Consider the following 55,721-nt stretch of genomic DNA (forward strand, 5'->3'; position numbering starts at 1 on the left):
ACAGGAACGGAATGATCATCGGCACGCGGCGGCAATAGGCGCCGTAGGCGTCTTCGCCGAGCTCCTTGGACAGGAACACTTCTTCCATCCGGCCCTTCTGCCACATCCCGAGCGAGATCAGGATCGCGCCGAGCATCGCAGTCACGGTGCCGACCGCGATGCCGGTCACCAGCATGCCGAGGATCAGGCCGGTGTAGATCGGATGACGCACGATGCCGTACGGACCCGTGTCGATGACGCGGTGGTCTTGCTTGTGAGTGATGGTGTTGGACCAGAACTGTCCGAGATGCAGCCGACCCCACCAGGTGAAGGAGATGCCGGCCAGCACGATCAGCGCCACGACATAGACGGCTGTATTGCTGAACACCCAGAGCGGCTTCTCGCCGAGCACCTCGGCGGTCCAGGGCGTGAACAGGATGCCGCCGACCAGGATCGGGATGCGATAGCGGCCGGACTCCAGCGTCATCACCTGCTTCTGGGTGCGGCCCTGCCAGAACGAGGCGCCGACCCAGCTTGCGAGCCAGGCGAGCCAGATCAGGGCGAGCAGTTGCGTCGGCCAGGTCGTGGTCCAACCACCCCAGGCGACAGAGAGAAGCTTGCTGAAATCGAAGGACATGCGGAAAGGTTCTTTGGGTTGGGCGGCAGCTCAGCTGGCGCGCGAGGAGAGCGCGTGATGCTCGATGGCGCCGGAGGCAAGCGCGCCGCCGCGGGCGAGAAGATGGGTGATGGTTTCGCGCAGGACCGGCTCGATCGGGCGCGGCGCGTAGCCGAGTTCGGTGCGCGCCTTGCCGATCGAGAGGTCGCTCGCGGCGAGCGCGATGCGCACGCCCTCGGCGGTGCCGTTGGGCGGCCTGCGCGTGACGTGATCGGAGAGATATTCGAGCATGATGCCCGATAGCTCGGCCATCTTGCCGGGAACGACGACCGGGAATTGCCGGCGGCCGCTCATCGCGGACATCATCCGCAGAATCTGGCCGAGCCTGACGCAGTCGCCGCCGAGGATGTAGCGCTGGCCGTTACGCCCGCGTTCCATGGTCAGCACCAGGCCCATGGCAACGTCGCGGACGTCGACGAGATTGACCGGGAAGTCGAGATGCGGCTGCACTTTCTTCTGCAGGAAGTACCACAGCATCGCGGTCGGCGGCGTCAGATTATGATCGGCCGCACCGATCGGCATCGTCGGCGTGCCGATCACCAGCGGAAAACCTTCAGCCGCGGCCTTCGCCGCGCAATGCTCGGCCAGCGATTTCGACCGCGTGTAGGCGCCCGGCATCACATCGGCCGGCTGGAGCGCCTCTTCGGCGGGAACACCGTTGAGGTCGGAATAGGGGAACAGGATCGATTCTGTCGAGCAGTGCAGAAAGCGCGAGATGCCGCGCTTCATCGCGGCCGCGAGCACGATCTCGGTGCCGCGGCAATTGACGTCGTGAAAGGCTTGCTTGTCGGCGACCCACATGCCGGGCAGGCCGGCGAGGTGATAGACCTGATCGACACCCGCGATCGCGGCATCGACCGCGGCGCCGTCCAGCACCGAGCCATGGGCATATTCAACGTCGGCATACGGCGTGGCCGGCGCACGGACATCGAGCACACGCACCCGCTGCCCACGGGCGCGGAGCGCTTCTACGAGATGATGTCCGATGAAGCCGCTGCCACCGGTAACCAGTACGAGAGCCATGCAGAAGGTTTGCTGTTTCGCGTCTAGAGCTATCGGGTTGAAAGAGAATTGGTCGGAACAGGCGCCAGAATCGCGGCAAGGTCGCGACGGAAGCCCAATGCAATGAATAATTTTGCCATGACAAACATCGGTCCAAGCAGAAAATGCGTGGGGTGGTCGACCATCGACGGCTGCCGCTCCTCGAAAACCTTGTGGCCGACGATCTGCGAAGCGACGCCAATTCCGATCAGCACCGCAAAAATCGACCACATCATGACGATCGAGACCTGATTGCCGATCGCGGTTGCGACCGAAAGCAGCACGATCATCGAGGCGAGGATGCCGAGCCCGATCCCGGCGTCCAGCATCAGCCAGTAGACCAGCACCGGCAGGGCAAGAATCACGGCGAGGCTCACCTCGATCCCGAACAGCGGGAAATGGACCAGCGTCAGCGGCAGCACGGCGCCGGTGAAGAGCAGGAGGATGCCGACCACGTGCATCGCGCAGTTCCAAGGATCGCGATGATATTCGACGTAGTCGGCCAGCTGGCGTTGAAAATAACTGGCCATCTCGGTCTCGTGCAGCATGGGGTCGGGAAGGGCGAAAAAAGCCTATAGCACCTGATAGGGCGGTGCACAAACCGGCGCGATTGTCGCGCGAAACCGCGCTGTTGCGCTGTGAGACAGGTCACAAAACGATCGGGACTTCAAAGGGTTCCGTCAGGGGTCGCGGCGCGTCCGCTCAGCGCTTCTTGGCGGGCTTTTTCGCCGCAGGCGCAGGTGTCGCAGCCGGATGCGCAGGCGCTTCCTCCGGTACCTTGGCGTAGGTCGCGATTTGCAACTGGCCGTTGACGGCCGAGCTTGGCCTGGCCCGGTCGAGAAACTGCTCCTCGCCGAGGCCGATCGGATGCAACCGCTTGGTCGAGATCTTGAACGTGTTCACCAGCACGTCGCGAATCGCGTCCGCCCGGCGCTGGCTCAGGATCGCGTTGGCCTCGCGCGTCTTCGCGTTGGATTCGACATGGCCGACGATCAGGAACGTGTAGGGCAGCAGCGAAGCATGGACCAGCGCGTCGGCGAGGCGGCCGACGGTCTGGTAGGAAGCCGGCTGGATGATCGGCGTGTCGGCGTCGAACTGGATCTGGGCGGTGAAGGTCGGCAAATTGACCAGATCAGGCGCGATCAGCGGCCGGTTCACCGGACCCGGATCATTCTTGATCCTGGCCTTGGCCCGCTCCATCACCTGCAGCTTCAGCGCGGGGAGATCGATCTCGGCGGGCTGTTCGAAATGGTTGAGCTTGCCGACGATGTCATCGCGGGTCGGCGGCGCCGTCTGCGCTTGGGCTGCGCTCGCGAGCAAAGCGAGGCCGAGCACGATGGATATTCCGGCGGTGAAAAGCCTGTTCGCTGGCATCACCGATACCCCGCGTCGTCGACGGCCTTCAGGCAGTTGTTGCTGATGCCCTTGGGGGTCGAGACCAGGCAGGGGACCGCCTTGCTGGTCTCCTTGGTCGAGCCGCCGCAGACCTTGACGATCTCGCGCTGGCAGGCGTTCGCCACCGTGACGCGGGCGGCGACGCGCTTCTGGATGGCATCGAAGGCGCCGAGATAGTCGCTCTGGCACTGCTGGGAGAGCACGTCGCGGTTGCGCGACAGGCACTCCTTCAGGCGGGTCGAATCCGGGTTAACGCCGCGGCAATTGGCGACGATTTCCGCACCGCAACTTTTCGCCAGCATCCCGATAGAATCGCCAAAGCTCATGGTCTCCGCCGCTGCAAGCGACGGCATAACCAATGCCAGTACGATCAGTGTGATGGAGCCCCGAACCATGGCCGCATCTGATACGGGGAAGTTCGCGGTGGTCAAGGGGCGTAGAAGGAAGAAACGGCAGCGTAACGCCACCGCCACACAGGGCAGGGGCCTCACGCCCGCTGCACAAAACTATCCACGACCTTCTTTTCCCCCGCCTTGTCGAAGGCGATGGTGAGCTTGTTGCCGTCGATCTTGGTGACGCGGCCATAGCCGAATTTCTGGTGGAAGACCCGGTCTGAGAGGGAGAATTCCGAGGTCGTGCCGGTGGATTTGGCCACCAGCTCGCCCTCGATCGTCAGCGGCCCGCGGCGGCGCGAGGAGAAGCTGCCGAAATCGGGCGAGGATGACTGGGACGAAAACGACGAGGCCTGTTCCTCGAAGCTGCCGCGGCCGCCATTGCCGCCCCCACCGCCGCCGCGATTGCGATTGGCCTGGGCGCGCTGCCAGCCCGGGGTCGAATAGGTGGAGCCGAACGCTTCCATGTCGTCGAAGCGGGAGGCGCCGTAGCCGCCGGTGCCGCCCCAGGCCGAGCCGCCCTTGGATTCCGTGATCTCGACATTGGCCGCCGGCAGTTCGTCGAGGAAGCGCGACGGGATCGTGGTCGACCAGGTGCCATGGATCCGGCGGTTGGTGGCAAAATAGATTTTCGCGCGGCGGCGGGCGCGGGTCAGGCCGACATGGCCGAGCCGGCGCTCTTCCTCGAGTCCGGCGCGGCCCTGTTCGTCCAGCGTGCGCTGGCTCGGAAACAGGCCTTCCTCCCAGCCGGGCAGGAACACGTTGTCGAATTCCAGGCCCTTGGCCGAATGCAGCGTCATCAGCGACACCGCGTCCTCATCGGCGCCGCTGTCGCGGTCCATCACCAGCGAGATGTGCTCCAAAAACCCTTGCAGATTCTCGAACTCCTCCATCGAGCGCACCAGCTCCTTGAGGTTTTCGAGCCGGCCCGCGGCGTCCGCCGAACGGTCCTTCTGCCACATCTCGGTGTAGCCGCTCTCGTCGAGCACGATCTGGGCGAGATCCGTGTGCGACGTGACCTCGCGCTGGGCGCGCCAGCGGTCGAACTGGGCGACGACGTCGCGCAAGGACCCGCGCGCCTTCGGCTTCAGCTCATCGGTCTCGACCACCGCGCGCGCCGCCTCGAACAGCGGAATGCGGCGCTTGCGGGCGTGGTCGTGCAGCATCTGCACGGTGGCGTCGCCCAAGCCGCGCTTGGGCGTGTTGACGATGCGCTCGAAGGCGAGATCGTCGGCCGGTGAATTGATGACGCGCAGATAAGCCAGCGCGTCGCGGATTTCGGCGCGCTCGTAGAAGCGCGGGCCGCCGATGACGCGATAGGGCAGGCCGAGCGTGACGAAGCGGTCTTCGAACTCGCGCATCTGGTAGGACGCGCGCACCAGGATCGCGATCTCGTTGAGCTTGTCGCCCTGGCGCTGGATCTGCTCGATCTCCTCGCCGATGCCGCGGGCTTCCTCTTCCGAATCCCACGAGCCTGTCACCGTGACCTTCTCGCCGTCATGGTCCTCGGTGCGCAGCGTCTTGCCGAGCCGGCCCTCGTTGTGGGCGATCAGGTGCGAGGCGGCGGCGAGGATGTGGCCGGTCGAACGGTAGTTGCGCTCGAGGCGGATGACCTTGGCGCCGGGGAAATCATGGTCGAAGCGCAGGATGTTGTCGACCTCCGCCCCGCGCCAGCCATAGATCGACTGGTCGTCGTCGCCGACGCAGCAGATGTTTTTGGTGGGGCCTACAGGGACAGCCGTCATTCCGGGATGCGCCGAAGGCGCAGACCCGGAATCTCGAGCTGAGGACTCATCTCCGGATTCCGGGTTCGGCTCTTCGAGCCGCCCCGGAATGACAGTGGGCGAGGTTGGCTTCGATGGCGCCTGCGACAGCAGCCGCAGCCACAGATACTGCGCGACGTTGGTGTCTTGATACTCATCGACCAGAATGAATTTGAAGCGCTGCTGGTACTGCCGCAGGATATCCGGGTGCTCGCGGAAGATGCGGATGTCCTCGAGCAGCAGATCGCCGAAATCGGCGGCGTTCAAAATCTTCAGCCGCTCCTGGTAGCTCGCATAGAGCTTGCCGCCCTTGCCGTTGGCGAAGACGGCGGCTTCGCCCGAGGGCACCTGCGACGGCGTCAGGCCGCGGTTCTTCCAGCCGTCGATCAGCCCGGCCAGCATGCGCGCGGGCCAGCGCTTGTCGTCGATGTTGTCGGCTTGCAGCAGCTGCTTCAGGAGCCGCACCTGATCGTCGACGTCGAGCACGGTGAAGTTCGACTTGAGCTGCGCCAGTTCGGCGTGGGTGCGCAGGATGCGTCCGCCGATGGAGTGGAAGGTGCCGAGCCACGGCATGCCTTCGACCGCATGGCCGAGCATCTGACCGAGCCGGTGCTTCATCTCGCGCGCGGCCTTGTTGGTGAAGGTCACCGACAGGATCTCGGAGGGGCGGGCGCGGCCCTGGCTCAGGATATGGGCGATGCGCGTGGTCAGCACGCGGGTCTTCCCGGTGCCGGCGCCGGCCAGCACCAGAACCGGGCCGTCCAGCGTCTCCACAGCCTCGCGCTGCTCCGGATTGAGCCCGGACAGGTATTGCGGGCCTACCGAGGCCCGCGCACGCGCGGCGATGCCGCCGGCCGCCGGCTGGTGGTCGGGGACGCTTTGGGACGTGATCTTGCTCGGCTCGGTCATGCGAATCATTTGCCCCACGTTGGCACCGCGGGGTGGTGAAAGGGGAGCCTTCTTAACAGGGATTGGTCCCTATATAGGGCCGCGGTCGGGGGTTTTCCACGTGCGCGGAAAGCCAATTTGTTCCTGCGGGTCAGGCGAATTTCCGGCACCAGCGGGCCGGAACCATTGTTCCGAGTTGGCGATTGGTTCTGCAAGTGAGGCGCGTCAGTCGCCGATCGCAGACAGACATCGAAACAGAGGTTCGGATCATGCTTAGCTGGGTTGTGACGTTTCTGGTTATCGCCTTGATCGCCGGTATCCTGGGCTTTGGCGGCCTCGCCGGCGCGTCAATCGAAATCGCCAAGATCATCTTCTTCATCGCGGTCGTGCTGTTCCTGGTCTCGGCCGTTGTTGGACTGGCCCGCGGCCGTAACAGGGTCTAGCGCGCTTACCGCTTCGAGGGCATCGCCACGTTGCGGCCGATGCCCTCGGGCCGCTGCGCGGCACTGTGGGCCTTGACCACCGCTGCAATGCGCTCGCTTATGTCTGGCGGAAAAGCCGCCACCTTTCGTGAGCCCATGTCGATGTGAAGCGACATGTTCTCCGACGTGGCTGACAGCCAACCCTCGGTCGCGTGCCGCAGCTCCTGGAATGTGTGCAGCCGCTTGTCGTCGGCTTCCAGCAGCCAGACCGAGACCTGCACGGGATCGCCGAGGTTGATTTCGCGCAAATACCGCACGTGGCATTCGGCGGTGAAGGTCGAGCCGCCCCGCTCTTTCATGTAGCCCGGCCCGATCCCGAGCGTCAGCCACATCTGGTCGATCGCGCGGTCGAACATCACGTTGTAATAAGCCATGTTGAGGTGGCCGTTGTAGTCGATCCATTGCGGCTCGATCTGCATGATCGAGGCGCGGAACGGCACGGCGTTGGTCGCTGTGGCGGCAGTCTCCGGCATATTTCCTTCCCCAGCTATGCGGCCGGTCGCTTGACTTGACCGGTGAGATGTCCTTTGCCACGGTTCGTCTCGTCGGGAGGAACGTCCGTGGGTACGACCATCACCAATAATCCGCCGCGGCCGGCACCGAAAGCCCTCGCGAGCGCGCTGGAGCAGCTTGCCGCACGGTTCGGCAACCGCCTCATCACGTCGCAAGCCGTCCGTGAGCAGCACGGCCATACCACCACATGGATCGTGAACCAGCCGCCGGACGGCGTGGTGATGGCGCAGGAGACCGCCGACATCCAGGACGTGGTGCGGATCTGCGCGAAAAACGGCGTGCCCGTCATCGCCTTCGGCACCGGCACCTCGCTCGAGGGCCAGGTCAACGCACCCGCCGGCGGAATCTGCATCGATCTGCGCGACATGAACAAGGTGCTCGCGGTGCATGCCGAGGACCTCGACTGCGTGATTCAGCCTGGGGTCACCCGCAAGGCGCTCAACGAGCATCTCCGCGATCAGGGCCTGTTCTTCCCGATCGACCCCGGCGCCGACGCCTCGCTCGGCGGCATGGCCTCGACCCGCGCCTCCGGCACCAACGCGGTGCGCTACGGCACCATGCGCGACAGTGTGCTGGCGCTGAAAGTGGTCCGCGGCGACGGCGAGATCATCACGACCGGCACGCGTGCGAAGAAATCATCCGCCGGCTACGACCTGACGCATCTGTTCGTCGGCGCCGAGGGCACGCTCGGCATCATCTCCGAATTGACCATCCGCCTGCGCGGCATCCCCGATACGATCGCGGCCGGTGCGGTGTCGTTCGAGACCGTGCATGGGGCGTGTCAGGCCGTGATCCTGGCGATCCAGACAGGCATTCCCGTGGCGCGCATCGAGTTGCTCAACGCCGCGCAGGTGCGGGCTTGCAACGCCTATTCGAAGTTGACCCTGCCGGAAACGCCGCTGCTGCTGATGGAATTCCACGGCAGCGAGATCGAGGTCGCCGAGCAGTCCAAGGCCTTCGCCGAGATCGCCGGGGAGTACGGCGGCGGCGATTTCTCCTGGACCACCAAGCCGGAGGATCGCACAAAACTGTGGCAGGCGCGGCACGACGCCTACTGGTCGGTCAAGGCGCTGCGGCCCGGCGACAGCATCGGCGTGGTCGCGACCGACGTCTGCGTGCCGATCTCGCGGCTTGCCGAATGCGTCGGCGAGACCGAGGAAGATCTCAAGCGTCTCAACCTGTTGTCGCCGATCGTCGGCCATGTCGGCGACGGCAATTTCCACTGTTCGCTGGTCTGCGACACCAACGATGCCGACGAGATGGCGCGTGGCGAGGAGTTCATGCATCGGCTGGTCGAGCGCGCGCAGGCGATGGACGGCACCTGCACCGGCGAGCACGGCATAGGCCAGGGCAAGCAGAAATATCTTGCGGCAGAACTCGGCCCCGAGGCGATCGAGGCGATGCGGGCGCTGAAAAAGGCGCTCGATCCGCAGAACATCTTCAATCCCGGCAAGATCGTACCGGAGGCGTAGCGCGCGGCGTGGCCGCCGTTTATGCTCGCTCCCTCACCACGGAGCAGGCAATGCAGTGGTTCGCGCGCAAGACGCGTCAGGACATCTGGGACGAAGCGATCGAACGGCCGCTCGGCGATATCGAGGCCGCCGAGCGCATCCGTGCGATCTGTGACGCCGCTGCGGCGAGCGCGGCAGGGTCCGCGCGCAACGACAAGCGCGACAGCGAGCGCTACGAACGCGCGGCGAAAGTCGCGATGGAAATCGCGATGAAGATATCGGATGGACTGATGCGCGACGACGCAGTCCGTCGCATCATCGATCTCTGCATGAAGGCGAACGACCTCAAGACGGCGCAGATCCTGTTCCGCGCGATCCATGCCAGCTGGGTCCGTGAAACCGTGCAGCGCGATCACCCGACATTGGTGCAGTGAGCGCAGTTATTTCGCCAGCTTGCGCACGGCCTCGTCGACGCTGTGGAAGACGTTCTCCCGGGGCAACGCCTCGAACAGCCTGAACCGCTCGAACGCGTCCTGCGCACGCACCGATTCCAGCCGGGCCAGCGCGACCGTGATGCCCTGTTCGCTGCACGCCCTGAACATTTCGAGCAGGATCTGCGCGGCGGTAAAGTCGATCTCGACCATGCCGCTCGCCTCCAGCACCAGCAACTGCGGCGGCGTCGTGCCGAGCACCTTGGCTACGTCGCTGCGGAAGCCCGGCGCATTCAGAAAGGACAGCGGCGCCTGCAGCCCGATCACGGCGACGCCGGCGATTCGCTCGCCGGCGATGTGCGGATGCGCCGGCCACCAGATCGTGGTGCCCGGCACGCGCTCGAACTCGACCAGCCGCGCGCGCGTCGTGCTCCAGATGCCGTGGAGCAGCGACAGCACGATGCCGAGGAACGCACCCTGCTGGATCGGCAGCACGATGATCAGCGCGGCGGTGGCGACGATCAGCAGGAATTCGCTCGGGGATTGGCGATAGATCGTGACGATCTGCTTCACGCGGATGATGCGCAGCGCGACGAACAGCAGGATGCCGCCGAGGGCTGCGTCCGGAACGTGCTGCAGCAATCCCGTTCCGAACGCGAGCAGCGCCAGCACGATCGCAGCCGCGGCGAGGCCCGTGAGCTGCGATTGTCCGCCGGTCTCGGCGACAATGCCCGTCCGCGGCGGGCTGGCATTGACCGGAAATGCGCCGAACAGGCCCGACAGCACGCTGCCGGCGCCCGCGCCGAGAAAATCGCGATCGACATCGGCCGGCTTGTCGGGATCGGACGGGAACGAGCGCGTCGTCGCCGCAGTCTGCACCATCACCACGACCGTGATAACAAAGGCGAGCGGCACGAGGCGGACCCATTGCTCCGGTGCAAGCTCGGGGAAGGTCGGCCGCGGCAGCGTGCCCGGCACGAGGCCGACGACATTGACGCCCTTGCTCTCGAGGCCGAGCGCGATCGTGGCCAGGGTCGCTGCGACGAGCCCGATCAGCGCGCCCGGAATTTTTGCGCTGATCTTCTCGGCGACGAAGACCACGGCCAGCACACCGAAGCCGATGCATAGCGTGAACGGATTGGTGCGGCCGAGTTCGCTTGCGAGCACGCCGATGCGATCGAGCGTCGGCCCGCTCGGCGAGTCCAGGCCCAGCACGCCCGGCAGTTGCGACACGATGATGTGGACGGAGATGCCGGCGAGGAAGCCGACCATGACTGGCACGGACAAGAGATTGGCGATGCCGCCGAGGCGGAAAGCGCCGCCAGCCAGCATCATCGCGCCGACCATCAGCGCCAGCGCGATCGCGAATCCCTGATACTCAGGCGAGCCCGCGGCGGCCAGCGCCGCCAGCCCGCCGGCGAAAATCGGCGTGATCGTGGAATCGGCGCCGCAGGACAGGAAACGGTTGCCGCCGAGCATCGCAAAGCCGAGCGACCCCGCCATGAAGGCGAAGAAGCCGATCTGCGGGGCGAAGCCGCCGAGCCGCGCCGTCGCCATCTGCTCGGGAATCGCGATCGCCGCGAGCGTCAGGCCGGCCATGAGGTCGCCAGGCAGCGAATAGGACGCCAGCGAGCGGAATAGCGGCCATGATGTTGCGGTGTGAGCGTCCTGCGCCATCAGCAGCGAATCCCCGAAGCGTCCCGTTGGCCGACCAGACCACAGCTGCCGGTCGTCGGCAAACATGCGGTTGCCGGCCTCGCCGCTATATCGTGCGACACCGCAAGGCCCGCAGGCACTTATCGCGTCTGCGAGCCCCACGCGCACTCTCGCGAGACCACGCTCTATGGCTTCGACGCCTGCGCCTGCTTCAGCGCGCTCTTGCAGCCATCCGATAGCTGGTCGAAATGCTCGATCATGCACTGCTTGACGCGGCCGCCTCCCGGCATGATGCCAGAGCACAGCGCGCGCATGTCCGCGGTGCACGCTTGGCGTACCTCCTGTCGCGGTTGCTCGGCGGACGCGGCGCCCGCGGACGATACCGCGACCAACGCGGCGATGATGGCCGCGATCGCGCGTCGCAGCTCCCGCAGCTGTACAGGTCTCACCATGCGCAGACCCTCCGCGCGCCGAATGGCGTGCTGGTCCACCAACAAGCCCCCGGATAGGGACGCGCCGCATAGGCATAGGGTGGATGGGCATAGGGCACGATGTTCCGCCGGCACAGGCCGTTGGCCGTCAGGTGCCAGCCGGGCCCGCAGCCGCCGCTGACTTCGGTGAGGCCGTCGGACATGGCGGGGTGAGGGCTGGGAGTGAAGGCTAGCGCGGTCGAACCTGCGGCCAGTGCGGCTGCCGCGGCCGACGCCAGGATCGTCAATCGTCGCATTCGAGATATCCATGTTTGCAGGTTGGAGGGAAGGCAGTCCGCGGCCACTGTTCTGACCCTGGCCGGAATTTCACGGTCGTGCGGCGCGACGGTCAGTACCGGTATCCGTAATAGGGATGGGTCACGACCGTGCCGCTGCGCGTCACGCTATTGCCGTTCGGACCCGTCGTGGTGCGCGTGTAGTCGAATGCATGCGGACCCACGCGCGTGATGCTGCCGCTGCGTGCAATCGTGCCGCCATAGGGCCCCGTCACCGAAGCCGAACGCGAGCAGGTACCGCCGGCGCATCCGCCGCTGGCGCTGCCGTAGTAGGTGCCGCGCCAGGTCGTGACGCTGCCGCTGCGAACCCAGGCGTTTGCATCGGAGGCGCTCGTGAGGGCCAGCACCGTTGCGAGTGATATCGAAGCCAGGATAGGTTTCATCGGATACTCCCGTTTGCGAGGACGCGCCGGAACGAGACCGGTCGCCGCATGGAGGCCAATCTCGCCTCGATGTTTTGCCGTGATGTTGCCGGGGAGGCCGGATATGTAACGTTTTGTAACGAGTGATGGGCTCGCCACATTCCCGCCGGCGGGTTGCTCGATAGAGGCCGCGATGGACACTCGGACGATCATGATCGTGGAGGACGACCGCGAGATCCGCGCGCTCCTGGCGGACCTGCTGACGCGGGAGGGCTATGCGCCGGTTTGCGTCGAGAACGGCGCGGCGATGGACCGGGCGCTGATGCAGGCATGCCCGGATCTCATCGTGCTTGACATCATGCTGCCCGGCGAGGACGGACTGTCGATCTGCCGGCGCCTGCGCAGCAAGGGCCGCACGCCGATCCTGATGCTGACGGCCAAGGCCGACGATGTCGACCGCATCATCGGCCTGGAGCTCGGCGCCGACGATTATCTGCCGAAGCCCTTCAATCCCCGGGAGTTGCTGGCGCGCATCAAGGCCGTTTTGCGGCGTGTGGACGGCCCGCTGCAGATGCCGCCGCCGCGGCGCATTGCTTTCGGCAGGCTGGTGGCCGATCTCGACGGACGCAGCCTGAGCAACGACCAGGATTGTATCGTCGAGTTGACGTCGGCAGAGTTTGATCTGCTGGCATGTTTCCTCGAACGGCCCAAGAGGGTGCTATCGCGCGACCAGTTGCTCGACTGGACGCGCGGCCGGACCGCGGACCAGTTCGACCGCGTCATCGACGTGTCGGTCAGCCGGCTGCGGCGCAAGCTCGTCGCCGCGGATCCCAAGGCTGAGTTCTCGATCAGGACCGTGCGAAATGGCGGCTATCTCTTCAGTGCTGACGTCCGCCCGCTCTGAGCACGGAGCCTGTGCGGGATGAGCAGGCTTCATATCGCCGCCCGCCTCGGCCTTATCGTCGCCGGCGCCATCATTCTCGTGCAGTTGCTGTCGCTCGCTATCTATTTCGTGGAGCAGCGCGGCCGCGGCGAGCCGTCCGGATTTACCGCTTTGTTCGCGCAGGTCGCCGCCTTGGCGGAGGCGATCGACAGGATCCCGCGCGACGATCGTGACCTGGTGCTGCGCGCGGCCACGACGGCGCGATTCAAGCCGGTCGTGCGTCAGGACGTGCCGCCCAACCCGTTGCATGGCCGTTTCCTGGGCAGCGCGGAGCAACGGCTGCGCGCGCTGAGCGGTGTGCCGGCGGAGCGGCTGGTCGCATTGTCCTTCGTCAACGTCAGGGACGGCCAGCAGGTGGCCCGCTTGCGTGATCTCGTCACCTCGCGCCTGCAAGCCGTCATTGAACTTGCTGGCGGCGGCTATCTGGTAATCGAGACCGCAGGCGAGCTCGGCCTTCGCCTGCTCGGCATTCCTGTTGGCCTGCTGGCCGGAATTCTCGGCTTCGTGGTCGCTTTGGCGGCCTTGCTCGCGGTCCGCCACGAGACCAGGCCGCTGTCCGAGTTGACCGTCGCCATCGAGCGCTTCGGCGCTGCCATGGAGACCAGGCCGGTCAGCGAGCGGGGTGCTCCCGACGTTCGGGCGCTGATCCGCGCCGTCAACGCCATGCAGGCGAACATCGCCGAACTGCTGCGCAGCCGCACCCTCGTGCTCGGCGCGATCAGCCATGATCTGCGCACTTATGTCACGCGGCTGCGGCTACGTCTCGAGCTGCTGCCCGAAAGCGTGCAGCGGGACAAGGCAATCGTCGATCTCGACGACATGCAATCGCTGATGGATGATGCGCTCGCCTTTGTCCGCGCCTCGTTCGCAGGCCCGTCAGCGGAGACCGTCGATCTTGCTCGCGTCGCGCGGACCGAGTACGAAGCGCGCAAGGGCGCCTGCGAAGCGGTGACGCTCACGTGCGAAGATCCGTCTCTCCTCATCCGCGGCTCGGCTGCGGGCATGGCTCGGGTCATTGCCAATCTGGTCAACAACGCGATCCTCTATGGTGGCGCCGCAGACATCTCCTTGCATGCCGAGACCGGTGTGATCGAACTCCTGGTCGAGGACCGCGGGCCGGGAATCCCGGTCGACGAACGCACCCGCGTATTCGATCCATTCTACCGGCTGGAGACCTCGCGCAGCCGCGAGAGCGGCGGCGCAGGATTGGGACTCACAATCGTGAGGCAAGTTGTCGAAAGCAACGGCGGCACGGTCGCCATCGAGGATCGTCCCGGTGGCGGCACGCGTGTCCGCGTCCGGCTGCCGCGCGAGCGGCCTCAGTAACGGCTGCGATAGCCATCGCCGCGTCCCGGGCCACCGTAGTTGCCGCCTCGGCCGCCCATGCCCATGCCAATTCCGATGCCTATTCCGACACCTATGGCTTCTGGCGGCGGGCCGGCGGGCGGCGCGCGCTCGTAGATCACTTGATCCGGCGGCGGCCGGCGCGGCTTGGGCGGTGTGTCGACCACCTTGCGCTTCGGCGGCGTGTCGTCGACGCGCTTCTTGATCACGGGCGCGACCGTCGGATTGACCGGCGTTGCCGGTGTCGGAGGCGTCGAGCACGGGCAGGTCGGCGCCATCGCGACGGCGACCGGGGCAGGAGCGGCCGCGACCACAGCAGGCAAGACGTAGTTGCGGTTCTGCACGCGGAGCAGCAGCCTGCGTGCGGTCGCAGCCAGATCGCTGTTGTCCCAGTTCGCCAGATACGCCTCGAACGAGGCGCGGGTGTTGATCGCGGTGGCGCGCTCCCACGCCAGCATCTGGCGTCGGCGCTCCATGATCGTGCGCAGGCGCGGCGTACGGGTATCCTGAGCATACAACTCGATATAGGCCTGATACGCCGGCACGGTGTCGTCGGTGATCACCATCTCATAGGCGACCATGGCCGGCTTGCCCTGCAAATCCTTGCGCCAATCCTCGAGGCTGCGCGTGCCGCTCGCAAGTGCCATGGAGGATGCGCCAGGAAGCGCAGTCTGACCGCCGCTGCTGTCGCCGCCGAAGAACTTGAAGTCGGTCGTCAGCGACGAGCTTTCCCAGGGGATCTGGCGTCCGTCGGTCGATTGCGCCACGGCAACGCGAATGCGCTTGAACACTTCCTCGATCGGCAGATTGGGCTGCTTGGCGACGGTCAGCGCCGCGGTGGTGTAGGGGCTGTCGATGCCAGAGCCATCCTCGGCTTCCGCACCGGGCGAGGTCGAATAGGAAATGAAGGAGCCCGGCGCGCCGGCCTTGGTGTCGACGATCGCAAGCCCGTGTCCGGCGCCGCGGAGTGCCGGGAACGGATTGTTGCGGCAGGCATCGAGCATGAAGATGCGCGCCCGCGTCGGCAGCGCGCCGAGCGTGTTGAGCAAATCGTTCAGTCGCACGCCCTGCAGCGGAATGTCGGCTTCGCGCTTGGGGTCGAGATCGACCGGCACCAGATAGTTCTCGCCGTCGATCTGGAGGCCGTGGCCGGCATAGAACACCAGCGCGACGGTGTCGGCGCCGCTGGCGCTGACCTTGCCGGCGAACTCCGAGATCGCCTGACGCATATCGTTCTGCGCCAGATTGGACGCCGTGGTGACGGTGAAGCCGGCATTGCCGAGCAGCTCCGTCATGCCCTTGGCGTCGTTGGCTGCGTTGGGGAGTTCCGGCACGGTGCGATAGGCCGATTGACCGATCACGAGTGCGAGCCGCGCTTCGGCCGCGGCCTCCGTCGGAATCGTCAATTGCGAGAGCGCGAGAAGACCGGATGCAAGAAACAAATTGCGAAGAATTGGACGGCGCATGGTGTCACCTCCATCGGCAATGCGCGCGATGATGTCACCCTTTGTAGGTGGCCGCCATGCGTCTGTCTGTGCACTGGATCACGTTGAGCTGCGGCAAAATGGGGCAGGAGGTCTGCCGGAGCCAGTGCGGCATCGTTCTGGCACCATCCATGTGAATTGCGCATTGATCCATGCGCCAATTGGATTGATCGCCGATGCCGCGCGAAAGCATCCTCGCGCACACCTGGCCCGATGCCGGTCTGAGCGAGAATCCCGCAAAAAACGCGGTTGTTTCGCCGCGCGCTGATGCCGTCGACCTTCGCGACACGCCGCTTTGCAATGGCCGGCCTCAAGTCTTGCCTGCGCCGTCGCTTTGGCCATACAGTCCGCGCAACGGGCTGCGGCAACGTCCGCGGCGCGAAAAACAATAATCGGGGAGAGACCGCACCATGTCCATCGTGCCCGTGAACCGTCGCGCGTTCATCAAGTCGTCGACGGGACTTGCCGCCGGCCTCGTGTTCTCCCCCGCACTCATCGGCCGCGCCGAAGCCGCGACGCTGAAGCTGAAATGCTCCTCCTCGCTGCCGAACGATCCCAAATTCGCCAACGGCCGCGTCTATTACGACAATCTCGTGAAGAACCTGAAGGCGAACGGCCTTGGGGAGCAGGTCGAGGTCGCGTTCTTTCCCGACAACCAATTGGGTCAGGAAATCGACGTCATCAACTCGGTGAAGCTCGGCGTCATCGACCTCATGGTGTCGGGATCGTCGATCTCGGCCAATCTGGTGCCGCTGGTCGGCACCTTCGATCTCGGCTTTCTGTTCTCGAGTTTCCCGCAGCAGACCAAGGCGTTCGATTCTGGCGCGGCCAAGCCGATCGAGGACGCGCTGCTCAAGGGCAGCAACATCCGAATCATCGCCTGGGCCTATAATTTCGGCTCGCGCAGCGTGTTGGCGCGGAAGCCGGTGAAGACGCCCGAAGATCTCGCCGGTCTCAAGATCCGCACGCTGCCAAATCCCGTCATCACGGAATGCCTGCGTCTGATGGGCGCCGCCGCGACGCCGCTGGCGTTCGGCGAAATCTACACGGCATTGCAGGCCGGCGTGCTGGACGGGCTGGAGCATGATCCGCCGACCATCCTGGCCAGCAAGTTCTTCGAAACGGCGAAATTCTATGCATTGACGCAGCACAATTTCTCGCCGCTCGCGATCTATTTCAGCGACACGACCTACAATCGCATGGATCCGAAGCTGCGCGACGGATTTCTCGATGCCGCGAAGAAGGCTGCGGCCGACACGCGGACCCACGGGCTCGCGGTCGAGAAGGAGGCGCTGTCGGCCTTGACCCAAAAGGGCGTGACGGTGGCCGAATGCGACCGCGAGGCGTTCAAAAAACGCGTCGCGCCGCAAATCGAGAACTTCATGAAGGCGCGGCCGGAATCCAAGGCCGTCATCGACATCATCCGCGCCACGCAGGCCTGACGTGGCAATGACAGCTGCCGTACCTCTCTCGGGCGGCCGCCACGGGAGCATCGCCCTGCTGCTTCGCGTCAGTGACGCGATCGCGGCCATCCTGCTGGCCGCAGATCTGGTCGTCGTCTGCGGTTCCGTGCTGCTGCGCTTCTGCTTCAACGCGCCGGTGGAGTGGTCCGACGACGTCGCGCGCGGCCTGATGGTCGGCTCCGCCTTCTTCGGCGCGGCGAGCGCGCTCGCGCGCGGCGAGAATGTCGGCGTCTCCTTCTTCCGCGACATGGCTCCGGCACGGCTGCGCGCGCTGGTCGACGGCGCCAGCGCGCTGCTGGTGGTGCTGATCTCGGGCTACGTCGCCTACAACGCCATCAAGCTCGGCTCGCTGACGGCGGGTCAGACCACCGGATCCGGCTTGCCACTGGAGCTGACCTTCTACCCGATGGGCGCCGGCGCGCTGTTCATGACGGTGTTTGCGATCGACCAACTCTGCGCCAGGCCACTCCCCGACATCGTCAGGGGCCTCGTCGCGATTGCCGTCGTGACCGGCCTCTATCTCGCCTGGGATTATCTTTCGCCCGCTACGGTGCCGTCGGCGGGCACGCTGATGCTGATCGGTTTCTTCGCGACGTTGGTCGGCGGGTTGCCGATCGGCTTTGCGCTGGCGCTGGCCGCGCTGATCTTCATCTGGGTCGAGCGCGCGCTGCCCGGCGTTATCTTCGCGCAGCAGATGGCGCGCGGCATCGACAATTTCGTGCTGCTCGCGATTCCGTTCTTCATTCTCGTCGGCTACCTCATGGAAGCCAACGGCATGTCGGTGCGCCTGATCGAGCTGTTGCAGCGCGGGGTCGGGCGCATGCGCGGCGGCCTCAACGTCGTGATGGTGGCCTCGATGGTGCTGTTCTCCGGCATCTCCGGTTCGAAGATGGCCGACGTCGCGGCGGTCGGCTCCGTACTGATTCCGGCGGCGCGCCGCTCCAAGCAAAACCCGGGCGGCGCCGTGGCGCTGCTCGCGGCCTCCGCGGTGATGGCGGAGACCATCCCGCCCTGCATCAACCTGATCATCCTGGGCTTCGTCGCGAACCTGTCGATCGGCGGCCTGTTCGTCGCAGGGCTGTTGCCGGCGGCGCTGATGGCGCTGGCCTTGATCGCCGTCTCCATTATCTTCGGCAAGACCCCAACTGAGAGTCCAAGCGAGACTTCGGCTGATGCCGACGACATCGCGCCGCAGATGCCGGTGTCGGGCCTGTGGAGCGGCGCGATCGCCTCGTTCGGCCTGATCTTCATGATCTTCTTCGGCTTCAAGAGCGGCTTTGCCACCGCGACTGAGATATCCGCCTTCGCGGTGGCTTATGCACTCGTTGTCGGCAGCGTGGTGTTCCGCGAGCTCAGCTTCACATCGGCCGCGCACAGTTTTGTGCAGGGGGCGACGCGCGCGGGGCTCGTGCTGTTCATCGTTGCCGCAGCGCAATCGCTGGCGTTCACGCTGACCTTGCAGCAAGTGCCGCATGCGGTCGGCGATTTCATGCTCGGATTGTCCAAGACCAGCGGCACCTGGCTGTTCATCCTGCTCGCGATCGGCGTGCTGATCGTGATGGGCTCGGTGCTGGAGGGCGCGGCCGCGCTGATCATCTTCGGGCCGTTGCTGCTGCCGGTGGCCGTGCAGCTCGGCATCGATCCCCTGCATTTCGGCGTGGTGCTTGTGATCGCGATGGGCATCGGCCTGTTCGCGCCGCCGCTCGGGCTCGGGCTCTACGGCGCCTGCCTGATCGGCAACGTGCCGATTGAGCAGACAGTGAAGCCGATCATGGGCTATCTCGGCCTGTTGTTCCTTTGCCTGCTCGTGATCGCGTTCGTGCCATGGCTCAGCACGGCATTGCCGCGCGCGTTCGGCTATTGAGGGAGTGTTGCCGTGAAAGTCCTGCTGGCCCACACGCCGGAGATGCGCCGCAATTACTACGGCGATCGCAGCCTGAGCGGTTTGCGCGCGGCCGCCGAGGTGATTCTGCACGAGAGCGATGAGACGCTGGTCTCAGCCAGCCTCGTGCGCGCTGCGCAAGATGTCGACATCATCGTGGCCGACCGCATGACCGAAGGACGCGGCGAGATCTTTGGGCAACTGCCGCGCCTGCGCGCCTTCGTACGCTGCGCTGTCGACATCCGCAACGTCGATGTCGAGGCCGCCTCGAACGCCGGCGTGCTCGTGACCCGCGCCGGGCCTGGCTTCGTGCAAGCCGTTGCCGAGCTCGCGGTTGGCTTCATGGTCGATCTCTCCCGCGCCGTATCGCGGGCGACGGCCGATTACCACGCCGGCCGCAAGCCGGAGGCGCGGATGGGACGTCAGCTCGCCGGCAGCAAGATCGGCATCATCGGCTATGGCAGCATAGGGCGCTATCTCGCCGACATCGCCAAGGTGATGCGCATGGAGGTGCTGGTCGCAGATCCCTTTGCGACCGTGAGCGACAGCGCCATCCGGCAGGTCAGCCTCGACGAGCTCCTCGCCGCGTCCGACTATGTCGTCTGCCTTGCCATCGCCAACGAGCAGACCGAAAATCTGATCGGCGAGGCGGCGTTGGCGCGCATGCAGAAGCACGCCGTCTTCATCAATCTCTCGCGCGGTAACCTCGTCGACGAAGCGGCGCTGGCGAAGGCGCTGGTTGAGAATCGTATCGCAGGTGCCGCGATGGATGTCGGCCGCGCGCCCGACCAGATGCCAAGTCCGGAGCTTGCGAAGCTTCCCAACGTCATTGCGACGCCGCATGTCGGCGGACTGACGCCGCAGGCGATCGAATATCAGTCGCTGGAAACTGTGCGGCAGGTCGAAGCGATCGTTAAAGGCGAGGCCCCCCAAGGCGCCGTCAACGCCGACCGCTGGACGCGGCGGCCGTGAGCGGCTCTAAAGCCGGTCCACGGCTTTGAACGTCCCGTCCTTCTGGATCACCGTCAAAAACACCTTCGGCGGCGCGTCGAGCATGCGCATGCCGACGGTGAAGGTGCTGCCGCTGATGTCGAAGCGGCCGACATCGTTGATGGCCCGCAGCAGGCTCGCGCGCGTCGGTTGCGGTCCGGCCTGTTCCAGCGCCGCGGCCGCGAGACGGCCGGCGATATAGCCTTCGAGCGACACGAAACTCGGTGTCAGCGCGGGGTCGAACGCCGTCTGCGCCGCCTGGTAGTCGGCGACCAGCTTGAGCGAGCGGTCCCAGGGAAACGGCACGACCTGCGTGACGACGACGCCTTCGCCCTCGGGGCCGAGCTCCCGGGCGAGCGCAACGGCGCCGACGAAGGAGATGTTGACGAAGGTCGGACGCGCGCCGCTGCGGTGCGCGAGCTTGATGAACTCCGCGCAGGGACCGTAGGTCCCGACCATGACGATCGCCTCGGGTTCGACGCGCTTGATCGTGCGCCAGGCCGACGCGACGGCGCGGGTGTTGCGCTCGAAGGTGCCCTCGGCGGCGAGCTCAAGACCGCGCTTGGCAAGCGCGCGCTTCACGCCGGAAAGACCGTCGCGCCCGAAGGAATCGTCCTGGTAGAAGATGGCGATGCGGGTGAAATGGAGATCCTCCGTAAGGTGCTTGACCCACGCCTCGGCCTCGGCGCCATAGCTCGCACGGATGTTGACCACGTTCGCAAGCTGGAGGTCGCGCAAAAATTCGGCGCCGCTGAAAGGACCGATGAACGGCACGTTCCTGGCGCTGGTGATCGGTATCGTCGCCATCGCGGTCGGCGTGCCCACCGCGCCGATCAGAGCGAACACCTTGTCGTCCTCGATCAGCCGCAGCGTCTGCACCGTCGAGCGGTCGGGATCGTAACCGTCGTCGCGGCTGATGAGCTGGAGCTTGCGGCCATGGACGCCGCCCTTGGCGTTGATCTCGGTGAAGGCTGCGACGATGCCCTGGCGCATCCGCTGTCCGAGTGCGGAGGAGGGACCTTCGAGCGCTGCGGCCTGGCCGAACAGGATTGCATCCTTGCTGACGCCGATCTCGTCGGCTTTCGCCGGCAGCATGATTGCTGCCAGGACGGCGACGGTCATGACGATGCATATCGCAGATCGAGATCGATACATCAGGAAAAGTCTTGCCGGGTGCGGTGAGTAGCTTTGTGAAAGCTATCGCCGCAGGATGAATCGCCGATGTATCGACGGCTCCGTACTACTCCGGGGAAAACCGGCAACTTATTGCGACAAAGTCCGCATCATCCTGCACTTCATTAACTAAGCTGGATAATGCGGAAAAACCGGGTTCCGAAATTGTGCAGTTCTTAACCGCGGTCCTGTTCCGATAGTGGCTCCGGCGGCTCAACCAGAGGTTCGGTTGGCCGGGAGAGGGGACGGCGGTTTCTGGAATGGGCGGTCGGGATCAGAACGATCAGGATCGGGGGCGTATGACCGGATGGTGGCGTGCCGCGCTGCTGCTCAGGCTCTATCGCCCTGCGCTCGTCGCGGTCGGAATCGGTCTTCTGTTTTCGGTCGCGGGTGCGGCCGCCGTGGCGCGATGGGAGGGCCGCGTCAACAAGATCGAGTTCGAGAACGCGGCCGAGACCGAAGTGATCGTCATGCAGAACGGCATGAGCGAGTACATCTCCAGGCTCGTCGCGCTACGCACGCTGTTCGAATCGACCAACCAGGAGATCACCCGCAGCGAATTCGAGACCTTCAGCACCCGCTTGTTCGAGCGCCATCCCGGCATGCTGCGCATTTCCTGGGTGCCGCGCGTGAACCGCAAGGAGCGCGCCGAATACGAGGCCGCGGCGATCACGGACGGCGTCTCCGGCTATCGCATCAAGTCGCTCCAGGGCGATGCGTTTGCGACCGCGCCGCAGAGCGACGAATATTTTCCGGTGCTCTACTCGACCCAGCCGAAGACGTCTCCGGTCTACGGCATGGACTACGCGACCGTTCCGGAACGCCGCGCGGTCCTCGAGCGCGCGCGCGACACCGACCGGATCGCCGCCATTCGCACCCGCCTCTTCGAGCCGAAGGCGGGCGGCCGGTTGCCCGACGTGCTCGTCGCCATTCCCGTCTACGCCAAGGGAACGTCGCGCGACACGGTCGTGGACCGGCGCCGCAATCTCGCCGGCTTCGTCGTCGGCGTCTTCGACCTGCCGCTGCTGATCCAGTCCATTCGCGTGACCACCGGGGCAAGCCCCGCGGTCAGCGTCAACGTCTATCCGCCGGTCCCGGGGCAGATCGTCGGCCAGGAGGACATGCTGCCGGATTATTCGTCGGCCGCCACGGCGCCGCAGTCGATGCGAGACGTCGCGCGGACCCTGCACTGGTCGGGCAATCTCAAGATCGGCGACTCCGATTGGCAGGTGCGGGCGGTTCCGGCTGCCGGCGGTCCGCTGGAGACGACCTACGATCGCGCGGGCGCGGTGCTGATCGTCGGCATGCTGCTGACGCTGTCGCTTTCGACCTATCTCATGCTCGCAAGCCGCAATTCGCGGCGGCTCTCGCTGGCGAACCGCCGGGTGCTCGAACTCGCCCAGACCGACATCCTGACCGGATTGCCGAACCGCGCCTTCTTCCTCGCCCGGCTCGACGAGCTCAATGGCCGTTTGAAGGACGGCGGTCCGACCTTCTCGATCCTGATGCTCGATCTCGACCGCTTCAAGAACGTCAACGACTCGCTCGGTCACGGTGCCGGCGATGTGCTGCTGCGTCAGGTCGCACAGCGGCTGAAATCCGCACTGCGCGCCGGCGACGTGCTGGCCCGGCTCGGCGGCGACGAATTCGCCGTCATCCAGGAAGCTTGCGAGGATCAGCGCGTCTGCTCGACCGAACTGGCGGGGCGGATCGCCAAGCTCGTGGCCGAGCCGTTCCTTCTTCCCGGACACCGCGTCGAGATTGGCACCAGCATCGGCATTGCGATCGCGCCCGATCACGGCAGCGATCAGGAGCAGCTGCTGAAGAAGGCCGACCTCGCGCTCTACCGCTCGAAATCGTCGGGCCGCAACTGCTTCACCATCTACGACAAGGCGATGTCGGCCGAGCTCGAGGCGCGCAGCACGCTGGAAGGCGATCTGCGCGACGCCATCGCGCGGTGCCAGCTCGAGGTGCACTACCAGCCGTTCGTCGACGCCCTCAGCGGCGCGCGGCGCGGCTTCGAGGCGTTGGTGCGCTGGCGGCATCCGACGCGCGGCTTGATTCCGCCGGACCAGTTCATCCCGCTTGCGGAGGAGACCGGGCTGATCGTGCCGCTCGGCGAATTCGTGTTGCGGCGCGCCTGCGCGGACGCGGCCGGCTGGCCGTCCGACCTTGCGGTCGCGGTCAATCTGTCGCCGATCCAGTTCAAGGAGGCCGAGCTGTTCGAGATGATCAGCGCCGCGCTCGCCGATTCCGGCTTGCCGCCCCAGCGGCTGGAGATCGAGATCACGGAATCCGTGCTGCTGGAACGCGGCGTCGAGAACCACGCCTTCATGGAGCGGCTGAAGAGCATCGGCATCGCGCTTGCGCTCGACGATTTCGGCACCGGCTATTCGTCGCTCAGCTATCTGACCGCGTTCCCGTTCGACAAAATCAAGATCGACAAATCGTTTATCCGCAACCTCACGCATCAACCGCGCAGCTCCGCCATCATCTCCTCGATCGTGACGCTGGCGCGCGGGCTGGACATGTCGGTCACCGCCGAAGGCGTCGAGACCCGCGAGGAGTACGAGCGGCTGAAGGCGCTCGGCGTCAATTTCGCGCAGGGCTATCTGTTCGGCCGGCCGCACCCAATCGAACGGATCCTTTTCGACGCGCCCGTCAAACCATCCCAACGCGACGCCGCCTGAGCGCGGCCGCTCAACGGGCATGCGCGAAAAGCGCTTGACCCGGGCAGTCCCGGATGGTCGGAAGGACCGTCCAGGGATGAAACACACAATGCGGCTTCCGTTCTTCTACGGTTGGGTCGTGGTCGCGGTGACCTTCGTCACCATGGCCATCGGCGTCAACGCGCGCACTGCCTTCTCGCTGTTCTTTCCTCCCATCATCTCCGAATTCGGCTGGGAGCGCGGCGTCACCGCGGGCGCCTTTTCCTTCGGCTTCGTGGTATCGGGCATGGTCAGCCCGCTGATCGGCCGGCTCATGGACCGCGCCGGCCCGCGCGCGGTGATGGAGCTCGGCGTGGTTCTGATGGGTGGCGGGCTCCTGCTCGCGCCGCTCACGAGTCAGCCATGGCATCTCTACGTCACCATCGGCGTCATGGTCGGCGCCGGTTCGGTGTGTCTCGGCTATTCCGGCCAGTCGCTGTTCCTGCCGAACTGGTTTATCCGCACGCGTGGCCTCGCCATCGGCATCGCCTTCGCCGGGGTCGGCATCGGCTCGGTGACGCTGCTGCCGTGGGTGCAGCACATGATCGAAGGGACCGGCTGGCGCACCGCCTGCACTGCGATGGGCTTGATGGTCTTGATCGTGCTGGCGCCGATCAATCTGTTCCTGCATAGGCGTCCCGAGGATATCGGCCTGCGGCCGGACGGCGATGCCGCGCCGGCCGCAGGCGCCGCAAAACCGGCCTCCAACATCGTCGATCCCGTCTGGGCCGGGACCGAATGGACACTCCGGAAAGCGGTCGCCACGGCGCGGTTCTGGTGGATTGCGCTCGGCTATTTCTGCGGCCTGTACATCTGGTACGCGGTGCAGGTGCACCAGACCAAGTTCCTGCTCGACATCGGCTTCAGCCCGGGTGTCGCGGTGTGGGCGCTCGGCATCGTCAGCCTGCTCGGCATTCCCGGCCAGATCCTGCTCGGCCATGTCTCCGACCGGATCGGGCGGGAATGGGTGTGGGCGATCAGCTGCGCGGGTTTTGCGATCTCTTTCGCGGCGCTGATGGCACTGAAATTCCAGCCGTCATTGTGGCTGGTCTATCTCATGGTGTTCACGCAAGGCGCGCTCGGCTACGGCCTGACCTCGATCATGGGCGCAGTGGTGTTCGAGATTTTTCAGGGCAGGCACCAGGGCAGCATTTTCGGCACGATCATGCTGGCGGCATTGGCCGGCGGTGCGGCCGGTCCCTGGGTCACCGGCTTGCTTTACGATCGGGTCGGCGACTACACGCTCGCCTTTGGCGTTGCCATCCTCGTGAGCGGATTATCGGCGCTCTCGATCTGGCAAGCCGCGCCGCGCAAGGTGCGCGCCGTCGCCGGCAAGCTTCAGGCGGATGCCGGCGCCGAATAGGTTCCGTACGCACCCAATTACCTTCGCGTGTTTGGCGGAATGTTAAGCATGTCGCGTCTTGGCGCGGTGCGAGCGGACTGCAAAAACGTCTTGGACACCATCGCGGCGCTAGCGTCGGTTGCCGTATCTTCCCGATGCCTCCGGGTCTAGCGATGTCCACCTCCGATTGTGCCATGACAGAAACTCTGGAAGTGCTGTTGGCCGCGCTCGAACGCGCCGAAGAGGGCATCGTCATTGTCGACAGCGCGCATCGCATCACGCATTTCAATGCCGGTGCGGAGCGGATCTGGAAACTCGCACGCGCTGATGTGCTCGGCCGCGATTCCGAAATTCTCACCCTCAAATGTCTTCGGGCCGAACCGTGTGCGGACTTCCGTGACGAGATCAGCCTCGTGCGATACGACGGCAGCCGGATCCGCGCGGCCATCTCGCTTTCATCCATTGCAAGTGGCGGCGTGACCCATCAGGTGGTGTTCGCGCGCGACGTCACCGCGGACGCCGAGCGCCGCGTCAGGATCGGGCTTCTCCACGCCGTCTCCGACCAGACCAACCGCGCGGTGCTCATCACCGACACCGATCAGAACATCGTCTACGTCAATGCCGCCTTCACGACGCTGTTCGGCTACACCAGCGAGGAAGCCGAGGGCCGCCGTGCGAGGGGGCTGATCGCCGGCCGCCACACCGATCGCAAGGCCGTTGCGAAGCTCATCAAGCGCCTGATGGATGGCGGCCACCGCGGCGAGCTCGAGATGCTCGCCTATGACAAGGACGGCGAGGAGATCTGGGTCTGCGCCCGCATCGATGCCTTCCGCGACAGGAAGGGCCAGGTCAAGCACATCTTCGCGCTGCTCGAGGACATCACCGAGACCAAGCAGTTGCGCTCGCTGCAGCAGCTCATCATGGGCGCGCTCGCCGACGAGGTTCCGATCGGCGAGATCGCAGACCGGCTGTGCCGCCGTGTCGAGCAGATCGCGCCTGACGTGGTCTGTTCGCTGCTTCACATCGACGCCGCGGGCCTGATCCATCCGCTCGGCGGCCCAAGCCTGCCCGAGGACTATTCCCGCGCATTGGAGGGCATTGCGATCGGCCCTAATGTCGGCTCCTGCGGAACCGCGGCCTTCTACGGCGAGCCGGTGCTGGCGACCGATCTGGAGACCGACCCGCGCTGGCAGCCCTACAAGGCGATGCCGCTCGCGATCGGCCTGCGCGCATGCTGGTCGACGCCGGTCAAGGCCAAGGACGGACGGGTCATCGCCACCTTCGCCTTCTACTACCGGGAGCCGCGCGCGCCGAGCAATTGGCACCGCCGCATCGTCGAGGCCTGCGTCAATCTCGGCGCCTTCGCGATCGAGCGCAAGGAAGCGCGCGCCGAGATCGCGCGGCTCGCCTATCACGATATCCTCACCGGTCTGCCGAACCGCGCACAATTGCGGCGCCTGATCACCACCGCCATCGATGCCTGCCCGACCGGCAGCCACGTCGCGCTGGCCTTCCTCGACGTCGATCATTTCAAGGACGTCAACGACACGCTCGGCCATGCCGCTGGCGACGAGCTCCTGATCCAACTCGCGCAGCGCCTGCGCGAGCAGATCGGACCCGAGGACATGCTGGGGCGGCTCGGCGGCGACGAGTTCGTGATCCTGCTGCCGCGGCGCAACGCCGAGAGTGCCGAGCGCGTCGCGGCCGGAATCACCGAAGCGCTGGCCGCGCCGCTGCGGCTCGGCTCCAGGCAGCTGCAGATGTCGGCGAGCATCGGCGTCAGCCTCTATCCCGATCATGCGACCGACATCGACACCTTGATGCAGCAGGCGGACGCGGCCATGTACATGGCCAAGCAGGCGGGACGTTCGACCCATCGCCTGTTCAGCGCCGAGATGAACGGGCTCACCGAGCAGCGGTTGGCCTTGATCGCGGCGCTGCGCCGCGCCGTCGCCGAGGGCACGCTGACCCTCAGCTACCAGCCGCAGATCCGCAGCTGCGACGGCGCGATCCATGGCGTCGAGGCGCTGGCGCGCTGGCACGATGCCGAGCTCGGCGACGTCTCGCCGGCAAAATTCATTCCGCTTGCCGAAGAGTGCGGCCTGATCGAGCAGATCGGCCTGTGGTCGGTGCGCGAGGCCTGCCGGCAGTTGGCGAGCTGGCGCCGCGCCGGGCTCGACATTCCATCTGTGTCGGTGAACTTGTCGCCGATGAATTTCCGCAACGTCACGCTGGCCGCGCGGCTCAAGGACATCCTCGCGGAATACGATCTGCCGGCGGATGCGCTGATGCTCGAGATCACCGAGGGCGCGTTCATGCAGGACAGCGTCGCCGCGCTCGAGACGATGAACGCGATCCGAGAGCTCGGCGTCGGGCTTTCCGTGGACGATTTCGGCACCGGTTATTCCAGCCTGAGCCGGCTCGCCCATCTGCCGATCCGCGAGCTCAAGATCGACCGCAGCTTCATGCGCGACATCGAGCGTGACGCTGGCGCGCTCGCGATCGCCACCGCCGTGGTGCGCGTCGGGCAGGGCCTCGGCATGACCGTCGTCGGCGAAGGCGTCGAGACCGAGGCGCAGCGCAAGGTGCTGGCCGAACTCGGCTGCGACGTCGTGCAGGGCTTTCTTTACGCGCCCGCGCTCGCGCCCGTAGCCTTCGAGCGCTGGCTGATCGAGCACTGCGCCGAGCAGGCGCGAGCGATGCTGACTCGTCTCGACATTGCACCGGCGGGCGCGACTGCGGTGAAGCGGTTCGCGTAGAAGCGACTTTGGCCGGTGATGACCAGGCTCAGGCATCCGGTTGCAGGAACGTGCCGTATTGCTTGGTCGCGGCGACCGCAGCCGCGGCCTGTCCGATCATCCGCATCGCTGCCATCATCGGCCACGGCCCAAGACTCACCCGCCGAACGCCGACGCGAGCCAGATCCGGAATTGCGGGACTGCCTTGTGTCACCATGATGTTGACCGGCAGAGGCGTGACCTGAACGAACCTTTCGATGAGAGCGAGGTCGGTGAGGCCGGGTACGAAAATTCCGTCGGCGCCGGCCTCCGCATAAACCTTCGCGCGCCTTGCCGCTTCATTCATGCAATCGTCCGGCGATCCGAATTTCAGCAGGAATGGATCCGTTCTCGCATTGATGAACAGTCGAACTCCCAGATCTTTCGCAGCGTCCCGCACGGCCTTGATCTTGGCGGCATGGAGTTCGGGGTTGACGAGTTGCCGCTTTCCCTCCGATAGCCCGTCCTCGATATTGAGGCCGACGGCGCCGGCTTTCAAAATCTCGGCGGCCGATCTGCCGGCGGCCTCCGGGGTGTCGCCATATCCTGCTTCCAGATCGATTGAGACTGGCACCGACACGGCCGCGGTCATCCGCGACACCAGGCCGGTCACCATGTCGAGCGGAACATTTTCTCCGTCGGCGTATCCAAGTGCGGAGGCGACCGCTCCGCTGCTGGTCGCGATGGCCGGAGAGGTCTTCGCGATGGCTTTGGCGCTGGCGGCGTCCCAGGCGTTGAACAGGACGAGCGGATCGCCCTTCCTGTGAAGGGCATGAAAGGTCTCGGCATATTGCTGCTGTATCTTGGCGTCCATTGCGCGCACTCCAGATTAAAGAACTCAAAGCATGTTGTGGGCTACTGCCCTCTGCGTTCAGTCAGGCGCGTGCGTCTTGAACCAGTCCATGATCAGGCCGGTGACTTCGTCCTCACGCTCGAGGTGCGGGAAGTGGCCGACATCGGGCAGGACCATCCGCTTGTGCGGCCCCTTGAACAGCGGCTCCTCCTTGACCGAGTACCTCGCTGTCGGATCGTTGCTGCCATAGATCGTCAGCGTCGGCGTGTGCATGTCATTGATGGGCAGCCGGCCCGCGAGCCCCGCATCGGTCAGACCTCCATAATACTTAAGCGCCGCGGCCATCGTGCCGGGAGAGCTGAGCGTCTCCTTGATCGAACGGATATGCTCGGCATTGTTGAACGTCGGCGACCACAGCTTCCAGAGATAGTCGACGAAGGGAAGTCCCTCGGTGTTGACCGCCGATACCGCGCCGGGCAGCTGGAAAAAATAGACGTGGAAGACGGCTCGAACGAGCTCCGGATCCCGTCTGATGCTCGAAATTGTAATCGGATGTGCGGTGTTCATGACCACGGCGGCCTTGAACGCCGATGGCGCGGTGGCCAGCGCCTGAAAGGTCGAGGTGCCGCCCCAATCCATGCCGACGACGCGTGCTTGTCCGTCGTCGCTCAGCGCCGCGATGAGGGCTTCAAGATCCTTGCCCAGTGCGATGGGATCGAAAACTCCGTCCGCCGGAATCTCTGTCGGCGCATAGCCGCGCAGGAACGGCGCGACCGCACGGTACCCTGCCTCCGCGAAGACCTGCAGCTGCTTTCGATACGACCAGGCATTGTCGGGAAAGCCGTGCAGGAACATGACAAGGGGGCCGTCGCCCTGTTCGAGATAGGCGAAGCGCACGCCGTTCGCCTGCACGTATTTCAAGGCGGGTTCAGTGCCTCCGGTATTCGCTTGGGCATTTGCTTGTCGTGCCGCGCTCCCAGTATTCATCGTCATTCTCCATCTCATCGTGCCCCGCGATCCAGAATATGTGCGTAACGCACATATTGGTCAAGTTGTTTTTTGTGCGCTCCGCACATATTGTCGGCGCATGGAAACTGGAATCGCAAATTTGCTGGGGGCGCTTTCGCTCGCCGTCATGGATCGGATCGAGCAGGGCGCGCGCGAGGTCATCGGCCGCGGCGGCGAGACGCCTGCCGCCCTGGTCGTCATCGGCTATGGCCAGGGCATGACCAACGACAAGCTGCGGCGGATCCTTGGCCTGTCGCATTCGGGAACGGTCCGGCTGGTGGACCGTCTGGTGTCGGATCAGCTGGTCGAACGTCGGCCCGGACAGGATGGCCGGGAGGTTGCCCTGCACCTGACGGCGAAGGGGGCCGCAACCCGCAACGACTTGATGACGTCGCGGATTTCGGCCGTCGCGTCGCTTCTGGATGTGCTGTCGCCGGCTGAAACCAAACGACTCGAAGCGCTGCTCCATGAGCTGTTGGCTCGGCAGGATACGTCCGAGATGGATCGCTTCACGATCTGTCGCATGTGCGACGACAGCGTTTGTACGAATTGCCCGTTGCCCACGGACAAGGGCAAACGCGCTCGCTAGCGGGCGCACTCGCGATGGCCACGGAACTTTGCCGAGCAGGCGAGGGCGATCTCGGAGGCTTCCTGTCGACGGATCGCTCGCAAACAACCTCCTGTTAATCCTCTGGTGATCAGTTGATCGGCTGGTGATGTGATCCGCGTCGTTAACAGGCCGCACCAGTCCCGGAGCCCCCGTCAATGGACCCCATTCCGCACGCCCCCAAGCCGCTCGATCGGATCACGCTTTCCGAATTGCTGGGTGCGCTGAGCCACGCACTCGATCTCTCGGAGGGGCAGCCGGCCGGACATTGCGTGCGATGCAGCCGCATCGGCGTCATGATCGGCAAGGAGATCGGTCTCGGCGAAGACGAACTTGTCGAACTCTATTATGCCCTGTTGCTGAAGGATCTGGGCTGCAGCAGCAACGCTGCGCGCATCTGCGAGCTGTATCTGACCGATGATCTCTCCTTCAAGCAGGATTTCAAGCTCATTGATGGCAGCCTGCCGCAGGCGCTGCGCTTTGTGCTGGGCCATACCGGGCTGAAAGCCAGTCTGGCCGAACGGTTTCGCGCCATCGTCAACATCTTCCAGAATGGCGGCGAGATCGCTCGTGAACTGATCGAGACGCGCTGCCATCGCGGCGCCGACATCGCCCGCAAGATGCGCTTCTCCGAACCGGTCGCGGCGGGCATCAAGAATCTCGATGAGCATTGGGATGGCGGCGGCAAGCCGCTCGGCCTTCGCGGCGCGGCCATCCCGATTTACTCCCGCCTCGCCTTGTTGGCCCAGGTGGTCGATGTGTTCTACATCGCGAACGGTCCCGAAGCCGCCCTTCGTGAGGCCCGGAATCGAGCCGGCACCTGGTTCGATCCAGACCTGGTTGCCGCTTTTGAACGAATCGCGGCGCAGCCTGGATTCTGGGACATGCTTGGCACTGAAGACGGGCCTGAGACTGTTCCTCTGCTGCCGCAGCAGGCGAGCGTGCCGGTGGATGAGGACTATCTGGACGACATCGCGGCGGCCTTTGCCCAGGTGGTCGATTCCAAAAGTCCCTACACCAGCGGCCACAGCGAACGCGTCACGCTCTTTACCGACATGATCGCGGAGCAGCTGGAGTTCGCTGCCGAGCGGCGACGCTGGCTCAAGCGTGCCGCGCTGTTACACGACATTGGCAAGCTCGGCGTCAGCAACGCAATCCTCGACAAGCCGGGTAAGCTTGACGATTTCGAATGGGAGATCATGCGCAAGCATTCCGCGCATTCGGAAGCGATCCTGTCGCGCATCGGCGCGTTTGGCGATCTCGCTCCGATCGCCGGGGCGCATCACGAGCGGCTGGACGGCAAAGGCTATCCCCGTGGGCTCGCGGGAGACCAGATCTGCCTGGACATCCGAATCATCACGACCGCGGATATCTTCGATGCGCTGACCGCGGAACGGCCGTATCGGGCTGCGATGCCAGTAACGAAAGCTCTTGCGATCATGTCGGAGATGGTCGGCACCCAGATCGACGCGGACTGCTTTGCGGCTCTTCGCCGGGCTCTTGGACGCGTGGACGAGACGCTCGCGGCTTGACGAGGGTCCGGCGTCATCCGGCTTGCAACGTCCGGTGAGCCGACCGGGAGCAACCGCGCGTTCACGTCGCGGAAAGGAACGTCCGGCGCTTCTCCACGTTGTCGGCCGTCGAGCGCAAACCGGTTCATACGATGAAAAAGATCGCCACCATCCTTGGGATGCTCTGTAGCTTGCCGGCCGCTGCCGGTGCGGAGAGTTGGAGCGGCTATCGCATTCCCGAAACCGGAACCAGCGTCGACATCCCTTCGTCCATCTTCACCGAGCAAGCCGGTCGCCCCGACGGCTATGGCATGCAGTACCGGACCAGTGACGGCCGTGCGGATCTGACGGTGCAGGCCGTTCCGAACGAAGGCAGCTCACCGGCGGCTTTCCTGGCGCGGAAGAATCCGCCGTCCGGCATCACCTACAAGCGCATCACGCCGCGCTTCTTCGTGGTCTCCAGCACCCGCGGCGGCAAGATCTGGTACGACCGCTGCAACTTTGGCCGCCGCTACGTGCATTGCGTGCTGATCAACTATCCGGCCGCCGAGAAGCGGCAGTGGGATGCGGTCGTGACCCGCGTCAGCCGCACGCTGAGCGGCGGTTGATCCGTTCACAAAGAAAAACCTGCTCACAAAGAAAAAACTGCCCGCAGGTTGCGGGCAGCAGTGTCGTGAGGATGTTTCAGCGCACGTTTGTCGATGTCGTCGACATGGTCGGCTTGGAGCCCGGCACGTGCGACATGGTCTTGGTGGTCGACCCGACCTCCTCGCCCGCCTTCACTTTAGTGCGGGTGTGGGAGCGGCTGAACGTGCCACCCTCATGCGCCTGCGCGCGCGCATTGGAATTGAGCACCGGACCGTTGCCCTTGTTCATGCTGGTGCCGGACTGCGCCTTGCCGTTGGCGGACGCGGCGCTGCCGCCGGCTGCAATCGAGGAGCCGGTCTGTCCGGAGCCCGACGTCGACGTGCCGCCGGTGCCGAGCGTGCTGGCCGAGGTGCCGCCGGCCGCAGCCGAGCCCCCGGTGCCGCCGGTCATGCTGGTTTGCGCCGACAACGGAGAGGCGGCGGCGAGCAGGAGTGCGACCGACGAGGTCGCGATTAACATTCTCATCTGTGAAATCCTTTTGTTATGGCGACGATGTCGAGATGGTGCAGCCGTTGACTGTGACGGTGCTCGCGCTGGTCGAACCGGGGCCGCCGGCCGTCGAGGACGAACTCGACACGTTGCCGCCGCCAGCCTGGACGTGCACCGACGATCCGCCGGCCGAGCTCGAGCTCGACAGCGAGCCGCTCGATGAGGTCGAGCCGGTTGTGCCCGAACCCGATGATCCCAGCGCGGTGATGCTGCCGTCAGGATGTTTTTCGACCGTGACCCGGCAGGTTTCGCCGGATGCGGTCTTGCCGGTTTTCTGCATGGTTTCCCCCACAGCGGCGCTGCTTATCAAAGTCAAAACTGCGATCGCAACGATTGATCTGTTCATGCCAGTCCTCCTCAGGAAGGACGAAGGAGCGGCATTGCTGCCGCTCCGCCGGCCGGGATGTCAGTCCTTGTCCTTCTTCATCTCGTCCTTGTGGTGACCTTTGCCCTTTTCCATGCCCATGTCGCTGGCATGTCCCGCGGAGGAGCCGGCCGCTCCCACAGTCGAGCCGCTCTTGCCGCCGCCCGCCGACGAGCCGCCGGTGCCGAGCGTCGAGGCGGAGCCTGAGCCGCTGCCCGCGGCAGAGCCGCCGGTGCCGACGGACGAACTGCTGGTGCCGCCGCCGGCCGACGAGCCGCCGGTGCCAAGCGTCGAGGCCGAGCCCGATCCGCTGCCCGAACCCGCCGATGAACCGCCCGTGCCGACGGTCGAGTTGCTGGTGCCACCGCCGGCTGACGAGCCGCCAGTGCCGACGGTCGAGCTCGACTGCGCCACGGCGAGCGCCGTACCGGCCAGCAGCGCAGCTGCGGCCGCAGACAATTTCAGAATCCTCATCGCTGTCTCCTCCAATGATCAAATTGCCAAAACAGGCTCGGGATAAAGTGGCAGGCCACCGAAACGTTCCTTGGATCGGTATGACGATGTGGAAAATGCGCGCGTATGATCGTGGTCAGGTTCCAGCTGCGAAGCGCAGCGAACTGATGACGAGCGGGAACAGCGAAGTTACGAAAGAGGGCGCGCTAGTCCGACGACAATCCCGTCCTGCGCCGCAAATCCGTGATCGCGCGCAGAAAGCTGTCGGCCGGCGTCGTCTCCGGATCGATCAGGCGGTGCAGACGAAAGCCGTCTTCCAGCGCCAGCACGACGGAGGCCATCCATGGCGGATTGAGCGTGTCGCCTTTCGCGTTGCTCTTTAGCGTGGCCTCGACGATGTCGGCGACCAGCTTGCGCCGCGCGCGCAGGCGTTTTGCAAGTTCGGGCCGGCGCTTCTCGGCGCGCGCGACAAACAGGATCATCTCCATGTGCAGCAGTGGCGAGCGGCCGAGCGGGTCTTGCCGGGTGCGATCCATCGCCTTCAGCGCGGCGATGAAGTCGTCGAGATTGTCGTGCTGCGCGAGGATGTCCATGTTGCGCCGTATCGACTGCGCGACATGGTCTTCGAGCATGGCGATGATCAGCTCGTCCTTGCTCTTGAAGTTGGAATAGAACGCGCCCCGGCTGAAGCCGGCCGCGGCTGCGATCGCCTCGATGCTGGCGCCGCCGATGCCGTCTTGCTCGAACACGCGCGCGGCCGCCTGGAACAGCTTGTCGCGCGTGTCGTCCCTGGTCGGCCTGGTTCTCACCCTTGACATCGGAGCAGTTTAGGGCAGAATGCAACTCGATACAACAATGTATCGAGTTGATAATTCAGGGGTGGTTACGCTGCGCAAGAGGGGCTGCCCGGCGTATGCGATTCATGCGGCAACCGATATGAGGTCACCATGAACGAGCACGTGCAAGGCACCGGCGGTCCGCTGTTCAACCCGCTGTCGCCCGACTTCATCCGCGATCCCTATCCGCATTATGAGCGGCTGCGCGGGATCTTTCCGATCCACGTGACGCCGTTCGGCCAGTTCGTCACGAGCCGCCATGCCGATGTCAGCCTCGTGATGCGCGACAAGCGCTTCGGCAAGGATTTCGTCGAGCGTTCCAAGCGCCGCTATAGCGAAAAGATCATGGAGGAGCCGGTCTTCCGCAGCATGAGCCACTGGATGCTGCAGGCCGATCCGCCCGACCACACCCGCCTGCGCGGCCTCGTCGTGAAGGCCTTCACCGCCCGCCGCGTCGAGGACATGCGGCCGCGCATCCAGCAGATCGTCGACCAAACCATCGATGCCGTGATCGACCGCGGCCACATGGACCTGATCGAGGATTTCGCCTTTCGCCTGCCTGTCACCATCATCTGCGACATGCTCGGCATCCCCGAGGACCATCGCGACACTTTCTATAGCAGCTCGCGCGACGGCGGACGGCTGCTCGACCCCGTGCCGCTCTCGCCGGAGGAGATCGCCAAGGGCAACGCCGGCAACATGATGGCGCAGATGTATTTCCAGCAGCTGTTCGAGCTGCGCCGCCGCAACCCCGGCGACGATCTCATTACCCAGTTAGTGCAGGCCGAGGAAGACGGCAACAAGCTCACCAACGAGGAGCTGACCGCCAACATCATCCTGTTGTTCGGCGCTGGCCACGAGACCACGGTCAATCTGATCGGCAACGGCCTGCTTGCGCTGCATCGCAATCCGGACCAGCTCGCGCTTTTGAAGGCGCGGCCAGAACTGATGGTGGGCGCAATCGAGGAATTCTTGCGCTACGATTCCTCGGTGCAGATGACCGGGCGGGTCGCGCTGGAGGATATCGACGATGTCGGCGGCGCCATGATCCCGAAGGGCGAGACCGTGCTCTGCCTGCTGGGCTCGGCCAACCGCGACCCGGCGGTCTATCCTGACCACCCTGACCGGCTCGACGTCACCCGCCAGAATGTGAGGCCGCTGTCGTTCGGCGGCGGTATCCATTTCTGCCTGGGGGCCCAATTGGCGCGACTCGAGGCCGAGATCGCCATCGCCACGCTGTTGCGTCGGCTGCCGGATCTGCGCATCGACGACGTCGAAAACCCGGAATGGCGGCCGACCTTCGTGCTGCGCGGCCTGAAACGGCTGCCTGCGAGCTGGTGATAGCCGCCGGCCTTAACCTCCGCGCGCAACAGTCGCTGTGACTTCGCCACACTTCCCCCTATATAAGGGGCTGTTCCGGTACGTCTGAGGCCCTGCGGCTCAGGCAAGGCCCGCATCCGGTTTGGCCGAGGGGAGACCCGTGCAGACGACGCTGCTCGGATTGGCGATTGCCTTTATCTTAGCGCTGCTGGCCGCTCTGATCGGGCCTTACTTCGTCGACTGGAACCAGTTCAGGCCCCAGTTCGAAGCGGAGGCCGGCAGGATCATCGGCGTGCCGGTGCGGGTGGCGGGCGAGCTCGACGCGCGGCTGTTGCCGGCGCCGACGCTGCGGCTGCGCGGGGTCACCTTCGGCGGCAACAACGATCTCGGTCGTCTGCGCGCCGACAAGCTCGACGTCGAATTCAGCCTGAGTTCCCTGATGCGCGGCGAATGGCGCGCCACCGAGCTTTCGGTCAACGGCATGGCGGTCGATCTCGGCCTCGACGCGCGCGGGCGGGTCGATTTGCCCTCCACCGCGAGCGGCAGCTTCAATCTGGCTTCGCTGGCGATCGAGCGGCTGAACCTCACCGGCCGCATCGCCCTGCATGATGCCGCCAGCCGTTCGACACTCGAGCTCAACGACATCGCCTTCTCCGGCGACGTGCGCTCGCTGGCCGGCTCGGTCCGGGGCGACGGCAGTTTCACCGCCACTGGCGTCCGCTATCCGTTCCGCGTCTCCTCCGGCCCGAGCGCCGACGGCAACGCCACCCGCCTCCACCTCAACATCGATCCCGGCGAGCGTGCGATCCTGGCCGATCTCGAAGGCGTGCTCGCCTTCGACAACCGCCTGCCGAAATTCGACGGCGCGCTGACGCTCGCGGTGCCGGCGCCGAAGAAGCCGGCCGATGCGGGGCCGATGCCCTGGAAGCTCACCACAAAACTGAAGGCCGATCCGGCCGGCGCCAAGTTCGAGCAGATCGACGCCAGCTTCGGCACTGAAGACACCGCGCTGAAGCTCGGCGGCGTCGGCGATATCAGGTTCGGCGCTTCGCCGCTGCTGCGTGCGGTGCTGTCTGCGCGCCAGGTCGATGCCGACAAGCTCACGGCTAAAGACGCTAGCGAGCCGCAGCGCATCCTCCCGGCGCTCCGCGCAGGGCTCGCCGCAATCCCGCAGGCGCCGATCCCGGCGCAGATCGAGTTCAACTCCGACCAGATCATGCTCGGCGGCCGTCCACTCCAGAACATCACGGCCGAGCTTGCGACCGACGGACGATCCTGGACCTTCCAGCGGCTCGAGCTGCGCGCGCCAGGCCAGACGCAGCTCTCGCTCAACGGTGCGACGCCCGGCGCCGACAGTTTCAGCGGCCGCCTCAGCGTCGATTCCTCCGATCCGGATACGCTGGTGGCATGGCTCCAGGGCCGCAACGAGGTCAACCGCCGCAGCACGCGGCCGCTGCGCCTTGCCGGTGACGTGACCATCGCCGCCAATCACTTCGCCATCGACAGGCTGAAGGCCGAGATCGAGGGCGGCGCGGTCGAAGGCCGCATCGCTTTCGTCCAGACCGGCGCGAGCAAGGGCTCGCGGATCGACGCGGAGCTCAAGGCCGACCGCCTCGACCTCGATGCCGCCGCAAGTTTTGTGCGCGCGCTTTCGGGGCCGCAGGGCGAATGGCCGGAGGAAGCGAAGCTTTCGCTCGATATCGGCCGCGCGATCTCGGCCGGGCAGGAGCTTCGTCCGTTCACCGCGAAACTCGGCTACGGCCCGGCGGCGCTGTCGCTGGAGCAATTGCGGTTCGGCCAGGCCAGCGGCGTGACGACGGAAGCGAGCGGCAGCTTCGACCGCGCCAAGGCCACGGGCAAGCTCGCGCTGAAATCCTCCGCCAATTCGCTGCGCGATCTCACCGCACTGCTCGAGCCGTTTGCGCCGTCGGTGCGCGCGCGCTTCGACGCCATCCCGCCGCTGCCAGGCGCGACCCGCCTCAAACTCGACCTCAGCCTCGACAAGAACGCCGAACACGCCGATCGCAACGACGCGCGCGCCGCGCTCGAGCTCGACGCGCCGCAGCTCAAGGCCACCGCGACACTGGCCGCGCAGACACCGGTGGCCGCCGTCAACGGCATCGACCTCGAGCGCTTGCGCAACAGCGACTTCACGCTGGATTCGAAAGTCTCGACACCGCAGGCCAGTTCACTGCTGGCGTTGCTCGGGCTCGATCGTGTGGTGGCCGCAGGGGAGGGCGCTTCGCAGTTCGAAGGCCGCTTGAGCGGTGCGTGGCGCCATCAGCTGCAATTGAATGCAAAGCTCAGCGGCGGCGGGCTGGACGCGGACGCACAAGGCAACGTCGAATTGTCCGAGCCGAAAGGCAGCGTGAATTTGCGCGTGCGCAATGCCAATCTGGCGCCGCTGTTCGGAACCAGCCCGGCCGATAAATCCGTGCAGAGCGTCAATCTGTCCTCGCGCGTCGGCCTCTCCGGCAACCGCCTGACCTTCAACGATCTCGACAGCACACTGGCCGGCTCGCATTTGCGGGGGCATCTGGCGGTGACGCTCGATCCGGAGAAGACCGTCGACGGCGAAGTGGGCCTCGATACGCTCGACCTCGTGCCGGCGCTCGCGATGGCCATCGGCGCGTCCGGAAACGATGCCAATGCGCCGTTGAGTGCCGGGCTTCTCGGCGGCTGGCGCGGCCGCGTCGCCTTCCAGGCGTTGCACGGCACGCTGCCCGGCGGCATCGAGCTGCGCCCCTTCGGCGGTACGATCCGGAGCGACGGTCAGTCGCTCGCTCTCGACGCAATGAAGGGCGGCGTCGGCGGCGGCGAGATGTCGGCGAGCCTCGATGCACGCAATGGCGCCAATGGTCTGACGTTGAACGCGCGCATCGAGCTCGGCAAAGTCGACGCGGCGGCGCTGCGCTATCGCGACCTCGCGCTGCCGAAGGGACGCGCCTCGGCGCAGATGGCGCTGACCAGTCAGGGCCGCAGCGTCGCGGCGCTCACCGGCGCGCTCGCCGGCAACGGCACGGTGACGCTCGAATCCGCTGAAATCTCCGGCCTCAATCCGCGCGCCTTCGAGATCGCCATCCGCGCCAGCGACGGCGGCCAGGTTGCCGACGACAACCGGCTGCGGCAGCTGGTCGAGCCCGCACTGTCGGCGGGTCCGATTGCAGTGGCCTCGGCGCAGATCCCGTTCACGATCCGCGACGGGCGCCTGCGTGTCGGCGCAACGTCGCTGGAGGCGAAGAACGCGCGTGCCATCGTCTCCGGCGGCTACGACATCCCCGCCGACCAGGCCGACATCCGCGCCAGCCTGACGCCGATCATGACCGGGCTGTCCGGCGCGCCGCCGGAAATCCAGCTGTTCGCGGCAGGCCCCCCCGACAGGCTCAATCGCACCGTCGATCTCGGGCCGCTGTCGTCGTGGCTCGCGGTGCGCACGATCGACCGCGAGACGCGCCGCCTGGACGCCATCGAGCGCGGCGAGCCGCCGCCGGCCACCGCCGCACTGCCGACCCTGGTGTCGCCAGACTCGATGCCGGAGCCGTCGCTCACGGATGTGCCGATGCCCGGCCGGGATCCGCGCCGTGCGCCGCCGCCGAAGGCCAAGTCCGATATCAGGGTTGCGCCGACACCCAAGACGCCGCAGGCTGCTCCCGCAGCGCCAAGCCCGCCACTGACAAGCCCGCCACTGACAAGCCCGCCGCTCGCAAGCACGCAGATCGCGCCGTTGCCCCCGCCGATCGACGTCAGGCCGGCCCCCGGCCCGCCGCCCGCAAAGCCCAAGCCAAAGCCGCCGCTGGTCCTGACGCCGTCGAATCCGTAGGCGATAGTCCGTCATGCCCGGGCTTGTCCCGCCTGCGCGGCCGAAGCCGCTTCGGCGAGGCGAAGGCCCGGGCATCCACGTTCTTCGTCCTAAGCGGTGAGACGTGGATGGCCGGGACAAGCCCGGCCATGACGCCGGAGAGACATCCTCTCTCCAACCCTCTCCCGCAGGCGGGAGAGGGAGCGCACCTTCGCCGGTGGCCCCCGGGGTAAACACATTCCCTCGCCTTTTAACGAATTTTGCTCGGCAAAACTGATCTGCCGACTTTACCGGATTCTCGCGTTTGTTCCCTAGTCTCTGTTCCCAGAGGAACACGGCGTCCTGCCGGCACAAGCAGGATGGCTAGCCAAGAACTGGGGTCATCGGGATGAACGGCGCGACAACACTTCTGCAGGATCTGGACGACGCGATCGCACGCGGCACCGACGAAAGCCGGACCAAGGCGCTGTGGCACGCGACCGACATTCTGATCACCGGCCGCTACAGCGACGACGAGATCAGCACGTTCGGCGAAGTCATCGGTCGGCTCGCCGACGAGATCGAGGTTGCTGCGCGCGTGCAACTCTCCGAGGTGATGGCAGCCTGCGATCACGCTCCGCTCAATGTCATTGCGCAACTCGCGACCGCCGACGAGATCGAGGTCGCCGGTCCCGTACTGCGCGACTCCAATCGTCTCGACGAGAAGCTGCTGGTCGAGAGCGCCATGACCAAGAGCCAGTTGCATCTGCTCGCGATCGCGCAGCGCAAGTCGATCGGGGAGGCCGTCACCGACGTGCTCGTCAAGCGCGGCGACCAGGAGGTCGTGACGTCGGTTGCCAGGAACGAGGGCGCGCGCTTCTCCGGTTCGGGTCTGCTCCACATGGTCCGCCGCGCCGAGGGTGACTCGATTCTTGCCGAGCAGCTCGGCCTGCGCAAGGACGTGCCGCGTCACATCTTCCAGCAGCTGATCTCGAAGGCGTCGGAGGACGTCCGCCGCCGGCTCGAGCACGAGCGCCCGGAAATGATGGCGCAGATCCAGAGTTCGGTAAGCGACGTCACCGGCGATCTGCACTCCAAGTTCGGCCCGTCCTCGCGCAGCTATTTCGTCGCCAAGCGCGTGGTGACGACGCAGTACCGGCAGGGCAACCTCAACCAGGACTCGATCTCGAACTATGCGCGCCAGCATCGCTTCGACGAGGTGCAGATCGGCCTGTCGCTGTTGTCGTCGCTGCCGGTCGACGTGATCGAGCGGGCGATGATGGACCGCAACCGCGAGATGATCCTGGTGCTGTGCAAGGCGCTCGACTTCTCCTGGGACACCACGATGTCGCTGCTGTTCCTCGGCGCCAAGGATCATCTGATCACGGCGCGCGAGCTCCACGACAACGAGCGGGATTTCGGCAAGCTCAAGATCGAGACCTCGCGCAGCGTCTTGAAATTCTACCAGTCGCGCAAGACCGCGGGTGCCGACGCGGGCCGTCAGCCCGAGCTCCAGGTACACTGAGCGAGAGGGAGTATCTGCAATGTTGCCTCAATTCGGCACCGCCGTTCGCAAGAAGAACCTCAACAAGGCCGCAGCCGGCGAGATCGGCGGCGGAGCAGCGGACCAGGCCTCGGTCGATGCCGCCTGGCTCGTGCTGGAAGCCGCCAACGACCTCGGTGACCATGCCGCGATCGAAGCGTGCCGCCGCGTCATCGACGCCGAGCTGAACGGCACGGCGGCCGGCAGCGCGGATGTCGATCTCGTGTTGGGGTATTTCAGGTAACAGTCCTGCCCGGCCGAGGATTGTCAGGCGCCGTGAGCGGTGGTGAGATCCTACTTGCCGCGATATCGAAGGGCCTCGACGAGCAGCGAGAATGCCGGTGAAGGTTGGCGCCGACTGGGATAGTAAAGGTGGTAACCCGAGAACGGCGGACACCAATCCGACAGGGCCCTGATCAGCCGACCCTGCGAGATGTATGGCTGCACGTGTCCTTCGGTGAGGTAGGCAAGGCCGAGGCCTTTGAGCGCTCCCTCCAGCAGAAGCCCTGCGCTGTTGAACACAAGCTGTCCTTCCACGCGCACGTTGAGCTCCCGCCCGTTCTTCTCGAAATCCCAGGCGTACAGGCTGCCGCCGTGGGTCGGAAGGCGCAGGTTCAGACAATTGTGGCCGGTTAGATCCTGAGGCGTCCTGGGCCGCTTGCGTTCGGCGAAGTAGGACGGCGACCCCACGACGGCCATTCGCAGATCAGGGCTGACGCGTACAGCGATCATGTCCTTGGCGACGAGCTCGCCCGGACGAATGCCCGCGTCGACCTGCTGCGCCACGATGTTGGTGAGCCCGTAATCGATGATCACCTCGACGTGAATGTCTGGATATTGGGGAAGAACCTTCCCCAGCGCCGGCAGCAGGATCTCGGCGGCGGCGTACTCCGTTGCCGTCAAACGCACGGTTCCAGCGGGCTTTTCTCGGAGCTCACTCAGCGCAGCGAGATCAGCATCCATCTCGGTGAATTTGGGCCCGACGCTCGCGAACAGCCGTTCTCCGGCTTGAGTTGGCGTGACACTCCGGGTCGTTCGGTTGAGAAGACGGACCCCCAGCCGCTCCTCCAACTTTCGGATGATCTGGCTCAGCGCCGATTGCGTCATGCCAAGCTTGGCTGCGGCACGCGTGAAGCTGCGTTCCCTCGCCACGGCGAGGAAGGCCAGGATATCGCTGGCGTCGTCCCGGTTCATTGATAAGCCTGTCTTATGACTGCATGCGGATTTTATCACCTAATCGGACGGAGGCGGAAGCCTTAGTTTCCCATCAACATGAGCGGCACTTGATCTTCTCTTCGCCCGAGGGCTCGCCAGCCCTGCGCTCGTTGATCGCAGCCTGACGCGATTGAACGTCCGGGTTTCTCGTGAGCGCGGGCACCGTGCTCTGCGCAGCACTCGTCGCCTTGTGGCTGATGGTGCACCCGACAACCTGGAAGGATACTCGCGATGAGAATGCTCGCAGCGGCCTTGTTTTCGATCTGCCTATTTGCTGACGGCCCGGTGGCGGCCCGAGACGGATCCATCGAAGGAGCAAAGACCATGTCAAAGCCGGTAGACGTCCGCGCGGTCGCGCCAGCTCTCGAAGGCTACGCGCAAAAATTCGTCCACGGCGATCTGTGGAAGCGACCGGCTCTCTCGCCTCGGGACCGCAGCATCGTCACCGTCGCGGCTCTCATCGCCCGAGATCAGAAGGTGGAACTGCCATACTATCTAGGTCTCTCGCTGGACAATGGCGTGAAGCCGTCGGAGATATCGGAGATCATCACGCATCTGGCCTTCTACACCGGCTGGGCCAACGCGATTGATGCGATCCCGGCTGCGAAGGAAGTCTTCGAGAGCCGCAACATCGGGCCCGATCAGCTTCCCCCGGCGTCGGGGCCGCAACTGCCGCTCGACGAGGCGGCGGAGAAGCAGCGGGCAACGCGCGTCGGAGAGCAGTTCGGGCAGATCACGCCCAGCCTTGTCCAGTTTACGACCGACGTGCTGTTCCGCGACCTCTGGCTCAGGCCGGCGCTGGCTCCGCGCGACCGCAGCCTGGTTACCGTGAGCGCGCTGATCGCCACCGGTCAGGTCGCGCAGATCACCTACCATTTGAACCGCGCCATGGACAACGGGTTGACTCGTGAGGAAGCGGGCGAGGTGCTCGGCCATCTCGCCTTCTACGCCGGTTGGCCTAGCGCTTTCTCCGCGGCGCCGGTGGTCAAGGACGTCATCGAAAAGCGACCGCGCTGAGGGAATGACAATGCCCGGTCGACAATCCTGTTCGCGAGCCGCCACGAGCGGACGCATGCCGTGGTGACGCGTAGAGACATCCTCGTTGGCGGAAGCGCCCTCGCCGGCGCGGGAATTCGACTGGCGCCGGCGCTCGCGTCCGAAGCACTGAAGGAGACTGCAATGGACATCGACATCAAGAGAAACGGGTCCCGCCCTTCCCAGAAGGGCCCCGAACACTGGTTCACCGGGACGGTGCGTATCGACCCACTGTTCGCGGCTCCCGAGCCCGCACGCGTCAGCGGCGCTCAGGTCACTTTTGAACCCGGCGCACGCACGGCCTGGCACACGCATCCGCTCGGGCAGACGCTGATCGTGACGGCCGGTCTGGGCTGGGTGCAGCGAGAGGGCGGGCAGATTGAGGAAATCCGCGCCGGCACGTCGTGTGGTTTCCGCCGGGCTTGAAACATTGGCACGGAGCGACGCAGACCACCGCAATGACGCACATCGCCATTCAGGAATCCGTCAACGGAAAGAACGTCGATTGGATGGAGAAGGTCGCCGACAACCAATATCTGAAGTGAGATCTGCGATGCGCGGGTGCGACAGCGATGAACTGAAACGATATCGCCAAAGCCGCGAGCAACCTTCGAGCAATCGAACTCAGGTAGGGCCAGTGAAGCCTCTGAGGGGGGAACATGAAGAAGAAGCAGCTTTTCTCGTACGGCCTATCGATGCTGGCCGCTGTATTCGCCGGCGGCGTCGTCGCCCAACAGGCGGACGAACGATATGTCCAGGTGGCGGAAATCGAGATCGATCCCGTCCAATTGGACGGCTATAGGGCTGCGGTGCAGGAACAGATCGACGCAGCAATTCGCAAGGAGCCCGGCGTCCTGGTGCTCTACGCCGTTTCCGAAAAGGACAACCCGACCCACGTCAAGGTTTTCGAAATCTACCGGGACAGGAGCGCCTACGAAGCTCATCTCGGAACAGATCATTTCAAGAAATACAAGACGACGGTTGAGAAGATGGTGAAGTCGCTCAAGCTGATACAGGCAACCCCGATCGTGCTCGGCGCCAAATCGAAGTGAGGATAGAATCGACATGAACAACTCGATCGCGATGGCCGCGGCGCTGGCGGCCGGAATCGGTATCGGTAGCTTCGGCGTTCAGACTCTTCATGCGCAGGCGAAGCCGCCCGTCTATATGATCGAAGATAACACGGTAATCGACCCCGAGGAGTTCGCGAAGGAATTCGCTCCTCTAGCGCGTGAAAGCCTCAAGACGTACGGGGGACGGTATCTAGGAGGCGGCAGTGGCCTTTCAATCGACGGAGATCCGCCGAAGGGGCGTGTCGTTCTTGTCCAATGGGACTCGGTCGAGCAAATGACGAAGTGGCGACATTCGCCGGAATACACCGCCGCGCGTGCCGTGGGCGAGAGGTATGGTCGTTTTCGCATCTTTGCGGTTGATGGCTTGTCCAAGTGACCAATTCCAACCGGTTCCAGCGGACGTCGGTATTCATCGGCTTAGTGTCGTCGTGCTGGCGACAGAAACGTCCCCATGTTCATGGGTCGGCGCAGGACGGACGAACCGTCGAATGAATGGAGAAGGTGAGTGACGAGCAGTACCGAAATGTAAGGCCCCGCATCCCACCCCACATCCTCCAATCGGGGCGAACGCGCGCGCCAATCATTAGGAGAGGTTTTCATGAGCGTACAACTCGCTCGAAGCAACGAGGCGCTGTCGCGCGGTCCGGCATGGAGTGCAGTGTTTGCGCTGACCCTCTGCGTCGGGACCTTGATTGCCTCCGAGTTCATGCCGGTCAGCCTGCTCACCCCCATCGGGACCAATCTCCACATGACCGAGGGGCAGGCGGGCCAGGCCATCGCGGTCTCCGGGCTGTTCGCCGTCTTCACCAGCCTTGCGATCTCCTCGGTGACGCGGGGCATCGATCGACGCATTGTTCTGCTTGGCCTCACCTCGGCGATGATCGTATCGGGACTAATGGTGGCGCTGGCGCCCAACGCGCTGGTGTTCATGGCAGGGCGCGCGCTGCTCGGGGTCGTCATCGGCGGGTTCTGGTCGGTGTCGGCGGCCACCGTAATGCGTCTTGTGCCTGAAGAGCAGGTTGCGGCAGCTCTCAGCCTCCTCAACGGGGGGAACGCACTCGCGACCACGATCGCCGCACCGCTCGCGAGCTTCCTCGGCCAGTTCATCGGCTGGCGCGGCGCCTTCTTCTGCGTCGTCCCGCTCGCCATCGTCACCCTGGTCTGGCAATACGCCACATTGCCCTCGATGCCCTCCAAGCGCAGTGCCGCGGGGAACGTATTCGGGTTGCTTCGCCGGCGGGCGATCGGCATTGGGATGCTCTCGGTCGCTCTCCTGTTCATGGGCCAGTTCGCGCTTTTCACCTATTTGCGGCCATTTCTGGAGACCGTGACGCGCGTAGACGTCTCGACGCTCTCGGCCATCCTGCTCGTGGTCGGCGTCGCGGGCCTGCTGGGGACTTACCTCATCAGCTTCCTTCTGCGGCGGGGCCTGCAAGGACTTCCGATCGGGATGCCGCTTGCTATGGCTGCCCTTGCCCTCGGCTTGATCGCCTTCGGAGGTTCAACCGTTGTGGTCACTGTGCTGCTGGCCGGTTGGGGCCTCATCGGCACGGCCGCACCGGTCGCTTGGTGGACCTGGATGAGCAGGGCGCTGCCTGAGGATGCGGAGGCGGGCGGCGGCCTGATGGTCGCGGTGATCCAGCTCGCCATAACGGCGGGCGCCTCCCTCGGAGGATTCTTGTACGACAGCAGTGGATACCGGAGCGCCTTCATTGCCGCCGCCGTCGTGCTCTGCGGCTCCGGACTTCTGCCTTTTGGGGTCTACCGCCGAATACGGTAGATCACGACGTCTTCGCCGTGACGGAACGTGGTTCGCTCGAGGAGATAGTTGGACTTCTCCAGGACGCGGCGCGATGCGCCATTGCCGACATAGACCAGGCCGATCAGAGACGGCAGCTCGTAGTGTAACAGTCCGATATCCGTCAGCGCCGTGGCGATCTCGCTTGCAAATCCGCGGCCCCAGAATTCGCGCTTGAACGCATAGGCAATCTCGATCTCGTCGATTTCGTCCACCAGGATGTGCCGGATGCCCGCTCGCCCGGCGAATGCGCCGTCTTTCGTTCGCAGCACCCACAGCCCGAAGCCATGCTGGTCCCAATGCGCGATATTCGCATCGAGATAGGTCTTGGTCCTCTCCGCCGAACGGACGCCGCCGAGATAGCGCGACACGTCCGCATCGAGATGCAATGCGACGAGGTGCGCGAGGTGATCCTCACGAAGCCTCTCGGCGGTCAGGTTCTCGGTGCTGAAATGATCCATGGACCCGGATAGAAGCTTTCGGGGCAGGTCAGGATGACGCGCCTTCGCCGCCCCCTCATGATTTCTAACACATCCTAACGGGCAATTTCGGCGGCATCCGGTCAATGTCCCCATGGAAAAGCGGTGAAATTTCCAAATCAGCACGAAGGCCGACGGAGATTGCATGACGTCCAAAACGCAAATCGAATCACTGCAACGGCGCGCGAGCGTCTCGCGCCGCGGTTTTGTGGGAGGCCTGTCGGCGGGCGTTCTGGGGGCGGTTGCGACCGAAGCGGCGGCCAAGCAAACGCTGGCCGAAATCCCTGATCGCGGGCCCGGCGCCGATCTCGGTGCGCACAGCGAACGATCGCGGTTCGTCAAGATCGATCGCATTCCCGAGGCGGGACCAGGCAAGCGCAACGTCGACCCCAGTGATGCCATCAACTCGAAGACGCCGCATCAGAAGCTGGTTGGCAACATCACACCAACCGATCTGCATTACGAGCGCAGCCATTCCGGGGTGCCGGACATCGATCCCGCGCAGCACCGTCTGCTCATCCATGGCCTGGTTCAGAAGCCGCTGGTGTTCAGCGTCGACGATCTCAAGCGGATGCCGTCGGTCACGCGCGTGGTCTTCATCGAATGCACCGGAAACGGCTGGGAAAACTGGAAGAAGGCAGACCCTGATCTGACGGTGCAGAACACGCACGGCCTCGTCAGCACCAATGAGTGGACCGGCGTTCCGCTGAAGTTCCTGATTGGTCTCGCGGGCAAGGAGAAGAATTCGAACTGGATGCTCGCCGAGGGAGGCGACGGCGCCGGCGTCGACCGCAGCATTCCGTTGACCGACGAAATCGTGAACGAGGCCTTTGTCGCCTACGGTCAGAACGGCGAACCACTGCGCCCCGCGCACGGGTTTCCAATGCGACTGGTGATGCCGGGTTTCGAGGGCAACCTCAACATCAAATGGCTGCGCCGTCTCAAGTTCGGTACTGAGCCCTGGATGACCCGCTGGGAGACGGCGCGCTACACGCAGCTGCTCGCCAACGGCAAGGCCCGCCAGTTCCAGCTGAGGATGGAAACCAACTCCGTCATCACACAGCCCTCGGGCACGATGCAGATCCAGCCCGGCTACAACATTATCTCCGGTCTCGCCTGGAGCGGCCATGGCAAGATCGCCAGGGTCGAGACATCGACTGACGGCGCGAAAATCTGGAAACAGGCGCAGCTGAATCAGCCGGTGCTGTCGAAGGCCCAGGTTCGATTTCAGATGGATTGGGTCTGGGACGGTAAGCCGACAAGGATCGTGAGCCGCGCGACCGACGAGCAAGGCAACGTTCAGCCGGACCGGCAGTCCTTCATCGCCGCGATGGGGACCAATGCGCTGTTCCACTACAACGCCCAGCAGACCTGGAGCATCGACGAGGCCGGGAGGGTCCGCAATGTCCTCGCATAATAATCGGCTTGTCGCTGCGGCTCTCGCGCTCGGCCTGCTCGCGGCGCCCGCATCTGCATTCGATTTCGGCCGTCCCGCGACTCCGGAGGAGATCAAGCTATGGGACATCGACGTGACACCCGATGGCAAGGGGCTGCCTGTCGGCAGCGGCACGGTTGCGCAGGGTAAGCAGGTCTTCGCCGACAATTGCACGGCCTGTCATGGCGACAACGGCCAGGGCGGGATCAAGGATCGTCTGGCCGGTGGACAGGGCACACTCGCCTCCAGCGCGCCGGTCAAGACCGTCGGCAGCTTCTGGCCCTATGCGACGACCTTGTACGACTACATCCACCGCGCGATGCCATATCCCACACCGGGTTCGCTCAGCACCGACGACACCTATGCCGTCACGGCCTACATCCTGAGTCTGAATGGCATCGTTCCTCCCGACGGCAAGGTTGATAAGGACAGCTTGCCGAAGATCAAGATGCCCAACCGCGACGGCTTCATTCCGGACCCGGAATTCGATCCGGCAAAACTATTCCGCAAGAAATGAGCGTGTGATCATGAGGGTTTCGGCGCTGCTCAAGATCCTCGTTCTGGTTGCTGCGACATGTTTATGGGAGATCCAAGCAATGGCCGTCGACGGACTGATCACGATCAGGAGCAGTTTCGGCCCTGAAGAGACGATGAAGCGGCTGGAAGCCGAGGTGACGGCCAAGGGTCTCACAATATTCGCCCATGTCGATCATGCCGCGGGCGCCGCCGCTGCCGGTCTGCCGTTGCGCCCGACCAATCTCATCATCTTCGGGAACGCAAGGGGTGGTACGCCATTGATGCAGCAGTCGCAGACCAGCGGCATCGATCTGCCGCTGAAGGCGCTGGTCTGGCAGGACGAACAAGGCGCGACCTGGCTGTCCTACAATGATCCGGCGTATATCGCCGGGCGTCACGGCATCGGCGAGCCGGCCAAGGCTGCAATTGTCGCTATGACGGCGGCCCTGCACGCGATCGCGACCAAGGTCACCGCCCCCTAGCGCAATGGGACGACCGCGCGACGCGTGCGCCATGAGGAGAGATCCATGAACAGCACAGACGGGCAACCGGAATCACCCGCTCCCGGGGACGGCAAGATCGCCAGATGGGCGGTCATAGCGGTGTTATGCGCCCTCCTCGTCGGTGCCGGCGCGCTCGGCTATCTCGGCTGGTTCAGCACGACAACGGAGGTGCCAGCGTCGGGCTATGTCGCACTGGTGCTCGGTGTCGTGTTTTCGCTGGTGGTCGGCATCGGCTTGATGGCGCTGGTGTTCTACAGCAGCCGCAAGGGTTATGACGAACCGGCGGTGCTGATCCGGGAGCCGGAGAGCGATTCGAACGAAGAAAGCGTCAGCTCAGGCTCCACCACACCGAGCGAGCGCACCGAGAGAGTCCGCTGAGCCGGATGCTCGCTTCGAATCCCGGGGGGGCTTCGTCCTCTCCGCCGGACGCACGCCGCTGAAATACCGGGACACCTCGGCATGGAGATGCAATGCGACGAGGTCGGCCAGGTGATCCTCTCGAAAGCCTCTCGGCGCTTAGCCTGCCAATACCCGATTGTTCCGTTGGGAACAGATAGCCGTTTCAATGGTGGAGTGTCGGGTGACATTGACGCGGAATAACTTGGCTGGCAGTGCTTTTCACCGTTGCAAGGACGCGCTTTAGTTGGGGTGACGGTCTTCCCCGGGGCGAATGTTCCGAAGCGGAGTGGCAATGGATTTCGAGCGCGACATAGCCAAGGTCAGCGGAATCGCTGCGGTCTCGACCATCCTGGACGTGGTCAGCCGGACCACCGGCATGGGGTTTACGGCCGTTGCCCGCGTCACCGAGGACAGGTGGATCACCTGTGCCTCGCGTGACGAACTTGCGTTCGGGCTGAAGCCCGGTGACGAGCTCAAGGTCGAGACCACGATCTGCCACGAGATCCGGCAGAGCCGTGACGCCGTCGTCATCGAGAATGTCAGCGAAGACGCCGCGTACTGCACGCATCACACGCCTGCGCAATATGGCTTCCAAAGCTACATCTCCGTGCCGATCATTCTCCCCGACGGTTCATTCTTCGGAACTCTTTGCGCGATCGATCCGAAGCCGCGCAAGCTTCGGACTCCCGAAGTCATCGGCATGTTCAAGCTTTTTGCTGAGTTGATCGCGTCTCATCTCGATGCCGCCGAGCGCGTCGAACTGATCGAGAACAGGCTCGCGCTGGAACAACGCAATGCCGAACTGCGCGAGCAGTTCATCGCCGTGCTCGGTCACGACCTCCGAAACCCTCTTGCCTCGATCCAGGGCGGCTTGCGGCTTCTGAACAAGAAGGTCGATGACGAGGGCAAGAACTGGATCAATCTGCTGCAGGGAAGCGTGGCCCGGATGGCGGGCCTGATCGACAATGTCATGGACTTCGCCCGCGCGCGGCTCGGCGCCGGGATGCAGCTCAAGCTGAAAGAACAGCCGCTCGAGCCTGTCATCAAGCAGATTGTCGCGGAGTTCGAGAACGTGCATCCAGATCGCGTCATCGAAACGGTCGTCAACGTTCCGGGACCTGTGAGAATCGACGCCGACCGCATAGGTCAGATGCTGTCCAATCTTCTCGGCAACGCGATTTCCTATGGTGCCGCCGACAAGCCGATCAGGGTGCTGGCGCAGACGACCGAAGCCGGCTTCGACATCAGCGTTATCAACAAAGGCGCGCCAATTCCGGCTGATGCGATCCCGCGCCTTTTCACTGCGTTCGATCGTGGCGACGTTCTGCCGAACCAGAAAGGGCTTGGGCTCGGATTGTACATCGCCCAAGAGATCGCGCGCGCCCATGGCGGGTTGATCGCCGCGTCGTCGATGCGGGATGAAACGGTGTTCACCGCGTCGTTCCCGGCAACACAGGCCAGCGGCTGAGAAGGCGTGCCACGCTCCAGTATCTGGCCGTCATCGAGCGTCTGGCCAATTCTCGGACAATGCCATCATGCGCCTGTTTTGCCCGACGGCGCAACCGGCCTTGTGTGACGGCGTTGGGTCGGGCCAGCTACGGTCAGCTGATTTAGCACACGCGTAACCCATTGATCTCACAGCGTCGGTCTACTGTGCATGGGGTTGTTTTCGCGTTTTTGAATTTCGAGAGGGGCTAGCCCGCCCCGAACGCGAGCGCGACATTGTAGGTCAGAAGGCTCGCGGCGTAGGCCAGCACCAGCATGTAGAAGAAGGTGACGGCCATCCAGGTCCAGCTTCCGGTCTCGCGCCGGATCACGGCCAGCGTGGATGCGCATTGCGGGGCGAAGATGTACCAGGCCAGCATCGACAGCGCGGTCGCGAGCGACCATTTCGTCGCCAGCACCTGGCCGATCTGCTCGGCCGCTTCCTTGCCGCCTTCGATCGCATAGACGGTGCCGAGTGCTGCGACCGCGACCTCGCGCGCCGCCATGCCGGGGATCAGCGCGACCGCGATCTGCCAGTTGAAGCCGACCGGCGCCAGCAGCGGCTCGAGCGCCTTGCCGATGATCGCGGCCAGGCTGAAGTCGATCGCCGGCTCGGTGGCGCCCGCGGGCGGCTGCGGGAACGAGGCTAGGAACCAGATCAGCACCATCATCGAAAAGATCGTGGTGCCGGCGCGGTGCAGGAACATCTTGGCCCGCGTATAGACGCCGATCGCGATCGATTTCAGCCGCGGCATCTTGTAGTCCGGCAGCTCCAGCATGAACGGCGCCGGCGCATAGTCGCGCAGCATGAAGAACTTGATGAGGAACGAGACGGCAAGCGCGCTGGCGATGCCGACAGCATAGAGGCCGAACATCACCAGGCCCTGGAGGTTGATGAAGCCGCAGACGTCTCTGGCCGGAATGAAGGCGGAGATGATCAGCGTGTAGACGGGAATGCGCGCCGAGCAGGTCATCAGCGGCGCGATCAGGATCGTGGTCAGCCGGTCGCGCTTGTTATCGATCACGCGCGTCGCCATGATGCCGGGGATGGCGCAGGCAAAGCTCGACAGCAGCGGAATGAAGGCGCGGCCGTGCAGGCCGGCGCCGCCCATGATGCGGTCCATCAGGAACGCGGCACGCGCCATGTAGCCGAAATCTTCCAGCAGCAGGATGAACAGGAAGATGATGATGATCTGCGGCAGGAACACGATCACGCTGCCGACGCCTGATATCACGCCGTTCTGAAGGAAGCTCTGCAGCAGGCCGGCGGGCAGGGTGGCGTGCACGAACTCGCCGAGAGAGTCGAAGCCCGAATTGAGCAGCTCCATCAGCGGCTGCGCCCAGGCGAACACCGCCTGGAACATCACGAACAGGATCGCCGCGAGCACGATCAGCCCGCCGACGGGATGCAGCACGATCGCGTCGATCCGCGCGGTCCAGGTGTCGGGGCGAGCAGGCAGGCTGACGCAGTCTGCGATGATGCGGTCGGCTTCGCGCTGGGTGGCGCGCAAGTCGGCCACGCTGAGCGCCCGCCAATTGTTCTCTCCCGGCTCTGCCGCGAGCTTTGCCGAAATCTCGTCGGTCAGCGACAGCAGGTCGGCCGTGCCGCCCTTGCGCACCGCGATCGAGGTGACCACGGGCACGCCGAGCTCCTTGGCGAGCCGCTCGACGTCGACAGTGATGCCGCGGCGGGTCGCGATGTCGAACATGTTGAGCACGAGGATCATCGGCCGGCCGGTGCGCTTGAGCTCCAGCAGCAGGCGGATCGTCAGGCGCAGATTGGTCGAATCCGCCACGCACAGCACGAGGTCGGGCAGGGTCTCGCCGGTGGCCTTGCCGAGCACGAAGTCGCGGGTGATCTCCTCGTCCGGGCTGCGGCCGCGCAGCGAATAGGTGCCGGGCAAATCGACCACGGAGACCTGGCGCCCCAACGGCGTGACGAAGAAGCCTTCCTTGCGCTCGACGGTGACGCCGGGATAGTTCGCGACCTTCTGCCGGCTCCCGGTCAGCGCATTGAACAGCGAGGTCTTGCCGCTGTTTGGCGTGCCCACCAGGGCGAGATGAAGTAGGGGCAATTCCATCGAATTGGGGTCCGGTCGCTTCAGGCGACGATAATGGCCATGGCTTCGCGACGGCGGACCGCGATGGTGATGCTGTCGACCCGTACCGCGATCGGGTCGCGCCCGACCAGCCCCTCGTGCAGGACCTCGACCCGGGCGCCCTCGACGAAGCCGAGCTCGATCAGCCGGCTCTCGAGCTCGATGTCCGAGAGCGCCGAGCCCGCGTCCTTGGGGGAAAGGTGCTGGATGACGCCGGTATAGCCGCGCTGGGCCAGGCCCAGCGGCATCTGCGGACGCGTATCATGGATGTCGGTCATGCCCTGTATTTTCAACGCAGGGCATCGAGGTCAAGCGCGCTCGGTCGCTGAAACTGCACCTTAGAGTGATTTTAAAGTACCAGCTTCGTGACGGAGGCGATTGGCGCCGGGATCGGCGCCAAGATGAGCGCCAAGGATCGGCGCAAAGTCGGCTACTGGGCCGGGACCTTTTCCGCCTGGATGGCGGCCATGGCGCGGCTCTTGAAGTAGTCGAGCACGAACAGGCGGATCGCCGAGGACAGATTGCCCTGCTGGCGGTTGCCGTCGATCTCGCCGACCAGCTCGGACAGCGTCATATTGCGCAGGCCCGAGATCTCCTTCATGCCGTTCCAGAACGCCTCTTCCAGGCTGACGCTGGTCTTGTGACCGGCGACGACGATCGACCGTTTCACGACGGGCGACTTCATGGCTGCTCCTCGCGATCGATCTGGTGCTGGTCCAGATGCGCCTTCGCCTGGTCCGCGCGCGTCTCCTCCGCTGACCGCTCCGCCTTCGTGCGGCCGAACTTCGTTCGGTTGGCGTGCGCCTGCTTCGCCGTGGCTTCCCGCTCGGCGCGCTTCCGGAAACGATTCAGGTTGATGACGTTCGCCATGTCGCGTCTCCATCATCCGATCCTCCGTGGGCAGGATGAAACATTCAGAAACTGTGCGCCGCACTGCGCCCAATGAGACTTGATCGCCATTCGCTTGTCCTCGTCAATCGACCCTTGGGCCATCAAACGATGAATTCCGCCCCGTGGGGGCGGAGGGGCTGCGTAACACGCAATCCCGCCGCGACATTGACGGTAATCAAATCCCGTCCTTTAAGCCCTACATTTAATGGAGCTAGGGGCTCCGTATCATTACGGATGGCTATCGGAATTCGGAATTTATCCCGGGCTGGTCATCTTCTCGGGGCGCACCAGGCGGTCGAATTCCTCCCCCGAGACGAAGCCGAGCCGCAGCGCCTCTTCCTTCAGCGTGGTGCCGTTGGCATGCGCCGTCTTGGCCACCTTGGCCGCGTTGTCGTAGCCGATCTTGGGAGCGAGCGCCGTCACCAGCATCAGCGAACGCTGCATCAGTTCCCTGATGCGCTTCTCGTCGGCGCGGATGCCGCTGACGCAATGCTCGGTGAAGGAGCGCGCGGCGTCCGCCATCAGCCGGATCGAGTGCAGCATGTTGTAGGCCAGCACGGGCTTGTAGACGTTGAGCTCGAAATGGCCCTGGCTGCCGGCGACCGTGATCGCGGTGTGATTGCCGAACACTTGGCAGCACACCATCGTCATCGCCTCGCACTGCGTCGGATTGACCTTGCCCGGCATGATCGAGGAGCCCGGCTCGTTCTCCGGCAGCATCAGTTCGCCGAGGCCCGAACGCGGACCCGATCCGAGCAGGCGGATGTCGTTGGCGATCTTGAACAGGCCTGTCGCGACCGAATTGATGGCGCCGTGCGCCAGCACATAGGCGTCGTTCGAAGCCAGCGCCTCGAACTTGTTGGCCGCGCTGGTGAAGGGCAACTTGGTAATCCCGGCAACGTGCTTTGCGAACAGTTTTGCAAAGCGCGGCTTCGAATTGAGGCCGGTGCCGACGGCGGTGCCGCCCTGCGCCAGCGGATAGAGCTCCTTCACCGCGACCTTGAGCCGGGCGATGCCGCTTTCGACCTGTGCGGCATAGCCGGAAAATTCCTGGCCGAGCGTCAGCGGCGTCGCATCCTGAGTGTGGGTGCGGCCGATCTTGACGATCTTTGCGAACTCCTTCTCCTTCTTGCGCAGCGCGCGCAGCAATTCGCCGAGGGCAGGGACCAGATCGGCGGTGATGCGGCTTGCCGCCGCGATATGCATCGCGGTCGGGAACGAGTCGTTCGACGACTGGCTCATGTTGACGTGATCGTTGGGATGCACCGGCTTCTTGGCACCGAGCTCGCCGCCCAGGAGCTCATTGGCGCGATTGGCGATGACCTCGTTGAGATTCATGTTGCTCTGGGTGCCCGAGCCGGTCTGCCACACCACCAGCGGAAAATGATCGTCCAGCTTGCCCTCGATCACCTCGCGCGCGGCGCGGATGATGGCGTTGGCGCGGCGCTGGTCGAGCAGGCCGAGCTCCTGGTTAGACTGCGCCGCGGCGAGCTTGACGACGCCGAGCGCGTGTACGAGCGAGATCGGCATGCGATCGGTGCC

General features: G+C 64.8%; 54 protein-coding genes and 1 pseudogene (2 of these 55 only partly in view). 30 read left to right on the forward strand and 25 right to left on the reverse strand.

All coding sequences use genetic code 11. The features are described from left to right. From AC0L27_RS11675 to AC0L27_RS11700, 6 genes are all read right to left on the reverse strand, one after another. Positions 1–616, reverse strand: partial view of a methyltransferase family protein gene (locus tag AC0L27_RS11675; RefSeq protein ID WP_007600907.1) — the 5' portion only. 11 nt of this gene lie to the left of the window's left edge; the window shows 616 of its 627 coding nt (coding positions 1–616); its start codon is at positions 614–616; the stop codon falls past the left edge of the window. Between the two features lie 30 nt (positions 617–646). Further along, positions 647–1,678 carry an NAD-dependent epimerase/dehydratase family protein gene (locus AC0L27_RS11680; RefSeq protein WP_473319037.1) on the reverse strand — a complete coding sequence of 344 codons (1,032 nt, stop codon included), beginning with the start codon at positions 1,676–1,678 and terminating at the stop codon, positions 647–649. Between the two features lie 29 nt (positions 1,679–1,707). Next, entirely contained in the window at positions 1,708–2,244 is a 537-nt protein-coding gene (locus tag AC0L27_RS11685) for an Mpo1 family 2-hydroxy fatty acid dioxygenase (protein ID WP_342761069.1), read from the reverse strand. A gap of 154 nt (positions 2,245–2,398) precedes the next feature. Beyond that, on the reverse strand, positions 2,399–3,070 hold the full coding sequence (locus AC0L27_RS11690; RefSeq protein ID WP_473319040.1) for an OmpA family protein: 672 nt from the start codon (positions 3,068–3,070) through the stop codon (positions 2,399–2,401). Beyond that, entirely contained in the window at positions 3,070–3,486 is a 417-nt protein-coding gene (locus AC0L27_RS11695) for a hypothetical protein (protein ID WP_275173415.1), read from the reverse strand. The genes AC0L27_RS11690 and AC0L27_RS11695 overlap by 1 nt, the downstream gene beginning before the upstream one ends. Before the next feature lie 92 nt (positions 3,487–3,578). Beyond that, positions 3,579–6,164, reverse strand: a complete 2,586-nt coding sequence (locus tag AC0L27_RS11700; protein WP_473319043.1) for an ATP-dependent helicase — start codon at positions 6,162–6,164, stop codon at positions 3,579–3,581. A 239-nt stretch (positions 6,165–6,403) separates the two neighbouring features. Between AC0L27_RS11700 and AC0L27_RS11705 the strand changes: the two genes are divergently transcribed. After that, positions 6,404–6,577 (forward strand): DUF1328 domain-containing protein, encoded by a 174-nt coding sequence (locus AC0L27_RS11705; protein WP_007600914.1) that lies wholly within the window; start codon positions 6,404–6,406, stop codon positions 6,575–6,577. Positions 6,578–6,582: 5 nt separating this feature from the next. On the opposite strand, the gene AC0L27_RS11710 is transcribed toward AC0L27_RS11705, so the two are convergent. Continuing rightward, positions 6,583–7,089 (reverse strand): thioesterase family protein, encoded by a 507-nt coding sequence (locus AC0L27_RS11710; protein ID WP_473319046.1) that lies wholly within the window; start codon positions 7,087–7,089, stop codon positions 6,583–6,585. Positions 7,090–7,176: 87 nt separating this feature from the next. Between AC0L27_RS11710 and AC0L27_RS11715 the strand changes: the two genes are divergently transcribed. Beyond that, a complete protein-coding gene (locus tag AC0L27_RS11715) occupies positions 7,177–8,601 on the forward strand; it encodes an FAD-binding oxidoreductase (protein WP_354205390.1) in 1,425 nt (474 codons plus the stop codon). A 50-nt stretch (positions 8,602–8,651) separates the two neighbouring features. Continuing rightward, positions 8,652–9,014 (forward strand): hypothetical protein, encoded by a 363-nt coding sequence (locus AC0L27_RS11720; RefSeq protein ID WP_354205392.1) that lies wholly within the window; start codon positions 8,652–8,654, stop codon positions 9,012–9,014. A gap of 6 nt (positions 9,015–9,020) precedes the next feature. On the opposite strand, the gene AC0L27_RS11725 is transcribed toward AC0L27_RS11720, so the two are convergent. The 4 genes from AC0L27_RS11725 to AC0L27_RS11740 form a co-directional block, all read right to left on the reverse strand. Further along, positions 9,021–10,688 carry a SulP family inorganic anion transporter gene (locus tag AC0L27_RS11725; protein ID WP_473319048.1) on the reverse strand — a complete coding sequence of 556 codons (1,668 nt, stop codon included), beginning with the start codon at positions 10,686–10,688 and terminating at the stop codon, positions 9,021–9,023. A 164-nt stretch (positions 10,689–10,852) separates the two neighbouring features. Continuing rightward, complete coding sequence (locus AC0L27_RS11730; protein WP_473319050.1) at positions 10,853–11,119, reverse strand: hypothetical protein; 267 nt, start codon at positions 11,117–11,119, stop codon at positions 10,853–10,855. Beyond that, complete coding sequence (locus tag AC0L27_RS11735) at positions 11,113–11,394, reverse strand: GCG_CRPN prefix-to-repeats domain-containing protein (RefSeq protein ID WP_473319053.1); 282 nt, start codon at positions 11,392–11,394, stop codon at positions 11,113–11,115. Before AC0L27_RS11735 ends, AC0L27_RS11730 begins: the two co-directional genes overlap by 7 nt. Positions 11,395–11,486: 92 nt before the next feature. Continuing rightward, positions 11,487–11,816 (reverse strand): hypothetical protein, encoded by a 330-nt coding sequence (locus AC0L27_RS11740; protein WP_354205398.1) that lies wholly within the window; start codon positions 11,814–11,816, stop codon positions 11,487–11,489. A 172-nt stretch (positions 11,817–11,988) separates the two neighbouring features. Here AC0L27_RS11740 and AC0L27_RS11745 point away from each other — a divergent pair, with 172 nt between their 5' ends. Both AC0L27_RS11745 and AC0L27_RS11750 read left to right on the forward strand, forming a co-directional pair. Continuing rightward, on the forward strand, positions 11,989–12,699 hold the full coding sequence (locus tag AC0L27_RS11745; RefSeq protein ID WP_473319055.1) for a response regulator: 711 nt from the start codon (positions 11,989–11,991) through the stop codon (positions 12,697–12,699). An 18-nt stretch (positions 12,700–12,717) separates the two neighbouring features. After that, a complete protein-coding gene (locus AC0L27_RS11750) occupies positions 12,718–14,064 on the forward strand; it encodes a sensor histidine kinase (RefSeq protein WP_473319057.1) in 1,347 nt (448 codons plus the stop codon). Here the strand turns inward: AC0L27_RS11750 and AC0L27_RS11755 are convergent. Further along, positions 14,058–15,548, reverse strand: coding sequence for a caspase family protein (locus AC0L27_RS11755; RefSeq protein WP_473319059.1), 1,491 nt, complete (start codon positions 15,546–15,548; stop codon positions 14,058–14,060). The genes AC0L27_RS11750 and AC0L27_RS11755 overlap by 7 nt on opposite strands. Positions 15,549–15,742: 194 nt before the next feature. Here AC0L27_RS11755 and AC0L27_RS11760 point away from each other — a divergent pair, with 194 nt between their 5' ends. Genes AC0L27_RS11760 through AC0L27_RS11775 form a run of 4 tightly spaced genes read left to right on the forward strand, consistent with a single transcriptional unit; the run spans position 15,743 to position 19,883 of the window. Then, the gene (locus tag AC0L27_RS11760) at positions 15,743–15,958 is read left to right on the forward strand and encodes a hypothetical protein (protein ID WP_473319061.1); all 216 of its coding nucleotides are present in this window, start codon (positions 15,743–15,745) and stop codon (positions 15,956–15,958) included. A gap of 18 nt (positions 15,959–15,976) precedes the next feature. Continuing rightward, positions 15,977–17,008, forward strand: a complete 1,032-nt coding sequence (locus AC0L27_RS11765; protein WP_473319064.1) for a TRAP transporter substrate-binding protein — start codon at positions 15,977–15,979, stop codon at positions 17,006–17,008. A 7-nt stretch (positions 17,009–17,015) separates the two neighbouring features. Further along, positions 17,016–18,893 (forward strand): TRAP transporter large permease, encoded by a 1,878-nt coding sequence (locus AC0L27_RS11770; RefSeq protein ID WP_473319066.1) that lies wholly within the window; start codon positions 17,016–17,018, stop codon positions 18,891–18,893. A gap of 12 nt (positions 18,894–18,905) precedes the next feature. Next, positions 18,906–19,883, forward strand: a complete 978-nt coding sequence (locus AC0L27_RS11775; RefSeq protein ID WP_473319070.1) for a hydroxyacid dehydrogenase — start codon at positions 18,906–18,908, stop codon at positions 19,881–19,883. A 6-nt stretch (positions 19,884–19,889) separates the two neighbouring features. On the opposite strand, the gene AC0L27_RS11780 is transcribed toward AC0L27_RS11775, so the two are convergent. Then, positions 19,890–21,056: an ABC transporter substrate-binding protein gene (locus tag AC0L27_RS11780; protein WP_473319074.1), complete on the reverse strand. Its 1,167-nt coding sequence runs from the start codon at positions 21,054–21,056 to the stop codon at positions 19,890–19,892. A 317-nt stretch (positions 21,057–21,373) separates the two neighbouring features. Between AC0L27_RS11780 and AC0L27_RS11785 the strand changes: the two genes are divergently transcribed. From AC0L27_RS11785 to AC0L27_RS11795, 3 genes are all read left to right on the forward strand, one after another. Next, positions 21,374–23,764 carry a bifunctional diguanylate cyclase/phosphodiesterase gene (locus tag AC0L27_RS11785; RefSeq protein ID WP_354257672.1) on the forward strand — a complete coding sequence of 797 codons (2,391 nt, stop codon included), beginning with the start codon at positions 21,374–21,376 and terminating at the stop codon, positions 23,762–23,764. Positions 23,765–23,852: 88 nt separating this feature from the next. Then, positions 23,853–25,145 carry an MFS transporter gene (locus AC0L27_RS11790; protein WP_473319288.1) on the forward strand — a complete coding sequence of 431 codons (1,293 nt, stop codon included), beginning with the start codon at positions 23,853–23,855 and terminating at the stop codon, positions 25,143–25,145. A 152-nt stretch (positions 25,146–25,297) separates the two neighbouring features. After that, a complete protein-coding gene (locus AC0L27_RS11795) occupies positions 25,298–27,883 on the forward strand; it encodes an EAL domain-containing protein (RefSeq protein ID WP_473319079.1) in 2,586 nt (861 codons plus the stop codon). Positions 27,884–27,911: 28 nt separating this feature from the next. Here the strand turns inward: AC0L27_RS11795 and AC0L27_RS11800 are convergent, their stop codons facing one another. Continuing rightward, on the reverse strand, positions 27,912–28,715 hold the full coding sequence (locus AC0L27_RS11800; protein ID WP_473319081.1) for an isocitrate lyase/PEP mutase family protein: 804 nt from the start codon (positions 28,713–28,715) through the stop codon (positions 27,912–27,914). A gap of 57 nt (positions 28,716–28,772) precedes the next feature. Beyond that, positions 28,773–29,687 carry an alpha/beta fold hydrolase gene (locus AC0L27_RS11805; protein ID WP_473319082.1) on the reverse strand — a complete coding sequence of 305 codons (915 nt, stop codon included), beginning with the start codon at positions 29,685–29,687 and terminating at the stop codon, positions 28,773–28,775. Between the two features lie 115 nt (positions 29,688–29,802). On the opposite strand from AC0L27_RS11805, the gene AC0L27_RS11810 reads away from it, so the two are divergent. The 3 genes from AC0L27_RS11810 (at position 29,803) to AC0L27_RS11820 (ending at position 32,428) form a co-directional block, all read left to right on the forward strand. Continuing rightward, entirely contained in the window at positions 29,803–30,291 is a 489-nt protein-coding gene (locus AC0L27_RS11810; RefSeq protein ID WP_354060627.1) for a MarR family winged helix-turn-helix transcriptional regulator, read from the forward strand. Between the two features lie 176 nt (positions 30,292–30,467). Beyond that, entirely contained in the window at positions 30,468–31,841 is a 1,374-nt protein-coding gene (locus tag AC0L27_RS11815; protein ID WP_473319085.1) for an HD-GYP domain-containing protein, read from the forward strand. 131 nt (positions 31,842–31,972) lie between these two features. Continuing rightward, positions 31,973–32,428, forward strand: a complete 456-nt coding sequence (locus tag AC0L27_RS11820) for a hypothetical protein (RefSeq protein ID WP_473319087.1) — start codon at positions 31,973–31,975, stop codon at positions 32,426–32,428. A gap of 76 nt (positions 32,429–32,504) precedes the next feature. Here AC0L27_RS11820 and AC0L27_RS11825 read toward each other — a convergent pair whose 3' ends face one another. Further along, positions 32,505–32,927, reverse strand: coding sequence for a hypothetical protein (locus AC0L27_RS11825; RefSeq protein ID WP_018454312.1), 423 nt, complete (start codon positions 32,925–32,927; stop codon positions 32,505–32,507). A gap of 59 nt (positions 32,928–32,986) precedes the next feature. On the opposite strand from AC0L27_RS11825, the gene AC0L27_RS11830 reads away from it, so the two are divergent. After that, a complete protein-coding gene (locus AC0L27_RS11830) occupies positions 32,987–33,400 on the forward strand; it encodes a hypothetical protein (protein WP_473302165.1) in 414 nt (137 codons plus the stop codon). On the opposite strand, the gene AC0L27_RS11835 is transcribed toward AC0L27_RS11830, so the two are convergent. Both AC0L27_RS11835 and AC0L27_RS11840 read right to left on the reverse strand, forming a co-directional pair. Continuing rightward, a complete protein-coding gene (locus AC0L27_RS11835) occupies positions 33,364–33,795 on the reverse strand; it encodes a hypothetical protein (RefSeq protein ID WP_473319089.1) in 432 nt (143 codons plus the stop codon). The genes AC0L27_RS11830 and AC0L27_RS11835 overlap by 37 nt on opposite strands. Positions 33,796–33,980: 185 nt before the next feature. Further along, entirely contained in the window at positions 33,981–34,592 is a 612-nt protein-coding gene (locus AC0L27_RS11840; RefSeq protein WP_354060633.1) for a TetR/AcrR family transcriptional regulator, read from the reverse strand. Between the two features lie 129 nt (positions 34,593–34,721). Between AC0L27_RS11840 and AC0L27_RS11845 the strand changes: the two genes are divergently transcribed. From AC0L27_RS11845 to AC0L27_RS11860, 4 genes are all read left to right on the forward strand, one after another. Further along, positions 34,722–35,951 (forward strand): cytochrome P450, encoded by a 1,230-nt coding sequence (locus tag AC0L27_RS11845; protein WP_473319092.1) that lies wholly within the window; start codon positions 34,722–34,724, stop codon positions 35,949–35,951. Between the two features lie 139 nt (positions 35,952–36,090). Beyond that, positions 36,091–39,750, forward strand: a complete 3,660-nt coding sequence (locus AC0L27_RS11850; protein WP_473319095.1) for an AsmA family protein — start codon at positions 36,091–36,093, stop codon at positions 39,748–39,750. Between the two features lie 367 nt (positions 39,751–40,117). After that, on the forward strand, positions 40,118–41,233 hold the full coding sequence (locus AC0L27_RS11855; protein ID WP_473319096.1) for a DUF2336 domain-containing protein: 1,116 nt from the start codon (positions 40,118–40,120) through the stop codon (positions 41,231–41,233). A 19-nt stretch (positions 41,234–41,252) separates the two neighbouring features. Continuing rightward, the gene (locus tag AC0L27_RS11860) at positions 41,253–41,495 is read left to right on the forward strand and encodes a hypothetical protein (RefSeq protein WP_247288059.1); all 243 of its coding nucleotides are present in this window, start codon (positions 41,253–41,255) and stop codon (positions 41,493–41,495) included. A 50-nt stretch (positions 41,496–41,545) separates the two neighbouring features. Here the strand turns inward: AC0L27_RS11860 and AC0L27_RS11865 are convergent, their stop codons facing one another. Further along, complete coding sequence (locus tag AC0L27_RS11865; RefSeq protein WP_473319099.1) at positions 41,546–42,445, reverse strand: LysR family transcriptional regulator; 900 nt, start codon at positions 42,443–42,445, stop codon at positions 41,546–41,548. 252 nt (positions 42,446–42,697) lie between these two features. Between AC0L27_RS11865 and AC0L27_RS11870 the strand changes: the two genes are divergently transcribed. From AC0L27_RS11870 to AC0L27_RS11890, 5 genes and pseudogenes are all read left to right on the forward strand, one after another. Continuing rightward, entirely contained in the window at positions 42,698–43,483 is a 786-nt protein-coding gene (locus AC0L27_RS11870; RefSeq protein ID WP_473319102.1) for a carboxymuconolactone decarboxylase family protein, read from the forward strand. A 168-nt stretch (positions 43,484–43,651) separates the two neighbouring features. After that, positions 43,652–44,046 (forward strand): annotated as a pseudogene (locus AC0L27_RS11875) ((R)-mandelonitrile lyase). 114 nt (positions 44,047–44,160) lie between these two features. Further along, positions 44,161–44,553, forward strand: coding sequence for a putative quinol monooxygenase (locus tag AC0L27_RS11880; RefSeq protein WP_473319104.1), 393 nt, complete (start codon positions 44,161–44,163; stop codon positions 44,551–44,553). 13 nt (positions 44,554–44,566) lie between these two features. Then, a complete protein-coding gene (locus AC0L27_RS11885; protein ID WP_473319108.1) occupies positions 44,567–44,950 on the forward strand; it encodes a DUF1330 domain-containing protein in 384 nt (127 codons plus the stop codon). A 222-nt stretch (positions 44,951–45,172) separates the two neighbouring features. Beyond that, positions 45,173–46,354, forward strand: coding sequence for an MFS transporter (locus tag AC0L27_RS11890; RefSeq protein ID WP_473319110.1), 1,182 nt, complete (start codon positions 45,173–45,175; stop codon positions 46,352–46,354). Here the strand turns inward: AC0L27_RS11890 and AC0L27_RS11895 are convergent. Continuing rightward, a complete protein-coding gene (locus AC0L27_RS11895; RefSeq protein ID WP_473319112.1) occupies positions 46,336–46,833 on the reverse strand; it encodes a GNAT family N-acetyltransferase in 498 nt (165 codons plus the stop codon). The two genes, AC0L27_RS11890 and AC0L27_RS11895, sit on opposite strands and share 19 nt — an antisense overlap. A 163-nt stretch (positions 46,834–46,996) precedes the next feature. Here AC0L27_RS11895 and soxC point away from each other — a divergent pair, with 163 nt between their 5' ends. From soxC to AC0L27_RS11920, 5 genes are all read left to right on the forward strand, one after another. After that, the gene (gene soxC / locus AC0L27_RS11900) at positions 46,997–48,268 is read left to right on the forward strand and encodes a sulfite dehydrogenase (protein WP_473319113.1); all 1,272 of its coding nucleotides are present in this window, start codon (positions 46,997–46,999) and stop codon (positions 48,266–48,268) included. Then, on the forward strand, positions 48,255–48,803 hold the full coding sequence (locus AC0L27_RS11905) for a c-type cytochrome (RefSeq protein WP_275173477.1): 549 nt from the start codon (positions 48,255–48,257) through the stop codon (positions 48,801–48,803). The genes soxC and AC0L27_RS11905 overlap by 14 nt, the downstream gene beginning before the upstream one ends. Before the next feature lie 10 nt (positions 48,804–48,813). Further along, positions 48,814–49,284, forward strand: coding sequence for a DUF302 domain-containing protein (locus tag AC0L27_RS11910; protein WP_473319115.1), 471 nt, complete (start codon positions 48,814–48,816; stop codon positions 49,282–49,284). 45 nt (positions 49,285–49,329) lie between these two features. Beyond that, positions 49,330–49,683, forward strand: a complete 354-nt coding sequence (locus AC0L27_RS11915) for a hypothetical protein (protein ID WP_275173480.1) — start codon at positions 49,330–49,332, stop codon at positions 49,681–49,683. Between the two features lie 313 nt (positions 49,684–49,996). Then, positions 49,997–51,172: a GAF domain-containing sensor histidine kinase gene (locus AC0L27_RS11920; RefSeq protein WP_473319118.1), complete on the forward strand. Its 1,176-nt coding sequence runs from the start codon at positions 49,997–49,999 to the stop codon at positions 51,170–51,172. 226 nt (positions 51,173–51,398) lie between these two features. On the opposite strand, the gene feoB is transcribed toward AC0L27_RS11920, so the two are convergent. The 5 genes from feoB to fumC all read right to left on the reverse strand — a co-directional run. Continuing rightward, the gene (feoB, locus tag AC0L27_RS11925; RefSeq protein ID WP_473319119.1) at positions 51,399–53,270 is read right to left on the reverse strand and encodes a ferrous iron transporter B; all 1,872 of its coding nucleotides are present in this window, start codon (positions 53,268–53,270) and stop codon (positions 51,399–51,401) included. A gap of 20 nt (positions 53,271–53,290) precedes the next feature. Continuing rightward, positions 53,291–53,566 carry a FeoA family protein gene (locus AC0L27_RS11930; RefSeq protein WP_007600961.1) on the reverse strand — a complete coding sequence of 92 codons (276 nt, stop codon included), beginning with the start codon at positions 53,564–53,566 and terminating at the stop codon, positions 53,291–53,293. Between the two features lie 152 nt (positions 53,567–53,718). Beyond that, positions 53,719–53,973 carry a ribbon-helix-helix domain-containing protein gene (locus AC0L27_RS11935; protein WP_007600962.1) on the reverse strand — a complete coding sequence of 85 codons (255 nt, stop codon included), beginning with the start codon at positions 53,971–53,973 and terminating at the stop codon, positions 53,719–53,721. Continuing rightward, positions 53,970–54,158 (reverse strand): DUF4169 family protein, encoded by a 189-nt coding sequence (locus AC0L27_RS11940; RefSeq protein ID WP_275173486.1) that lies wholly within the window; start codon positions 54,156–54,158, stop codon positions 53,970–53,972. The genes AC0L27_RS11935 and AC0L27_RS11940 overlap by 4 nt, the downstream gene beginning before the upstream one ends. A 276-nt stretch (positions 54,159–54,434) precedes the next feature. After that, positions 54,435–55,721: the 3' portion of a class II fumarate hydratase gene (gene fumC, locus AC0L27_RS11945; protein WP_473319289.1), read on the reverse strand. The gene runs 186 nt beyond the window's last position; the window shows 1,287 of its 1,473 coding nt (coding positions 187–1,473); its start codon lies beyond the right edge, outside the window — the gene reads right to left on this strand; its stop codon occupies positions 54,435–54,437.

Source organism: Bradyrhizobium sp. Ken51 (assembly GCF_055807435.1).

Bases quoted from the DNA above. Each gene is read 5' to 3' on its own strand.
- AC0L27_RS11705 (WP_007600914.1), top strand. From the start codon at position 6,404: ATGCTTAGCTGGGTTGTGACGTTTCTGGTTATCGCCTTGATCGCCGGT.
- AC0L27_RS11920 (WP_473319118.1), top strand. From the start codon at position 49,997: ATGGATTTCGAGCGCGACATAGCCAAGGTCAGCGGAATCGCTGCGGTC.
- AC0L27_RS11890 (WP_473319110.1), top strand. From the start codon at position 45,173: ATGAGCGTACAACTCGCTCGAAGCAACGAGGCGCTGTCGCGCGGTCCG.
- AC0L27_RS11835 (WP_473319089.1), bottom strand. From the start codon at position 33,795: ATGAGGATTCTGAAATTGTCTGCGGCCGCAGCTGCGCTGCTGGCCGGT.
- AC0L27_RS11720 (WP_354205392.1), top strand. From the start codon at position 8,652: ATGCAGTGGTTCGCGCGCAAGACGCGTCAGGACATCTGGGACGAAGCG.
- AC0L27_RS11800 (WP_473319081.1), bottom strand. From the start codon at position 28,715: ATGGACGCCAAGATACAGCAGCAATATGCCGAGACCTTTCATGCCCTT.
- AC0L27_RS11885 (WP_473319108.1), top strand. From the start codon at position 44,567: ATGAACAACTCGATCGCGATGGCCGCGGCGCTGGCGGCCGGAATCGGT.
- AC0L27_RS11685 (WP_342761069.1), bottom strand. From the start codon at position 2,244: ATGCTGCACGAGACCGAGATGGCCAGTTATTTTCAACGCCAGCTGGCC.
- AC0L27_RS11895 (WP_473319112.1), bottom strand. From the start codon at position 46,833: ATGGATCATTTCAGCACCGAGAACCTGACCGCCGAGAGGCTTCGTGAG.
- AC0L27_RS11910 (WP_473319115.1), top strand. From the start codon at position 48,814: ATGAGGGTTTCGGCGCTGCTCAAGATCCTCGTTCTGGTTGCTGCGACA.
- AC0L27_RS11760 (WP_473319061.1), top strand. From the start codon at position 15,743: ATGCCGCGCGAAAGCATCCTCGCGCACACCTGGCCCGATGCCGGTCTG.
- feoB (WP_473319119.1), bottom strand. From the start codon at position 53,270: ATGGAATTGCCCCTACTTCATCTCGCCCTGGTGGGCACGCCAAACAGC.
- AC0L27_RS11855 (WP_473319096.1), top strand. From the start codon at position 40,118: ATGAACGGCGCGACAACACTTCTGCAGGATCTGGACGACGCGATCGCA.
- AC0L27_RS11815 (WP_473319085.1), top strand. From the start codon at position 30,468: ATGGACCCCATTCCGCACGCCCCCAAGCCGCTCGATCGGATCACGCTT.
- AC0L27_RS11880 (WP_473319104.1), top strand. From the start codon at position 44,161: ATGAAGAAGAAGCAGCTTTTCTCGTACGGCCTATCGATGCTGGCCGCT.
- AC0L27_RS11825 (WP_018454312.1), bottom strand. From the start codon at position 32,927: ATGTTAATCGCGACCTCGTCGGTCGCACTCCTGCTCGCCGCCGCCTCT.
- AC0L27_RS11710 (WP_473319046.1), bottom strand. From the start codon at position 7,089: ATGCCGGAGACTGCCGCCACAGCGACCAACGCCGTGCCGTTCCGCGCC.
- AC0L27_RS11750 (WP_473319057.1), top strand. From the start codon at position 12,718: ATGAGCAGGCTTCATATCGCCGCCCGCCTCGGCCTTATCGTCGCCGGC.
- AC0L27_RS11870 (WP_473319102.1), top strand. From the start codon at position 42,698: ATGAGAATGCTCGCAGCGGCCTTGTTTTCGATCTGCCTATTTGCTGAC.
- AC0L27_RS11860 (WP_247288059.1), top strand. From the start codon at position 41,253: ATGTTGCCTCAATTCGGCACCGCCGTTCGCAAGAAGAACCTCAACAAG.
- AC0L27_RS11745 (WP_473319055.1), top strand. From the start codon at position 11,989: ATGGACACTCGGACGATCATGATCGTGGAGGACGACCGCGAGATCCGC.
- AC0L27_RS11755 (WP_473319059.1), bottom strand. From the start codon at position 15,548: ATGCGCCGTCCAATTCTTCGCAATTTGTTTCTTGCATCCGGTCTTCTC.
- AC0L27_RS11840 (WP_354060633.1), bottom strand. From the start codon at position 34,592: ATGTCAAGGGTGAGAACCAGGCCGACCAGGGACGACACGCGCGACAAG.
- AC0L27_RS11820 (WP_473319087.1), top strand. From the start codon at position 31,973: ATGAAAAAGATCGCCACCATCCTTGGGATGCTCTGTAGCTTGCCGGCC.
- AC0L27_RS11785 (WP_354257672.1), top strand. From the start codon at position 21,374: ATGACCGGATGGTGGCGTGCCGCGCTGCTGCTCAGGCTCTATCGCCCT.
- AC0L27_RS11730 (WP_473319050.1), bottom strand. From the start codon at position 11,119: ATGGTGAGACCTGTACAGCTGCGGGAGCTGCGACGCGCGATCGCGGCC.
- AC0L27_RS11940 (WP_275173486.1), bottom strand. From the start codon at position 54,158: ATGGCGAACGTCATCAACCTGAATCGTTTCCGGAAGCGCGCCGAGCGG.
- AC0L27_RS11915 (WP_275173480.1), top strand. From the start codon at position 49,330: ATGAACAGCACAGACGGGCAACCGGAATCACCCGCTCCCGGGGACGGC.
- AC0L27_RS11765 (WP_473319064.1), top strand. From the start codon at position 15,977: ATGTCCATCGTGCCCGTGAACCGTCGCGCGTTCATCAAGTCGTCGACG.
- AC0L27_RS11865 (WP_473319099.1), bottom strand. From the start codon at position 42,445: ATGAACCGGGACGACGCCAGCGATATCCTGGCCTTCCTCGCCGTGGCG.
- AC0L27_RS11930 (WP_007600961.1), bottom strand. From the start codon at position 53,566: ATGACCGACATCCATGATACGCGTCCGCAGATGCCGCTGGGCCTGGCC.
- AC0L27_RS11695 (WP_275173415.1), bottom strand. From the start codon at position 3,486: ATGGTTCGGGGCTCCATCACACTGATCGTACTGGCATTGGTTATGCCG.
- soxC (WP_473319113.1), top strand. From the start codon at position 46,997: ATGACGTCCAAAACGCAAATCGAATCACTGCAACGGCGCGCGAGCGTC.
- AC0L27_RS11735 (WP_473319053.1), bottom strand. From the start codon at position 11,394: ATGCGACGATTGACGATCCTGGCGTCGGCCGCGGCAGCCGCACTGGCC.
- AC0L27_RS11935 (WP_007600962.1), bottom strand. From the start codon at position 53,973: ATGAAGTCGCCCGTCGTGAAACGGTCGATCGTCGTCGCCGGTCACAAG.
- AC0L27_RS11770 (WP_473319066.1), top strand. From the start codon at position 17,016: ATGACAGCTGCCGTACCTCTCTCGGGCGGCCGCCACGGGAGCATCGCC.
- AC0L27_RS11740 (WP_354205398.1), bottom strand. From the start codon at position 11,816: ATGAAACCTATCCTGGCTTCGATATCACTCGCAACGGTGCTGGCCCTC.
- AC0L27_RS11680 (WP_473319037.1), bottom strand. From the start codon at position 1,678: ATGGCTCTCGTACTGGTTACCGGTGGCAGCGGCTTCATCGGACATCAT.
- AC0L27_RS11690 (WP_473319040.1), bottom strand. From the start codon at position 3,070: ATGCCAGCGAACAGGCTTTTCACCGCCGGAATATCCATCGTGCTCGGC.
- AC0L27_RS11805 (WP_473319082.1), bottom strand. From the start codon at position 29,687: ATGACGATGAATACTGGGAGCGCGGCACGACAAGCAAATGCCCAAGCG.
- AC0L27_RS11790 (WP_473319288.1), top strand. From the start codon at position 23,853: ATGCGGCTTCCGTTCTTCTACGGTTGGGTCGTGGTCGCGGTGACCTTC.
- AC0L27_RS11845 (WP_473319092.1), top strand. From the start codon at position 34,722: ATGAACGAGCACGTGCAAGGCACCGGCGGTCCGCTGTTCAACCCGCTG.
- AC0L27_RS11700 (WP_473319043.1), bottom strand. From the start codon at position 6,164: ATGATTCGCATGACCGAGCCGAGCAAGATCACGTCCCAAAGCGTCCCC.
- AC0L27_RS11795 (WP_473319079.1), top strand. From the start codon at position 25,298: ATGTCCACCTCCGATTGTGCCATGACAGAAACTCTGGAAGTGCTGTTG.
- AC0L27_RS11725 (WP_473319048.1), bottom strand. From the start codon at position 10,688: ATGGCGCAGGACGCTCACACCGCAACATCATGGCCGCTATTCCGCTCG.
- AC0L27_RS11905 (WP_275173477.1), top strand. From the start codon at position 48,255: ATGTCCTCGCATAATAATCGGCTTGTCGCTGCGGCTCTCGCGCTCGGC.
- AC0L27_RS11780 (WP_473319074.1), bottom strand. From the start codon at position 21,056: ATGTATCGATCTCGATCTGCGATATGCATCGTCATGACCGTCGCCGTC.